Origin of the sequence: Paeniglutamicibacter quisquiliarum, from assembly GCF_019084045.1 — a bacterium.
GTDB lineage: Bacteria > Actinomycetota > Actinomycetes > Actinomycetales > Micrococcaceae > Paeniglutamicibacter > Paeniglutamicibacter quisquiliarum.
The window spans coordinates 1-57,671 of the sequence record NZ_JAHRED010000007.1 but is presented as its reverse complement, the minus strand read 5'-3'; the positions used below and the strand labels follow the sequence as shown (position 1 = coordinate 57,671).

Annotated in this window: 46 protein-coding genes and 1 pseudogene (1 of these 47 running past the window's edge); 21 read left to right on the top strand and 26 right to left on the bottom strand. The window is 61.7% G+C overall.

Annotated features, from left to right (window positions below; all coding sequences use genetic code 11):
- The 4 genes from KRR55_RS13285 to KRR55_RS13270 all read right to left on the bottom strand — a co-directional run.
- Positions 1 to 909, bottom strand: partial view of a class II histone deacetylase gene (locus KRR55_RS13285; protein WP_217389574.1) — the 5' portion only. 201 nt of this gene lie to the left of the window's left edge; only the first 909 of its 1,110 coding nucleotides appear in the window; its start codon is at positions 907 to 909; its stop codon lies beyond the left edge, outside the window.
- Between the two features lie 69 nt (positions 910 to 978).
- A complete protein-coding gene (locus tag KRR55_RS13280; RefSeq protein WP_217389573.1) occupies positions 979 to 2,064 on the bottom strand; it encodes an ABC transporter permease in 1,086 nt (361 codons plus the stop codon).
- On the bottom strand, positions 2,061 to 3,527 hold the full coding sequence (locus tag KRR55_RS13275; RefSeq protein ID WP_217389572.1) for a sugar ABC transporter ATP-binding protein: 1,467 nt from the start codon (positions 3,525 to 3,527) through the stop codon (positions 2,061 to 2,063). The genes KRR55_RS13280 and KRR55_RS13275 overlap by 4 nt, the downstream gene beginning before the upstream one ends.
- Before the next feature lie 48 nt (positions 3,528 to 3,575).
- Positions 3,576 to 4,568 carry a sugar ABC transporter substrate-binding protein gene (locus KRR55_RS13270; protein WP_217389571.1) on the bottom strand — a complete coding sequence of 331 codons (993 nt, stop codon included), beginning with the start codon at positions 4,566 to 4,568 and terminating at the stop codon, positions 3,576 to 3,578.
- A gap of 322 nt (positions 4,569 to 4,890) precedes the next feature.
- Here KRR55_RS13270 and KRR55_RS13265 point away from each other — a divergent pair, with 322 nt between their 5' ends.
- Both KRR55_RS13265 and KRR55_RS13260 read left to right on the top strand, forming a co-directional pair.
- A complete protein-coding gene (locus KRR55_RS13265) occupies positions 4,891 to 5,670 on the top strand; it encodes an SDR family NAD(P)-dependent oxidoreductase (protein ID WP_217389570.1) in 780 nt (259 codons plus the stop codon).
- A gap of 134 nt (positions 5,671 to 5,804) precedes the next feature.
- A complete protein-coding gene (locus KRR55_RS13260) occupies positions 5,805 to 6,545 on the top strand; it encodes an SDR family NAD(P)-dependent oxidoreductase (protein ID WP_217389569.1) in 741 nt (246 codons plus the stop codon).
- On the opposite strand, the gene KRR55_RS13255 is transcribed toward KRR55_RS13260, so the two are convergent.
- Positions 6,542 to 8,320: an ABC transporter substrate-binding protein gene (locus tag KRR55_RS13255; protein ID WP_217389568.1), complete on the bottom strand. Its 1,779-nt coding sequence runs from the start codon at positions 8,318 to 8,320 to the stop codon at positions 6,542 to 6,544. The genes KRR55_RS13260 and KRR55_RS13255 overlap by 4 nt on opposite strands.
- Positions 8,321 to 8,442: 122 nt before the next feature.
- Here KRR55_RS13255 and KRR55_RS13250 point away from each other — a divergent pair, with 122 nt between their 5' ends.
- From KRR55_RS13250 to KRR55_RS13235, 4 genes are read left to right on the top strand one after another with little or no spacing between them, the layout of a single operon-like run.
- Positions 8,443 to 9,789: an APC family permease gene (locus KRR55_RS13250; protein ID WP_217389567.1), complete on the top strand. Its 1,347-nt coding sequence runs from the start codon at positions 8,443 to 8,445 to the stop codon at positions 9,787 to 9,789.
- A 55-nt stretch (positions 9,790 to 9,844) separates the two neighbouring features.
- Entirely contained in the window at positions 9,845 to 11,896 is a 2,052-nt protein-coding gene (locus KRR55_RS13245) for a hydantoinase/oxoprolinase family protein (protein WP_217389566.1), read from the top strand.
- A 2-nt stretch (positions 11,897 to 11,898) separates the two neighbouring features.
- Positions 11,899 to 13,575 carry a hydantoinase B/oxoprolinase family protein gene (locus KRR55_RS13240; protein ID WP_217389565.1) on the top strand — a complete coding sequence of 559 codons (1,677 nt, stop codon included), beginning with the start codon at positions 11,899 to 11,901 and terminating at the stop codon, positions 13,573 to 13,575.
- Positions 13,572 to 14,984, top strand: a complete 1,413-nt coding sequence (locus KRR55_RS13235; RefSeq protein WP_217389564.1) for an NAD(P)/FAD-dependent oxidoreductase — start codon at positions 13,572 to 13,574, stop codon at positions 14,982 to 14,984. Before KRR55_RS13240 ends, KRR55_RS13235 begins: the two co-directional genes overlap by 4 nt.
- Positions 14,985 to 15,087: 103 nt before the next feature.
- Here KRR55_RS13235 and KRR55_RS13230 read toward each other — a convergent pair whose 3' ends face one another.
- The 4 genes from KRR55_RS13230 to KRR55_RS13215 all read right to left on the bottom strand — a co-directional run bounded on the left by KRR55_RS13230 (position 15,088) and on the right by KRR55_RS13215 (position 19,706).
- Positions 15,088 to 16,818 (bottom strand): PHP domain-containing protein, encoded by a 1,731-nt coding sequence (locus KRR55_RS13230; protein ID WP_254456191.1) that lies wholly within the window; start codon positions 16,816 to 16,818, stop codon positions 15,088 to 15,090.
- Positions 16,819 to 17,220: 402 nt separating this feature from the next.
- Positions 17,221 to 17,955: a hypothetical protein gene (locus KRR55_RS13225; RefSeq protein ID WP_217389563.1), complete on the bottom strand. Its 735-nt coding sequence runs from the start codon at positions 17,953 to 17,955 to the stop codon at positions 17,221 to 17,223.
- A 110-nt stretch (positions 17,956 to 18,065) separates the two neighbouring features.
- The gene (locus KRR55_RS13220) at positions 18,066 to 18,779 is read right to left on the bottom strand and encodes a cyclodeaminase/cyclohydrolase family protein (protein WP_217389562.1); all 714 of its coding nucleotides are present in this window, start codon (positions 18,777 to 18,779) and stop codon (positions 18,066 to 18,068) included.
- Between the two features lie 147 nt (positions 18,780 to 18,926).
- Positions 18,927 to 19,706, bottom strand: a complete 780-nt coding sequence (locus KRR55_RS13215) for a type 1 glutamine amidotransferase domain-containing protein (protein ID WP_217389561.1) — start codon at positions 19,704 to 19,706, stop codon at positions 18,927 to 18,929.
- A gap of 365 nt (positions 19,707 to 20,071) precedes the next feature.
- Here KRR55_RS13215 and KRR55_RS13210 point away from each other — a divergent pair, with 365 nt between their 5' ends.
- Positions 20,072 to 20,674, top strand: coding sequence for a hypothetical protein (locus KRR55_RS13210; protein ID WP_217389560.1), 603 nt, complete (start codon positions 20,072 to 20,074; stop codon positions 20,672 to 20,674).
- A gap of 942 nt (positions 20,675 to 21,616) precedes the next feature.
- On the opposite strand, the gene KRR55_RS13205 is transcribed toward KRR55_RS13210, so the two are convergent.
- Positions 21,617 to 23,314 (bottom strand): excalibur calcium-binding domain-containing protein, encoded by a 1,698-nt coding sequence (locus KRR55_RS13205; RefSeq protein WP_254456190.1) that lies wholly within the window; start codon positions 23,312 to 23,314, stop codon positions 21,617 to 21,619.
- Positions 23,315 to 23,358: 44 nt separating this feature from the next.
- On the opposite strand from KRR55_RS13205, the gene KRR55_RS13200 reads away from it, so the two are divergent.
- Entirely contained in the window at positions 23,359 to 23,517 is a 159-nt protein-coding gene (locus KRR55_RS13200) for a hypothetical protein (protein WP_217389559.1), read from the top strand.
- Between the two features lie 320 nt (positions 23,518 to 23,837).
- Here KRR55_RS13200 and KRR55_RS13195 read toward each other — a convergent pair whose 3' ends face one another.
- From KRR55_RS13195 to KRR55_RS13155, 9 genes are all read right to left on the bottom strand, one after another.
- On the bottom strand, positions 23,838 to 23,990 hold the full coding sequence (locus tag KRR55_RS13195; RefSeq protein WP_217389558.1) for a hypothetical protein: 153 nt from the start codon (positions 23,988 to 23,990) through the stop codon (positions 23,838 to 23,840).
- Between the two features lie 262 nt (positions 23,991 to 24,252).
- A complete protein-coding gene (locus KRR55_RS13190; protein WP_217389557.1) occupies positions 24,253 to 26,595 on the bottom strand; it encodes a coiled-coil domain-containing protein in 2,343 nt (780 codons plus the stop codon).
- A gap of 619 nt (positions 26,596 to 27,214) precedes the next feature.
- Positions 27,215 to 28,810 (bottom strand): tripartite tricarboxylate transporter permease, encoded by a 1,596-nt coding sequence (locus tag KRR55_RS13185; RefSeq protein ID WP_217389556.1) that lies wholly within the window; start codon positions 28,808 to 28,810, stop codon positions 27,215 to 27,217.
- Between the two features lie 14 nt (positions 28,811 to 28,824).
- Positions 28,825 to 29,337: a tripartite tricarboxylate transporter TctB family protein gene (locus KRR55_RS13180; protein WP_217389555.1), complete on the bottom strand. Its 513-nt coding sequence runs from the start codon at positions 29,335 to 29,337 to the stop codon at positions 28,825 to 28,827.
- 66 nt (positions 29,338 to 29,403) lie between these two features.
- Positions 29,404 to 30,381 (bottom strand): tripartite tricarboxylate transporter substrate binding protein, encoded by a 978-nt coding sequence (locus KRR55_RS13175; protein WP_217389554.1) that lies wholly within the window; start codon positions 30,379 to 30,381, stop codon positions 29,404 to 29,406.
- Positions 30,382 to 30,487: 106 nt separating this feature from the next.
- On the bottom strand, positions 30,488 to 31,348 hold the full coding sequence (locus KRR55_RS13170) for an SDR family NAD(P)-dependent oxidoreductase (protein WP_217389553.1): 861 nt from the start codon (positions 31,346 to 31,348) through the stop codon (positions 30,488 to 30,490).
- The gene (locus tag KRR55_RS13165) at positions 31,345 to 32,115 is read right to left on the bottom strand and encodes an SDR family NAD(P)-dependent oxidoreductase (protein WP_217389552.1); all 771 of its coding nucleotides are present in this window, start codon (positions 32,113 to 32,115) and stop codon (positions 31,345 to 31,347) included. The genes KRR55_RS13170 and KRR55_RS13165 overlap by 4 nt, the downstream gene beginning before the upstream one ends.
- 59 nt (positions 32,116 to 32,174) lie before the next feature.
- On the bottom strand, positions 32,175 to 33,695 hold the full coding sequence (locus KRR55_RS13160) for a flavin-containing monooxygenase (protein WP_217389551.1): 1,521 nt from the start codon (positions 33,693 to 33,695) through the stop codon (positions 32,175 to 32,177).
- A gap of 39 nt (positions 33,696 to 33,734) precedes the next feature.
- The gene (locus KRR55_RS13155) at positions 33,735 to 34,577 is read right to left on the bottom strand and encodes an alpha/beta fold hydrolase (protein ID WP_217389550.1); all 843 of its coding nucleotides are present in this window, start codon (positions 34,575 to 34,577) and stop codon (positions 33,735 to 33,737) included.
- A gap of 171 nt (positions 34,578 to 34,748) precedes the next feature.
- On the opposite strand from KRR55_RS13155, the gene KRR55_RS13150 reads away from it, so the two are divergent.
- The 3 genes from KRR55_RS13150 to KRR55_RS13140 all read left to right on the top strand — a co-directional run bounded on the left by KRR55_RS13150 (position 34,749) and on the right by KRR55_RS13140 (position 38,193).
- A complete protein-coding gene (locus KRR55_RS13150; RefSeq protein WP_217389549.1) occupies positions 34,749 to 35,876 on the top strand; it encodes an alcohol dehydrogenase catalytic domain-containing protein in 1,128 nt (375 codons plus the stop codon).
- A 67-nt stretch (positions 35,877 to 35,943) separates the two neighbouring features.
- Positions 35,944 to 36,612 carry a TetR/AcrR family transcriptional regulator gene (locus KRR55_RS13145; RefSeq protein WP_217389548.1) on the top strand — a complete coding sequence of 223 codons (669 nt, stop codon included), beginning with the start codon at positions 35,944 to 35,946 and terminating at the stop codon, positions 36,610 to 36,612.
- A 411-nt stretch (positions 36,613 to 37,023) separates the two neighbouring features.
- A complete protein-coding gene (locus tag KRR55_RS13140) occupies positions 37,024 to 38,193 on the top strand; it encodes a glutamate--cysteine ligase (protein ID WP_217389547.1) in 1,170 nt (389 codons plus the stop codon).
- 182 nt (positions 38,194 to 38,375) lie between these two features.
- On the opposite strand, the gene KRR55_RS13135 is transcribed toward KRR55_RS13140, so the two are convergent.
- A complete protein-coding gene (locus tag KRR55_RS13135) occupies positions 38,376 to 39,839 on the bottom strand; it encodes an amino acid permease (RefSeq protein WP_217389546.1) in 1,464 nt (487 codons plus the stop codon).
- Positions 39,840 to 39,968: 129 nt separating this feature from the next.
- Positions 39,969 to 40,238, bottom strand: a pseudogene (locus KRR55_RS13130) (DUF1905 domain-containing protein); the annotation flags it as partial.
- 400 nt (positions 40,239 to 40,638) lie between these two features.
- Here KRR55_RS13130 and KRR55_RS13125 point away from each other — a divergent pair.
- Together KRR55_RS13125 and KRR55_RS13120 are read left to right on the top strand one after the other, a co-directional pair.
- Positions 40,639 to 40,959 carry a nucleotide pyrophosphohydrolase gene (locus tag KRR55_RS13125; protein WP_217389545.1) on the top strand — a complete coding sequence of 107 codons (321 nt, stop codon included), beginning with the start codon at positions 40,639 to 40,641 and terminating at the stop codon, positions 40,957 to 40,959.
- 79 nt (positions 40,960 to 41,038) lie between these two features.
- On the top strand, positions 41,039 to 42,670 hold the full coding sequence (locus KRR55_RS13120) for a DNA/RNA helicase domain-containing protein (protein ID WP_336245116.1): 1,632 nt from the start codon (positions 41,039 to 41,041) through the stop codon (positions 42,668 to 42,670).
- 253 nt (positions 42,671 to 42,923) lie between these two features.
- Here KRR55_RS13120 and KRR55_RS13115 read toward each other — a convergent pair whose 3' ends face one another.
- The 4 genes from KRR55_RS13115 to KRR55_RS13100 are packed head-to-tail and all read right to left on the bottom strand — an operon-like array spanning position 42,924 to position 47,147.
- Entirely contained in the window at positions 42,924 to 44,495 is a 1,572-nt protein-coding gene (locus KRR55_RS13115; protein ID WP_217389543.1) for an aldehyde dehydrogenase (NADP(+)), read from the bottom strand.
- 57 nt (positions 44,496 to 44,552) lie between these two features.
- A complete protein-coding gene (locus tag KRR55_RS13110) occupies positions 44,553 to 45,362 on the bottom strand; it encodes an SDR family NAD(P)-dependent oxidoreductase (protein WP_217389542.1) in 810 nt (269 codons plus the stop codon).
- Positions 45,359 to 46,105, bottom strand: a complete 747-nt coding sequence (locus tag KRR55_RS13105) for a FadR/GntR family transcriptional regulator (protein WP_217389541.1) — start codon at positions 46,103 to 46,105, stop codon at positions 45,359 to 45,361. The genes KRR55_RS13110 and KRR55_RS13105 overlap by 4 nt, the downstream gene beginning before the upstream one ends.
- A 19-nt stretch (positions 46,106 to 46,124) precedes the next feature.
- Positions 46,125 to 47,147, bottom strand: coding sequence for a C-terminal binding protein (locus KRR55_RS13100; RefSeq protein WP_217389540.1), 1,023 nt, complete (start codon positions 47,145 to 47,147; stop codon positions 46,125 to 46,127).
- Positions 47,148 to 47,188: 41 nt separating this feature from the next.
- Here KRR55_RS13100 and KRR55_RS13095 point away from each other — a divergent pair, with 41 nt between their 5' ends.
- The 8 genes from KRR55_RS13095 (at position 47,189) to KRR55_RS13060 (ending at position 55,400) form a co-directional block, all read left to right on the top strand.
- Positions 47,189 to 48,343, top strand: a complete 1,155-nt coding sequence (locus tag KRR55_RS13095) for a BMP family lipoprotein (RefSeq protein WP_217389539.1) — start codon at positions 47,189 to 47,191, stop codon at positions 48,341 to 48,343.
- A complete protein-coding gene (locus tag KRR55_RS13090; protein ID WP_217389538.1) occupies positions 48,333 to 49,886 on the top strand; it encodes an ABC transporter ATP-binding protein in 1,554 nt (517 codons plus the stop codon). Before KRR55_RS13095 ends, KRR55_RS13090 begins: the two co-directional genes overlap by 11 nt.
- Positions 49,883 to 51,007, top strand: coding sequence for an ABC transporter permease (locus KRR55_RS13085; protein WP_217389537.1), 1,125 nt, complete (start codon positions 49,883 to 49,885; stop codon positions 51,005 to 51,007). The genes KRR55_RS13090 and KRR55_RS13085 overlap by 4 nt, the downstream gene beginning before the upstream one ends.
- A gap of 36 nt (positions 51,008 to 51,043) precedes the next feature.
- Complete coding sequence (locus KRR55_RS13080; protein WP_217389536.1) at positions 51,044 to 51,931, top strand: ABC transporter permease; 888 nt, start codon at positions 51,044 to 51,046, stop codon at positions 51,929 to 51,931.
- A 2-nt stretch (positions 51,932 to 51,933) separates the two neighbouring features.
- Entirely contained in the window at positions 51,934 to 52,389 is a 456-nt protein-coding gene (locus KRR55_RS13075; RefSeq protein WP_217389535.1) for a cytidine/deoxycytidylate deaminase family protein, read from the top strand.
- Complete coding sequence (locus KRR55_RS13070; protein WP_217389534.1) at positions 52,389 to 52,838, top strand: VOC family protein; 450 nt, start codon at positions 52,389 to 52,391, stop codon at positions 52,836 to 52,838. Before KRR55_RS13075 ends, KRR55_RS13070 begins: the two co-directional genes overlap by 1 nt.
- A 62-nt stretch (positions 52,839 to 52,900) precedes the next feature.
- Positions 52,901 to 54,016, top strand: a complete 1,116-nt coding sequence (locus KRR55_RS13065) for a fumarylacetoacetate hydrolase family protein (RefSeq protein ID WP_254456188.1) — start codon at positions 52,901 to 52,903, stop codon at positions 54,014 to 54,016.
- Positions 54,017 to 54,041: 25 nt separating this feature from the next.
- Positions 54,042 to 55,400, top strand: coding sequence for an NAD-dependent succinate-semialdehyde dehydrogenase (locus tag KRR55_RS13060; protein ID WP_217389533.1), 1,359 nt, complete (start codon positions 54,042 to 54,044; stop codon positions 55,398 to 55,400).
- Positions 55,401 to 55,610: 210 nt separating this feature from the next.
- Here the strand turns inward: KRR55_RS13060 and KRR55_RS13055 are convergent, their stop codons facing one another.
- Entirely contained in the window at positions 55,611 to 57,542 is a 1,932-nt protein-coding gene (locus KRR55_RS13055; RefSeq protein WP_217389532.1) for an SIR2 family protein, read from the bottom strand.
- Positions 57,543 to 57,671 lie beyond the last annotated feature (129 nt).

Below are 57,671 nucleotides of genomic sequence, written 5' to 3'. Positions count from 1 at the left end.
GTGGATGAACGCGATGCGACCTGCACAATGTTCGGAAGCGGCGTCGATCATCCGCTGGGACATGGATCGGAATCCGGCACTGGTGACCACCATCCGGCCGAGCGGGTCCGTGGCAGACGCGTCAAAACCGCTGCCGATAATGATGAGTTCGGGCCGGAATCGTTCCAAGGCTGGAACCACGACGCGGTCCAGGGCATCGAGATAGCCTCCGTCTCCCGTGCCCGCGGGCAACGGGATGTTGATCGCGGTGCCTTCGGCGCCTGGCCCGCCGCTCTCGGAGCGCATGCCGGAGTCCGCAGGGTACAACCGGTCTTGGTGCAGGGAAATCGTGAGGACGGACGGGTCGTTCCAAAACACGCTCTGCGTTCCGTTGCCGTGGTGCACGTCCCAGTCGACGATCGCCACCCGCTTGAGCTCGAATTCGTCCAAGGCGACACGTGCGGCGATCGAGGTGTTGGCGAACAGGCAGAAACCGCGGCCACGGTCGGCCTCAGCATGGTGCCCTGCTGGACGCACCAATGCGTAGGCGTTGTCCACCTCGCCGCGCAGCACGGCCCGCACTGCTCCGATGGCGGCACCGGCCGAAAGCTTGGCAATCGCGATTCCCTGCGGACCGAAATCTGCGTTTTCCCCGGCATCCCCGCCTGTTTCGTTCATGTCTTCAAGCCGCTGCAGGTACCCGTGAGTGTGAACCGCCAGGATCTCATCGTCCGTTGCCGGGGACGTGTCCAGTGCAACCATTTTCTTGTCGAATTCACTGACCTTCACCAAGGCCGCAAAGCGACCCTTTGTGTCGGGCGAGTCGAAGGCCACATGAGGCTGTATAAATCCCCCGGGTCCGAAGAAGCCGGATCCGTTGCCGGTGTTGTGCCAATTGAAGACCTCGTGCCAGATCCATCCGGTGCTCATGATTGCGTGCCTTTCGTCGCGTGTTTTGGTGTGTCTCGGGCCGTGCAACCCGATGGGTTTTGGCGGGGACTAGTGTTTGCCGACGCCCAAACGCTGGCGTTCCCCCGCCTCGGTCGTGCCTTCCTCCACCAAGGTGCCGGGGTCGCCATTTGCCTTGATACTCGATTCCAAGACGGCTTTGCCGCGTGTTGCCCAAGATTGCTTGACGATCTTTTGGATAGATTCGTCCAGTGCCACTGCCACCACCAAGGTCAGGCCCACGATGATCGTTTGGAGGAAGGGGGAGGCCTGCAAAAAGACCAGGCCGTTGCGCATGACACCGAAGAACAACAAGCCGGCCAGAACCCCGCCGACGCGCCCCACGCCGCCGGCAAATGCCACACCGCCAAGTAAGGCAACGGTCAATGCATTCATTTCGAGGTTCAAGCCCACAGCGGGACTCACAGACTGGACTTTGGCCCCCAACATGATTCCGGCCAAGGCGGACGCAAGGCCGGTGGCCGCGAACAGCCCGAACCGGACGCGGCGCACATTCACGCCCATCAATCGCGCCGCACGCTCACTGCCACCAATGGCGTAAGTCTCGCGTCCCACCCGGTGCCTGTTCAACACGTACCAAACACCGGCAACCACTAGCAAGAGCAACAACAATCGAACCGGGAAGGGACCGACGGCGGCGGTGCCGAATTCCTGGAACTCCTCCGGCAATTCGCGCCTGGTCACTGTGCGCCCTCCCGTCACCATCATCGCGTAACCGCCCCAGACGCTCAGGAAACCCAAAGTCACCACGATGGGGTTCAGACCGAGGTATGCCACGAGGAAGCCATTGAGGGCACCTGCTGCCACTCCAAAGACCAGGCCCGCGATGATGCCCAGAGTCGTTGACCCGGTGGCGCTCATGACCAGCGCCGAATTGACCGCCGAGGCAGACGCTATGGAACCAACGGACAGATCCACCGAACCGGATATCATCAACAGGGCCAAGGGCAGGACTACGATGCCGAGTTCGGCGACCTGTAGCAGCACGTTCAGTGCGTTACCGGTGCTCATGAAGCGCGGGTTGAGGATCGTAAAGAACACGACCAGGAGAACGAGGGCAAAGAAAATCCCGTTCTTGGCCAAGAAGGACTTGAGATTGACCGAGGATAGTTTCACCGGGAGACCCCTTCCATGGGTCGTTCTGCATCTGATAGGTGGAGCAACGTGGAAACGAGATCCCCGCTGAATTCGGGACCGCGGGGGACTTCCGCCCGCGAACCCCCGTACATGACGTAGGAACGGTCGCAGAGCTGGGCGATCTCATCAGATTCGGCGGAGGCGACCAACACCGCCACACCTTGGGCGGCGAGCTCGCGGACGGCGGTGGCGATGTCCTGCTTGGCGCCAACGTCGACACCCTGGGTCGGCTGTGCCAGCAGGAGGACCCGCGGTTGGCGCGGAAACATCCAGCGCGACAGCAGATGCTTTTGCCGGTTGCCGCCGCTGAACTCGTCGATTGGCGCGTCGGAGCCGGGGCCGAGGATATTGAGCTTTTTCCGGGCTTCGGCGTATGTGTTTTCCCCCACCGCTGGGCCAACCCACCATCCGCGGCCGGGCAGCTGGCTGAACCACGGGAGGAACACCGTGTCCAGTGCTGAGGCACCGGAGACTAGACCATCGTTTTCACGGTCGGCCGGCACCAGATGGATGCCCCAACGCACCGCGGCGCCCGGCGAGGCGATGTCGACGTCCCGGTCGTTCCAGCTAAAGCGGCCATGTCCGTCCAAGCCGAAGAGTCCGGCAAGAAAGCTGAATTGCTCCCCGGCGGCCATCCCGAAGAGGCCCACCACTTCGCCAGCGGCGACGCTGACCCCGTCGGACCGAAGAAGCCCGGCGCTCGTTTGCACTCGGGCTGGAACGAACTTGTCGTCGCCCATGCCCGGGGCAAGGGCCTGGGCCAGCGTCCTGCCCGTGAATGACTCGGCGGTCCCGTCCACCACCAGGCACCCCGACCTGAGAACCAAGATGCGTTCGCAAACGTCCAGGATGTCGGGCAGCCTGTGGGAGACGTAGATGACCGTCACCCCACGCGCTGCCAGCTGCCTGATCAAGGCATGCAATGATTCGGTTTCGGCACGGCCGAGCGCGGCGGTGGGTTCATCGAGCAACAGCATTTTCATGCCGCCGGCCAGGAACCCGCGCGCCAAGTCAACAAGCTGACGCTCACCCAGCGAGAGCGTATCTACCATGAGACCCGGATCGAGGTCGGATCCGACCTCGGCCAGTGCCCGGCGCGCTTGCTCGCGCTGGCCGACGCTGGGCCGAAGCCCTTGTCCCAAGAACAGGTTGTCCAGAATGCTCAGGTTCGGCGCTAGCGCCGGCTCCTGATGGATCACCGTGATGCCCATTCCTGCGGCTTCTTGCGGTGTCAATTTCCCCGGTGCCGGGACACCATCCACGGTGAAATCCCCGCTCGATGCGGCATAGACCCCGGAGAGCACGTTGAACAGCGTGGATTTTCCCGCTCCGTTGTGGCCAAGCAGGCCGACAACTTCACCGGCCGCCACCGAGAGCGTGACCCCGTCCAAGGCCCGGGTGGCACCGAATTCAACGGACAGGTTTTCCAACCGCAATCGCATATCGCCTTCACCCGCCCCCGGCAGGGACTGTGTGGAATGCATCATGGATCAGCTTCCGCTCTTGCGGTCGCTGCGGAAGGAATCGGCGTTTTCCGGGGTTACCCGGGTGGAGGAAATCTCTATGTTTCCCTTGAGAGTTCCCTCGGCCGCCTCGATGAGCAGCTGCGCGTTCTTCTCAGCCAGTTCCTTGGCCGGCAGGATGAACCCGAGCCGCCAGATGCTGTCCTTTTCCTTGATTAGGTCCAGTGATTCATCTGTGGCATCTAGGGCACCGAGCAGGTAGCCCGGATCTTTGGGATCCACACCGTGAGACATGAGCGCACGGTAGGAACCGATCAACTGGTCGGAACCGGTTGAAAGCCAAACCTTGGTGTTGGGATTCGCTGACAGCTGGTTCTTTGTGTTTTCCAGTCCGTCCTCGATGGTCAGCGAGGGCATATCCGAAATCTTAACTTTCGCCCCGGCCTTCTTCAGCCCGTCCTTGATGCCGTTGGATCGCTCAATACCCAGATCGGTTTCGTAGTAGCTGAAGAACCCAACGGGGACCTCGGCGTCTCCGTACTTCTCCACGATCCACTTGCCGGCTTCCTCGCCCAAGGTCAGGCCGTCGTTGTAGTTGTCGATGACCAACGCTGCCTCGATGCCTTCCCATTCGGTCGCATACCCGACGACGGGGATGTTTGCGGCATTCGCCTCGGTGGTGACCGGGACCATGGAGTCCGACTGCACGGGATAGCCCATGATCGCCTTGATATCGCCGCGCTGGATCCATGACTGCCAGCTCGAAACCTGGCTTTGGATGTTCCACTGTGGATCGTCGCTGACCAATTCGTAGCCGGCAGCTTCAACGATGGGTTTCATGTATTCGAGTTCATCGACCCAGATCTGGATGTCCAACCCGGCAAAACTCATCGCAACCGCGCCCTTGTCAGGCTCTCCGGAGGAGTCCCCTTCGGACGCGGTGCCGGAGGTGCAACCGGCAAGGACGAGTGAGGCCACGGCACCGAGCGACACGAGTCGTGCAAACTTACGAGATTTCATTGTTCCTCCAATGTCTGCGACGGATACCCGGCGGCTTCCCCGGCTGGTGCCCGCTTGTTCTGAGTAGACATCTCACCAGAGCAGAACTTACAGCACATGCGTCATATGACGTACGAACGGCAAAATACGAAGTGCGGGGCTGATTGGAATTTTAGGTTCCATCCCCGTACGTCATTCGACGCATGTAACTTGCCGCTGGGAACTCAAGGATGGGAAGACGCAAATATCGGAAGGTAAAACCAATGAGCCATGGTTCCGGGTGCCAACGCAGCCACAGAATTTTCTACCGCGGCGGAGTCGCCACAGTGCGCGGATTCCGAGCATGACAAGGCTCCTCCGCCATGCCCCGATGCGGGCCCTGGTGACCGGTGCGGCAGGCGGCCTAGGCCGGGACATCGCCCTGGGTCTCGCGGACCAGGGGCATCTGGTCTTGGCCTGCGACAATTCCGCCGGGATCGCAAAGCTCGGCGGCGAGCGCGGAGGCAGAATCCGCACCATGCAGCTTGACCTCACCGAGCCCCACGCCGACCGGACATTGGTTGACGGTGCCATCGAACTCCTTGGCGGCTTGGACGCGCTGGTCAACAACGCCGGCGTTGGTGGCCCCGGAATGCTTTTAGAGCACACCTCCGACGAAGACCTCGAGCAGGTGCTGGCGGTCAACATGATCGCACCGGCACGGCTTTGCCGTGCCTCGCTGCCCAGCTTGCGCCTTAGCGGGCGCGGCCGGATCGTCAACATGGGGTCTCTGTTTGCGAACCACCCCCAATCGCACGGCGTGGCCTACGCAATGTCCAAGGGAGCACTCGCCGCCCTCACCCGAAGCCTCGCCGTGGAGGAAGGACCGTACGGGACTACCGTCAACACGGTTTCCCCCGGTTACATGCTCACCGGCATGCACAGAGAGGAGGCCGCGCTCCAGGCATCCCTCCGGGGCGTAGAAGTTGCGGAGCAGCTGGAGCGCGTCAGTTCCGCCATACCGATGCGGCGGCACGGGACAGGAGCGGACGTGGCAGCCACCGTGGCATGGTTGCTCAGTGAATCCGCCGGCTACGTCAGCGGTCAGGACATCCCGGTCAACGGCGCTGCTGCTTTCGGCTAGATCGAGCGACCGGCTTCGACTTCAGCTTCAATGCCAGGGAAAGAAAGACACAATGCACAAAACAGCATCTCCGAGGTACGTCCTAGCACGGCGGCGACACACGCCGGCAACGCCGAGCTCAACAGGGGCCGGGCGTGGCTGAGCATTTCCCTGTGCTGGCCGTTACCGGGGCCGCGTCGGGGATCGGCGCAGCCACCGCCCGGCTGGCCGCGACCGCCAACTACCGGGTCGCCATGCTGGACCTCACCGCACCCGCGAACGACGCTTTGCTGCGACGTAATAACACCGTCTTCGCCGAGTGTGACGTGACGTCCCGCGAATCGCTGCGATCGGCGCTGGCCCTGATCGAGGAGACGTGGGGGCAGGGCCCAGATGCGGTGGTCCACTGCGCCGGCATCTATCAAACCAGCGCCACCGAGGAACTGGACCTTGAGCTGTTTGCCCGCGTGCAGCACATCAACACGACCGGGACCTTCCTGACGGCCGGGGTCCTGGGCCGGTCAATGCTTGAGCGCGGTGCCGGAAGCTTGGTGCTGTTGAGTTCGATCGCCTTCGCCCTTGGCGACGAAGCCGAACCCGGTGCCGCATATGCCGCCAGCAAGGGTGCCGTCGTGTCGATGGGACGGCAGCTGGCCGCGGAATGGGGGCCACGTGGGGTCCGCACCAACGTTGTGGCCCCCGGCGTCATTGACACTCCCATGACCACCATCGTCGACAACGCACAGGCCTACGGGGACTTGCTGGCAACCCACCCAATGCGCCGGCTCGGCACGGCCGAGGAGGTCGCACGAGTGTGCCTGTTCCTGGCCGGCCCGGGGGCGAGCTTCGTCAACGGCGCTGTCATTCCCGTGGACGGCGGCCAGTGCATCGTCTAGTCCGCAGTTAGGCCGGCCCACGGCGCCTGGTCCTTATGGCCGGGCAGCTGGAGCCTGGCCATCGACCCGAAGAGCGGCGGGCTGAGTACCACCGACTTGCCGCCCTGGATCTGCGAGGTGACCAGGACCTGGCCGATGGTCGGGTCGGAGGTACCGTCCGGGTAGCTCAACGGCGATTGCCCGGCCCCGCCGAAGTAGTAGATCCCGTTGAGCCCGTGGTAAACGTCCTCGCGCAGTACCTTGCAGGTCCCGCGCGGGACCGTGCTGCCGTTGCGGGCCCAGCTCCAGGCCAGCAACTGGATCTGGTCGTAGGCCGAGCTCGCCTGTGACGGGCCGGGCTCTGCCCGGTAGCGCATCACATAGTTGCGGTGGAAGCGGGTTGCGGAGTCCGAATCCATGCGGCTGGTCACCGAACTCCAGATCGCGCCGTCGGACAGTGTCCCGAGCACGTCGCGGAAACGCGGGATCGATGCCCCGTAGACGTAGTGAACCAGCCCTCGGAATCCGCCATCGACCAGCAGCCGGTGCAGGATAGCGATTTCATCCGGGACGTAGTGGGCCACCAGGACGACGTCCGGAGCGGCCTCGCGGATCCCGCGCGCGATCTTCTGCCAGTCGGTGTTGCGGACCGGCGCCGCGTACCTGGCCGAAACTCCCCAGCCGATGGCGGCCAGTTCCCGGTCGAACCCCTCCCCAGCGATCCGGGCACTGGCCGAGTCCATTTCCACAATCGCGATCCGTCGGTTGGCCGGGTCGTAGCGACGCGAGGCCTCGAGTTCGCCGAGGAAGCGCCGAAAGGCGAGTGCGTAGTATTTTTCCGACGGGCAGGTTTGGTACACCATCCAGTAGCGCTCGGGGCGCGCTTCGACCAGGTCCACGTGCTGCTGGAACGTGTCCAGGTGCAAGAATGGCCGGCCGTAGTCGGCCGCGGTCTCCAGCAGGAAGGGGTTTTCCGCGCTGATGTAGTTCGTGGTGATGGCGTCGACCTGCGCCTCGACCAGCTGGGCCATGGCCGCTGCGACGCTTGCCGGGTCGAAGAGGTCGGCGCCCGCGACGAAGTGTTCCAGGCGGCGGCCGCCCACGCCCCCGTTGGCGTTGATCTCCTCGATGGCCAGGGCCGCACCGCGCACCATCTCTTCCCCGTCGTCGGCCGCGATGCCCGTGAGCGCTGCCAGTGTGCCGATGACGATGGGATGCCGGCTGGCCAGCGCGGTGTCAGGTACCGCGGCGGGGCCCCGGCCTGTACGCAGGGCGGCGGCGAATTGCTCCAGCCCGACCGCGGCGAGCGGCGCCACCCCCTCGACGCCGCCGGTAACCGGGAGTGCCAGCAGGCCGGCATCAACCGCGATCGCCGCCAGCCCGCCGCGGCCGCGCTGTTCGAGCTTGTGCAGCAGCCGCTCTATCTGCGTGGTCACGGTCCGCGGGCTGGTGCCCAGGCGGCCGGCGATTTCCGCATTCGGCAGCCCGAGGGCCACGAGGGTCAACACATCGATTTCCCGCGGGGTGACTCCCTGGGGCAGCACCAGGGGATTGGCGCTGACCAGCGCGTGGTCGTGCTGCTCGCCGCGCGTGCGCTGTCGTTCCATGCGGATCGACTGCAGCAGGCCCTCGGCCCGGTAAACAAACTGGATCTCCGAGCGATTGGTGAGCAGGAACCCCCTGGCATACAACGCCAGCAGGGCCGGAGGTTCTGGCCCGCGAAGCAGCGTCGTGCGGCCACGGTGGTCGGTGGTGAACTCGGCATGGGATGCGCGCGGCAGTCGGTTTCCAGTCACAGCAGGAACACTAACAGATTGAAAAAATTCATACGCATAAATACGCATGACTGAATCCCGCGGCTGCCCCCACACTGGATGAGCCATATGAGTCACATCACAAGTCGCACCTTGGAGTGAAAATGAGCACTGTCTCCCAAACGACCAAGAGCCCTCGCCTCAAGCGGGTGCTTGGTCTGCCCGCCACCGTCCTGTTCGGCCTGGCCTATATGCTGCCACTGACGGTCTTCACGACCTACGGTATTGTCAACGAACTCACCGAGGGACACATCGTTTCCTCCTACCTGGTGACCCTCGTTGCCATGTTGTTCACGGCAGCCAGCTACGCGCGCATGGTCAAGGCCTTCCCGATGGCGGGGTCCGCATATACGTACACCCGAAAGACCTTGGGTGGGAACGTGGGGTTCTTGGGCGGCTGGGCCCTGTTGCTGGACTACCTCCTCATGCCGATGATCACGTACCTGGTGATCGGCATCTACATGCAGGCCAGCTTCCCCACCGTCTCGCAACCGGTATGGATCATATTGTCGCTGGTCATCGTGACGGCCCTGAATGTCGCCGGTATCAAGATGGTGTCCAAGGCCAGCAGCCTCTTGCTCGTCTTCCAGACCGTTTTCCTGTTGGTGTTTGGCGTAATGGGCATCCGTGCCGCCACGAACAACCCCATGCCGTCCATCGTGGACATGATGATCGGCATGGGGCCGGGAACCACCGCCATCTTCGCGGGCTCCGCCATCCTGTGCCTCTCGTTCCTTGGATTTGACGCGGTGTCATCGCTGGCCGAAGAAACCGTCGATCCCAAGAAGGTCATTCCCAAGGCAATCATCCTGGTCACCCTGCTCGGAGGCGTGCTGTTTGTGGTCATCTCGGTGATCGCCAACCTCGCATTCCCGGACTGGAGCGCCTACACCAGCGTTGACTCCGCTGCGCTGGACGTCACCCATGCCGCAGGAGGCGCATTCCTCGAGGCGTTCTTCACGGCCGCCTACATCGCCGGATGCTTCGGGGCGGTGTTGGCCTCCCAGACCACCGTCTCCCGCATCCTCTACTCGATGGGCCGCGACGGAGTCCTACCGCGAAGGGTCTTTGGCCAATTGCATCCGAGGTTCCAGACCCCTGTCTACTCAACCCTGGTCGTCGGCGCCATCGGCCTGTTCGCGCTGGTCATCGACCTCACCCTGGCCTCCTCACTGATCAGCTTTGGTGCGCTCTCCGCCTTTACGCTCGTGAACATCGCCGTCATCAAGCACTACTACCTCGACCAGAAGTGCCGCTCTGGGCTGGACACGGCCAGATACCTTGCGGCACCGGCCATCGGTGTCTTCCTTTGCCTCTGGCTCTGGACCAGTCTCTCCATGAGCGCCTTCGTCGTCGGATTTATCTGGCTGGCCATTGGCATGGTGTACCTGGCGGTGCTCACCCGCGGATTCCGCAAGGTGCCGCCCGAACTCCCTGTCGCCGACGACTAAAGTCCATGCCTCCCAAGCAGCCACACCCCGCTCCACGCACAACCAAAGGAACACCATGACATCGCTCGCCCAATGGATCGTCAGCATCGACGCCGGCGGAACATTCACGGACGCCATTGCCCACGCCAACGACGGCCGCACGCTGGTCACCAAGACCGCCTCAACACCGGATGACCCGTCCCGAGGTCTGACCAACGCCGTTGCCGAACTCGCTGCACAGGGCATGGACCTGGACGAGGTCAAACTGGTCTGCCACGGCACCACCGTGGCCACCAATGCCACCTTGACCGGAAACCTGGCGCGCGTCGCACTGATCACCACCCGCGGCTTTCGGGATGTCATGGCCTACCGCCAGGGAAGTCGCCCGCAGGTTTACAGCCTGAAACCGGAACGCCCCAACGAACTGGTCGAACGGCACGCGCGTTTCGAAGTCAATGAGCGCATTGCCAGCAACGGCTCGGTGGTGACCGCCCTGCAGCAGGCAGACATCGACGCCGTGCTGGAGAAGATCGAGGCACTGGCACCGGAAGCCATCGCCGTCAGCCTCCTCTTTAGCTACTTGAACCCCGTCCACGAGGACATGCTGCTGGCGGCCCTCGCACAGCGTTTCCCGCACACCCCCGTGACTATTTCGAGCCAGGTGGCCCGAGAATTCCGTGAATACCCGCGCACCGCCACCACGGTAATCAACGCAGCCCTTCGACCTGTCGTCGGGGATTATCTCGAAAGGGCCGCCGGCTCGCTGGCCTCGGGCGGGGTCTTGGCACCGTTCCAGGTCATGCAGTCCAACGGCGGCTGCGTCCCGGCCGGGCGCGCTGCAGGTCAAGCCCACCGCCTGATTCTTTCCGGGCCCGCCGGCGGAGTCTCCGGTCTGTTGCGCGGCGCCGCCGAGCACGGGCTGCCCAACGTCATCAGCCTCGACATGGGCGGAACCAGCGTCGACGTTTGTCTGGTTCGGGGTTCGCAGGCCCCCTATACGAGTAGGCAGGAAGTCCAGGACCACACGCTGATCGCTCCGACGGTGGACATCCACACCATCGGCGCCGGCGGCGGCAGCATCGCCTGGGTGGACCGGACCAAGCGACTGCGCGTGGGCCCGCAGTCGGCCAAGGCCGTCCCGGGGCCGGCAAGCTATGGCCGCGGCGGCACCGCGGCAACACTTACCGACGCCCATGTTGTGCTGGGAACGCTGGGATCCGGCGCGCTGGCCGGGGACCTGAGGCTCGATTACGCTGCGGCCGAAAAGGCCGTGCGAGACATCGGCGACCAGCTGGGCATGGGTGTCATCGAGGCTGCGGAGGCCATCCTGGCCATCGCCATGGCCCACATGGTCCGGGCCGTGCGCAAGGTCAGCGTCGAACGCGGCCTGGATCCGCGCGAATTCTCGCTCTTCCCTTTTGGCGGGGCCGGGCCGCTGCATGCCGGCCTGCTGCTGCGCCACCTGGGACTGTCCAGCGTCGTAGTTCCCCACCAGCCGGGGCTCTACTCCGCCGACGGCCTGCTGGCCGCGGGCCTGCGCATCGACGACTCGCAGACGCTGCTGCGCCCATTCGGCGCGGATGCACTGCCGCCCATCTCCGGGTGGCTTGCCGAACGCCGGGACGAGCTGGTCCGGCAGGTCATCGAAGACGGCGCAGCCCCCGGCAGCGTGCAGGCTTCGGTCACCGTCGACTGCCGCTATCTCGGACAGGGCTACGAGCTCAGCGTGCCCCTGGACGGCACGTCAGTGCAGGACCTGGAACTGATCGCCGAGCGCTTCCACCCGCTGCACCGGGAACTGTACGGGCACAGCTCGGAGCAGGAAACCGTGGAAATCGTCACGGTGCGCCTGGCCGTGACAGGCGGCTTCGACCGTGTGGCACAGCCAGCCCGGGTTGCGGGCACCATGGGCCCTGCCGACGCCGCCATCGTCGGCCGCCGCACCGTCCACCTGCCCGGCACGGGGGAGAGATCGACAACCATTTACGACCGGACCAAGCTCCAGCCCGGCAACACCTTGGCCGGACCTGCCATCATCCAGCAAATGGACGCGACCACAGTCATGCTTGCGGGGCAGTCGGGCCGCGTCACGGCCAACGGAGACATCATCATCACGGAGGACAACTAATCATGACCACACTGACCGAGCACAGCGCCACCGCCCGCGAGCCGGAGGTGGACACCGTGACCTTCGAGGTGCTTTCCTCCGCACTGACCTCCATCGCCGAGGAAATGGGCGTCGTTCTCAAGCGCTCCAGCTACAGCCCAATCATCCGCGACATGGACGACTTCTCCTGCGCCCTGTTCACCGCCGACGGCGACTTGGTCGCCCAGGCCGACTACATCCCCGCGCAGCTTGGCGCCATGTCCCTAGTGGTTAAGGCCATTATCGAGCGCTGGGACGGACGCATCAGCGACGGCGACGCCTTTATCTGCAACCACCCGTTCCTCGGCGCCATGCACCTTCCGGACGTCAACGTGGTGACCCCGATCTTCGTTGACGGGATCCTTTCGGGATGGAGCGGGACGGCTGCCCACCACATCGACGTCGGCGGCGTGAACCCGGGCAGCGAGGGCCCGGAGCTAGAGGACATCTTCGCCGAGGGCCTGATCCTGCCGCCGGTGCGATTGTCCATCGCCGGGGTCGAGAACCCCGACGTCATCTCCATCATCACCGACAACATCCGTGACCCGCTCAGCACCGTCAGCGACCTGCGCGCCCAGCGCGCCGCCTGTGTGCTGGGATACCAGAGACTGAACGAACTCGCCGGGCAGTACGGCCTGGCCGTGGTCAGCTCCGTGATGCGCCGGAACCTGGACGTGGTCGAGCTGGCGGTCCGCAACGCCCTGTTGGATCTGCCCGACGGCGAGGGCGAGGCCGAGGGCTTCCTCGACGACGACGGCCTGGACGGCCCGCCCACCCGCATCCACGCAAAGGTCAGCAAGGTCGGCGACACCCTGCACATCGACCTCTCCGGCTCCAGCGCCCAGGTCCGCGGCGCGATGAACGTGCCCTGGGCCAGCGCCCGCGCCGGCATCGTCTATGCGGTGCGTGCCGTGGTCGCCCCCGATCTGGGGTCCAACGACGGATTATTGCGCGCCGTGGACATCAACGCCCCCCTGGGCTCGGTGCTCAACCCGATGGCCCCGGCGGCGGTGTCGATCCGCCACAACACCTGCCAGCGATTTGCGGACACGTTGATCCGTGCGCTGACCGACATCTGGCCCGAGGCCGCCGTGGGCAGCAGCACCGTCAGCTTCTTCTGCATGAACGTGGGCAGCACCTCTCCGGTCACCGGACGCCCCGCCGTCATGGCCGACGTGGTGGGCGGCGGCACCGGTGCCACCGGCGAGGCCGACGGACTCGACGGGGTAGACACCTACATGTCGAACGTGGGTGTCATGCCGGCCGAGGTCGTGGAAACGAACTACCGCATCAGGATCCTGCGCAACGAGTTTGTCCCCGGATCCCAGGGAACCGGCAGGTTCAACGGCGGGCTGGGGCTGCGTCGAGAATACGAGATCCTTGAGCACCCGCAGCGGGCCACTTTCTACGCGGAACAAACGAAGGCGGGTTTTGCGCCGACGGGTGCCTCCGGGGGAAGCTCCGGCCAGCCGACGAGAATCACGCTTATCTCCCCGGACGGCACCGAAACCATGGTGAAAACCAAGACCTCAACCACCCTGCAGCCCGGAACCATCGTGCGCGTTGAGACCGCCGGAGGGGGCGGCTTCGGGCCGGCCTCGGAGCGCAGCGAGGCGGCACGCGAGTCAGATGAGCGCAACGGATTGCTGGCTTTCCCATGACCAGCCGGAACATGACCAGCAGCGCGGTTGAAGACTCGTTGGCCGGCGCGGTCAACTCCGCGGTGTGGTTCGACGGATTCGAACGCAAACCCGCCAACGTCCTCGTCGGCACCCACGAGTGCGACCTGCTCATCGTCGGGGCCGGTTTCGGCGGCCTCTGGGCCGCGTTGCGCGCCCGGGCACGCCACCCGGATTGGTCGATCACCGTCGTGGACGCTCGGGAAATTGGCAGGGAAGCCTCGGGCCGCAACGGGGGGTTCGTTTCCTACAGCGTGACCCACGGCCTGGCCAACGCCCTGGCCCGATGGCCGGGAGAGGCCGGGAGACTCGAACGCCTGGGTTTGGAGAACCTGCAGGGATTCGCCGAGGACCTTCGGGCTGCCGGCATCGACGGGGGCTTCCGCAAGGCGGGCAAGCTCCAGGTTGCCACGGCACCGCACCAACTGGAGGAACTTGCCGCGTCGGTTGCCACGGCCAAGGAATACGGTCGGCCGCTGGAATTGCTCGATGCGGAGCAGACCCGGGCCCGCATTGATTCGCCGACGTTCATCGGCGGGGTCCTGGACCCGGTCGGCACGTGTCTGGTGGAACCGTACAAGTTGGCGATGGAAATGCGCGACTCGCTGGCGCGGCAGGGTGTGGTGTTCTTCGAACACACGCCGGCCCAGAAACTGGAGACCGACGGGGCGGGGATGCGCGTGCGCACCCCGGCAGGGAGCATCGCGGCGGGCAAGGTCCTGCTGGCCACCAGCGCGTTCCCCTCTTTGTTGCTCCGCAACAGGATGACTACGGTGCCGGTCTACGACTACGCCTTGGCCACGCGGCCGCTTACAGACGAGCAGTTCGAAACGATCGGCTGGCGTTCGCGTGAGGGATTGACCGACTCCGCGAACCAGTTCCACTACTCGCGGGTGACCGCGGACGGGAGAATCCTCTGGGGCGGCTACGACGCGATCTACCACTACGGCCGGCGCATATCCACCGAGTTGGAGAACCGCCCCGAGACCTTCCGGAAACTCGCGGAGCAGTTCTTCGAGACCTTCCCGCAGCTCGATGCGTCATTCAGCCATGCCTGGGGCGGGGTCATCGACACCTCGACGCGGTTCAGCGCGGAGTACGGGACCGCCTTCGGGAAGCGCGTCGCCTATGTCCTCGGGCATACGGGGCTTGGCGTGGGGGCTAGCCGTTTTGCCGCCGACACCATGTTGGATCTGCTTGATGGCCGAGAAACGGAGCGGACCAGGCTTGAAATGGTGAGGCGCCGGGCGGTCCCGTTCCCGCCCGAACCGGTGTGTGCGGCGGGGATCAACCTCACGCGCTACGAGCTGGCCCGCTCAGACCGGAACGGAGGAAAGCGCGGACTCTGGCTCAAGGCCATGGACGCGCTGGGACTGGGATTTGATTCCTGACGTTCAGGCCCTCGCACCCCGCGGCGGCACCCGCCGCCGGGGCACCGCCGACCCGGGGATCGGACCATGCGCGACGGTCCAATTCCCGGGTCGGCAGACTGCCCTAGCGGACCTCGACGAGCACGGGGTTTGCGTAGAACCAGGTGTCGGCCCAGGGGTCCGCGTCTCCGGGATTGTTGCCGTGCGCCTGGGGACCGTGCGGGTCGATTGCGGAGCCGTGGTAGCCCGCCCCGGCGCGTTTGCCGTCCCCGCCGCGGAAGCGCACGTAGAAGGATTCCTGGACGTCCTTGAACACGTGGCGCAGGGTGAAGGTGCCGCGGCGTCCGCTGGTGTTGAACGTGTGCAGGACCCGGGTCTGCGGCGCCCGCAGCTCGTCGGGGTCGGCCACCGGGCCGGTCACGGGCCCGCCGATGATGTCGAGGAACGCGAGGTTCGGGACGATGCCCGCGGCGTTGGCGTAGTCGGTGGTCGTCACCGTGATGGAGACCTCGAGATCGGTGCCGCGGTTCACCGCGGTCCGGGCTCCCAGCGTCACGCCGGGCCCGGCGAATCCCGCCGGCTTGACTCGCACGTCCAGGCCGGCAATCAGGTGCCCGTGGTCCACCCACATGCGGCCCTGGCGCATGGCCTCGAGGACCTCGGCGTAGCCGCGGCCGGTGACGCCGGTGTGGGTGCGGCTGAACTGGCCGGGCCAGTAGTCCGAACCGCCCTGCGGGACCCCGGTTTCCACCGGGTCAGGGCGCTTGCCCTCAACGGACCACTTCTCGAACTCGCTGTCCAGCGAGGTGTAGGGCTCGGTCTGCGGGTAGTCGCCGATCCGCTGGGTGTCGCGGACCGTGAGGTGGTTGTCCGAGTTGCTGGTGATGAAGAAGGGCTTGCCCTCGGCCAGCATCGAGTCCCAGACGCCGCCCACCGTTGCCGTGACCCAGTCGAAGCCGCCGTAGGTGAGGTATTGGTCTTCCCGGTAGCCCGGCCATGAATCGGGGCGGGGACGGTTGGTGTATTCGCCGCGCTGGTCGCCCGGGCCGCCGTTGGTGCCGACGCCGGACCCCTGGGCGCCCGGGGCGCCCTCCATGCCGATCATGATCTCCGGGTCGGCGTCGCGCCACCCGCGCAGCTCGTGGGGCGAGTCAATGCCCAGGCGCATGGGATGGTTCGCCAGGATGACGGCATCCTCGATATAGCCGCTGCGGCGCTGCTCGCCCATCCACGCGATGGCCTGCCGTGCCTTGGCTTCCCACCGGGCGGCCTCCGCCGCGCTGCGGGGCTTTTCCCAGCCGTTGAGCTTGCCGTCCCACACCAATTCGAAGGTCCGGAGAACCTCGACCTCGTTGGGGCCCGGCACCACCAGCACCGAGCAGGGTTCGGCGGCGGGGATGTACCACTCGATGCCCTGGAAGATCAGGATGTCGTCCCGGGACGCGCGCTGCGCGGCGATTTCACGGTTGGAGTTTACGGCGCCGCCGTTGTTGGCATGCCCGAAGTTGCTGTGCTCGGTGAACGCCAGCCAGTCGACCCCGTAGCGGCGGGCGGCGTCGAGTTGCTGCGTGATCTTGTACTTGGCGTCGTGGCTGTATTGGGTATGGACGTGGTGGTCGCCGACCAGCCACGTCAGCTTCGGGTCGTTGCGCTTGGCCCCGGCGCCGTAGCCCAGTGACTTCGCATGGGCGGGACGTGCTTGCGCCGTGCCCCAAGCCGCTGCCCCGAGCAGAGCTGCGCCGGCGGCGAGTACGAGGCGCCGGCTGGTGCCGAAGCCGGCGAGTTCGCGGTCCGCGCTTTCGACGAGCACGGCGTCTGTTGCAGGCTGGGCGTGGTGCGGATGGTTGTCACACAAGGGTGAACTCCTTAGGAAGAAATCGCGGGTCCCGCGAAGCGCAGGGTGGAGTGGAAGGTGCGGACCGATATCGGGATCTGCCGCTAGGGGAGACTACGCGGGCCAGGCAGACTGTAGTTTGCCGCGAGGTGAAGGAGAGGTGGCCGAACCAGGATGCCGCAAGAAGGCGGATAGCGCCCAGGGGAATGCCAGGGCGGCGTCCTGGGCCAGGAGTGCGCGCCGGACCAACGAGTGCTGTCGAAGGCATGAAGACTGGGCCGTGGCCCTTAACGAAGAATTCACCGGTTCCCTTCAAGGGAACCGGTGAAATCGTTTGTACTGAAGTGGGCGACCAGGCCGGTTTCGTGGGGCCATGCGCCGCGGGTCCGGGAACCGGGGTTCCCGGACCCGCGAACGAACAAACTACTTCGAGACGCTCTTCGTGGTCGTTGACGATGCCCACGTGGCGGTCGGGACATGCAAGCGGTAGGTCTTCTTCCTCGACTGCTTGATGGTGACAGTGGCCTTGCCCTTGGACAGGTTGACCGTCTTGAGGGTCTTCCACGTCTTGCCGGACTTCACCTGTAGCTTGGCGCCCTTTGCGTTGTACTGCGTGTAGCGGTACTTGTCCGGTGCGTAGACCGTGGCCTTGGCCGTCAGGGTGACCTTGGAGCCCGAACGCTTGGCGGTCAGTGTGCTCTTGGCCTTTCCGCGGACGTAGAACTTCTTGCTGGTGTTGTCGGTATACGAGCTGTAGTCGGACATGTAGTCCTCGAAGTAGCTGTCGTAGTACTTGTACTCCGCATTGAGGTCGGCAGACCCCACCTTGTAGGTGCCAAGGCCCTGGAACGACGGGCAAATCATGGCACGATCGGTGATCTTGCGCCCTTCAAACCAGAGCATCGTGACCAATCCACCATTTCGGGTGACATCAACCGACCCGAAGGAATCGACAAAGTCCGACTTGACCTTGGTGGAGGCCGTGACGGTGAGGTTCCGGCAGTTCGAGTCTGAAACGGTGATGTTCGAGACCTTGTAGCCGGTGATGTCGATGGGACGTTCGCTGGCCTGTGCCGGCGTGGCCGTCGCGAGCAGGCCGACGGCAAACGCTGCGGCGATGCCGAGGCCGGTGCCTCGGCGCAGTACTGACTTGAACATATGTATTCCCCCAATGGAACGTGCGAGTGGCATGCAGCTAACCACATGCCTGAAACCCAAATCGTACGCAGGTGCCAGGACGGTTTGAAATTGCTGATGCCACGGGGGCGTCACGAATCCGTTTTGTCCGTCACCCGCGCCTGGACCTGGGAGCTCGCTCGGTGTTCCACGCCCTCGGTCGGAGCGGCACGGCGGTCGATTTCCGACGTGAGGGCATCGATGCGCTCCAACGCTGTGTTGAAGTCGCCGACAGTTTTCCAGAGGACCGGATGCTGTTCACGGACCTGATCCAAGGTGCTGCCACCGGAGGTCAGGGCAGCGAGGTCGTAACTGACATTGGTGCGCGCGCCGGCCACAGTGGCCCTGAGCGCGCCGAACGCAACGACGACATCGGCGATGAGCGCGGGATTCCCGTTGACGGCGAGCCACGCCAGAGGCTCGATGGCTTGCTGCGCGTGTTGGCCGAGCACGGCGGATGCCTTGGCAGCGTCAACGGAAGCCCGGGCTATCGCCGCATCACGCTCGGGACCCGGCTCCTGGCGAAACGCCGCTCCGAAGGCCCGGGATGCTGCCGCGTCAGCGTCGGCCAATTGGAGTGCTGTCTTCCGCAGTGCCTGGGCCTGTGATCGAATGCGGCCAAGTACCGCAAGCTCCGGTTCATCGACGGTGCTGTAGCCGGCAACCATTGAAATCAACGACGCTGCGATTCCCAGCATGACCCCGGCTCCGGCACCCCCGCCCGGCGAGCCGGTGGCCTCCTCCAATGCCTGCGTCCATTCCTCAATGGTGGAGCTTTGAGTGGTTATCGCTTCAGTTGCATCCATGCCAGAAAGTCCGCCCTAAGGATCGTGCCGCTGCTGTCACCCCCGTCCCGGGACTGAAAGGGGAATCGATTTTGATCGTGGAGGAAACGACGCCCGGATGGCCGCCCCGTTCCTGGGGAGGCCATCCATTTCTCTGCGTAGGAGGCGTCAGCGCTCGGTGTGGGCTTCGGCTGCCTTCTTGGCGGCCTTCTCCGCGTCCTTCTCGGCACGCAGGGCCTCGGCCTCGTCATGCTCCTCGGCCTTCTCCTGGTGGATGACCTCCGCCAGAAGCTTTTCCATTTCCTTGGCCACGCGGGCCGCGGAGGCGGGGTTCTGGCCGGTCACCAGACGTTCGTCCACTACGACGTTCTCCGTGAAGTTTTCCGCGGGTACATGGGTGGCGCCCTGTTCAGCCAGCCGGTCGGCCAGGAAGAACGGGATGACCTTGTCTTTGCCGACGGCCACCTCCTCGTCGTTGGTGAAGGCCGCGACCCGCCGGTCCTCGACAAGACGGAACCCGTTGGCCAATTCCACGTTTACCAGGCCTGCCGGTCCGTGGCAGACGGCGCCGACCACGCCGCCGGTGTTGTAGATGCTGGACACCAGGTTCTGCAGGCCCTCGCTGTCCGGGAAGTCCCACATGGTGCCGTGGCCTCCCACGAGGTACACCGCGTCGTACTGGCCGGGGTCAACCACGTCGACGCGGGCCGTGTTGTAGAGGCCGGCCCGGGTGGTCTCGTCCTCCGTGAAGGCAACCTGGATGGGATCTTCCGGGTCCACCGTGTCGCGCGGGGGCTGGCCGCCCTGGATGGACGCGAAGTCGACGAAATGCCCGGAATCCTTGAAGACCTTCCAGGGGTGTGCAGCCTCGGCCACGTTGTAGCCGGTCTTCTCTCCCGTATCGCCGATCTCGGAAACGCTGGTAAGTACCATGAGGATTTTCTTCATGAAGTGCTCCTTTCGTCCATTTCCCACCCTAGGCGTGCACTTGACGACTGGCCAGCGTCCCGCATGGACCTCCACCCAGAGCTGGGCCGTGAACACCTGACAACGCGGATATTCGAATGCCGAATCTAGGCGGAGTGGCGACGAATCATTTAACCCCAGGCCACCGCTTCCCACCATCAAACTTGGTTCACCCGATGGTGGAGCGCGGAGGTGAGTGCATTCCTTCGCGTCTGGACGGCGTCATCCACGGTGGCGAGCCGGTTGGTCGCGTCGTCGATGTCCGCGGATCCCCGGCCGGGGACTGGGATAGGCTCTCTTTGGGCTGGAGTAAGCATTGACTCCAACGGTAAGGGGCGGGGAATTCAATGGAACTACTGGGCAACATTAGCCGCGACCAATTCCACATTTATTCGTGGGGTATCGCCGCCGCATTTTTGCTAGTGGTCGGCATTTTGCGCTGGCGCAGCCTTCATTGGACTGTGTTTGGTTCCGTCATGCTTTTCGCCGCGCTCAATGCTGGTGCCGGGATCTACGTCCTTAACCATGTTGGTGATTCGCGCTGGTCTGCCGGGGGAGAACCTTCGCAGAGCGCTCCGTCGTTTGCCGAAACACCAGTCGTGGGGGAGTACTTGGTCCCGCTGGATTCCGCTCTGCAAGCAGTGGTCGGCGGAATGAACGAGTTTCTGGCGTTCAAGCAGGCGCTACCAGTAGCACTTGAATTCCTTGGCACGTCCGGCTCGGCCCTACTGGTGTCAGTCCCTGTGGCGGTAATAGCCATGTTCATCAGTTTCTTCGTAGCCAGGCGCCGCAAAGCAGACTTTGAAAAGTATCGTGCCACTGTTGACCAGCTCAAAGATGAGCTTGAGCAGGTTAAATTACAGATCGCTGCCGGCAATTTCGCTTTCCCTGCATTCCGAACACCGGACGACGTCACCGATGTCTTACCTAGGCTGACACGCGGAGGTTGATTCAGGTGGGTGCTGGAAGTGGCGTAAGCGCCTCGCATACCCTTGATCGAACGATCCCAAACGAGCACAGGCCGCTGTCGAATCCCTTTTGGCGGGCTCAAGAAAAAAATCCTGCGCTTCCCGGTGTGGCAGCACAACGTGTTCGTCGTGTAGTGGGCTGGGCCAGGGAGAAGATCCGACGCCGATGACGCCGCCGACGCCGAAGGCTGTTCATTTCCACAGTCCCAGGGACTTGTGCAAGCCTCTGTGTTTGTTCTGTTCCTCGATCTCGTCGATGGGCTTTCGCCGCATGATGGACTGCGATTTGCCTTTGCCGTTCATGGGGGACTCCTGCGTTGACCTGTGCAGCATTTCGGCTGGCCGTGACGCAAGCGGTCGCATCAAAATAGTATTCAAGAGTGACCGCCATTTATGAAGACCCCGAAGGCTGTTCGGCGGGCGTGGGCCAGTCGACGATCTTGACCGCGAGCGGCAGAATCACAGGCCGCTCTCGTCGACCTCTTCGCGGGCGCGGGCGGGGGCATTGACTGGGAACGAAGGTGGAACCAACTTTAGGAATACACACATCCGCTCACACCGTGGCGCATATGGACACGATGTAGAACGGCGATAGCTTCCCGCTAGTACCGGAAGTCAGTGCTGAAATCGAGTTCTTTATTACGGCACCGCACACGACTGCAGCTTGCGGCAGTGGCGGTGATCGATCGCCGGCCCTTGCCTCTTCGGCAGACTGGAGAGGCAAGGGGGCAGGGGGGGAAAAGCACGATGCCGATACTGCTGCCAACTTCCACGATTTCACATGTGCAATTATCGGCGATTAGACCTGAAACATCCCGGGAATCATGCTCAGCGCAAGCGACGGCAAGATTCCCGGGACTGGTCCTAACGATGAATAGGGGCCCAATCGGGAAGGTGGGGTTGATATCCGTATTTCCTCGATGATTATTCGCAGCCTACGCCGTCCCCATCCCGGTCAAGGCGCGAGTGGTATCCGGGGTCGCCGTAATAGATGGGAGCGGCGTCGGCGTTGCGCACTGCTGTGCAGTTCGCGTATCCGCCCGTTGGCGCACGATTCACCGGAGGCTTCGGTTTTGGTTTCGCTGTTGGTTTGGCTACCTGCACCGAGTTGCTGCTCGCGGATGCCTTGGCATGGTTTTTGCGAGAGACGCTGACGCGGGAACTGATTTTCTTGCCTCGGTCGGCTGCGACGACTTTGTAGGTTCGTTTGTTGGCGGCCTTGATCTTTTTTCCGTTTCTATACCACTGGTAAGAGTACGTGCTGGCCCGGGGAGACCAGGTTCCATTCGAAACACTGAGAACGGATCCGGATTTCGCCTTCCCACTAATCTTCGGCAAGGACTTGGGAACGATTTTTCCAAGGGAAATCTTGCTTGCGGTCGTAGTGGACGATGTGGAGTGGTAGCCCGGACGCGAAGCTCGGACCGTGACGCTGATGTTCTTCCCGATGTCCGTTGCCGACATTTTCAAAGCGCTTTTGGTGGCACCCTTGATTTTCTTGCCATTTCGATGCCACTGGTATCCGTAGGAGGTGGGTGAAACCGAATACTTGCCTGCGGACACCTTCAACGTCTGTCCATACGACTTCCGTCCGGCGATCGAAGCGCGTTTGGTGTTCTTGATCGTCGCCTTCGAGACACTCACGGGGATCGAGGACAGGAGCTGACTCTTGTACCCCGCCTTTGTCAGGCTGACACGTGACTGGATGCGTTTTCCCACGTCAGCTACAGTCAGCTTGTAGGAGCTTTTGGAAGCGCTGGTGATTCTTTTCCCGGAGCGCAGCCACTGATACGACGTTGACACACCGGCTGGCACGGCAAGCTTGGAGATCAACGTGCTGTCGGTGGTCTTGCCGCCGATCAATACGGGGGCCTTGATAGCTGGGAGCAAGCATTCGCCCACTGATTTAGGCGCAGACTGCCTTGCAACGGGAAGCACGGATCCCAGGGATCCCGTCACTCGCACGGAAATGCTCTGGTCCAGATCGCTCGCTTGAATCCTGTATGTGGTCCTTGTTGCCCTGGCAACCGGCTGCCCGCCGCGGAGCCACTGGTATGACAGACGGGATCCTTCCGGCATCCACAAGCCCGGGTGTACGGAGAGTGTGTTGCCTACACAGGCCGTACCACTCAGGGTCGGTATAGGCGTTTCCACAAATCCTGCAGCGCCGATCACTCCATAGTCGAAAGTCGCCCTGGTTTCATAAAGGTCGCCGGATTCCTGTGATGAATAGGCGATGGCGTGCAGTTTCTTACCTTTTGAGTCTAAAGGCAGATGAAGCATAAACTCATCGGCAAAATCGGGGTACTCGAGAAGCAATTCGTCGCCAACAAAGAACGTGAGGCTCACGTAGTTGCCGTTGTACACCGTTCCATAGAGCATGTTCTCCATGACGACTGATACAGCGTTTCCTTCAACTATTGCACCTGCGATGGCCGGAATATCGGCATATTCGAAGATATGGTCCGGTCCGTCATACCACCCCTCGTATTTGACGCTCGAAACTTGATAGTTTTTGGCCTTGCTGATGAACCCCTCGTACGTGACGAACTCTGGATCGGCGCTAGCTGGCAATGAAGAAGTCGTGAGAACCAAGGCCGTTGACGCGACTGCAATGAACAAATGCCGGAGGGCACGTTTGATTCCGGCAGGCGCAAAAGCGCCCCATGAGTTTCCCAAATTTCCCCCTGTGGAAATACCAAAAAATGATCGAAAATCGTCACCGCATATTGGCGCAATATTCGTATCCTACTTCACCGGCAGTGCCTATGGCGGTGCGTGGTGTGGGGGTGAAAGAGGCGGGAAGCGGTTTAGCTGATAAATAGCGAGGATATTGACAATGAACCCGTCCAAACTAATGGCAAGCAACCAGGTCTTGGTTTCGCAGGTTCACGCGCAAGGCCCATACTTTAGGCTCCTTTTGCGTGGTTGCTGCGCAAATCGCGAGTAGTGATTGCCTTGGCTTGTACGACTCTACTGAAAGCCTTCCCCGCTTTCCACGCGGAAGTTGCTGATCGAAGCCTTGGCGTAATCGCCAATGGCGGGCGCGCAAGTCGATGGTGAGGCCCAGTTCGACGGCTGCCTTCACGGTATCTCCGAGCGAGGGGCAAATTGTTTGCAGAAAGGTGGAAGCTATGCCTGCGATTCAGGTGACGCGCTGGGATGTTCCGTGGTGCTCGGCTTCGGTGGACTCAGCCGGGAGCAGCCCGATGATGAACAGGATCAGCCCGGCCTTGATCGCGAGGAAGGCGGCGAAATAGTCGGAGGTGTCGATGGCCACGACCGCCACGATGGCCATTTACTTCAGCAAAAGGCTTCGCCGAGCAAACCCCGCCGGTGGCCCATGAACCGGCCCTGGTGGATATAACTTTGCCGACCCTTGTTTCGATCACTTGCGTCCCGGTACGTGTGGCCCCCGGAAAGGAGTCATCCAAACCTGTCACGGTCAGCCCTGCCGGGCACGCAGGAAAGGACCGGCCATGGCGGCCGATCCCTTCCTGCCCGTCCGAACCGTTCCCGCGGCGGCGATGCCCCGCGGGACGGACCTGTCGGGCGCTCGATCAGGCGACGCAGCCCCCGAGCGCTATTTGCCCATCGATGGCCCGGATCTGGTTCTGGACCGTGCCGAGCTGGTCCTGCAGTCCGATGACGGTTTTCTTCTGCGCTGCAATGGCGTCCTTGTTTGCGCCCTTCTTCGCCTGAAGCGTGCTGAGCTCCGCCTGGGCGTTCGTAACCTGGACGTCGAGCCTGGTCAGCTGTGCCTGCAGGTCTTTCAACTGGTTCTCGGTGGCGCTGATTTCGCCGTTGAGCCCGTTCAGCTGCGCCAGTAGCGGAGCCACCCTCGTCTGGAGGTCGAGAATTTCGGCTTCCTTCGAGGCGATCTGGCCGTTGAGCCCGGTGAGGTTCGCCACCAGCTTGTCCATGTCGCCATTGAGGGCCGCGATCTCGCCTTGCTTCGCAGTCACCGCGGCGTTGGCGTCGGGTACAGCCTTCGCGAGGGCCGGCAACTGGTCCTGCAGGTCCTGGAGCTCGGCGGCCTTCGTGTCGACGGCGGATTGCGCGGCGGTGTGGGCAGCAGTGGCGCCGGCCAGATCCTCCTTCAGCCCGTCGAGGACTAGCCTCTGCGCGGCGATGGCCTCCTGGCTGGCAGCAAGACCCTCGGTCAGCGTCGGCAATGCTGCTTCGAGGTCCGTCAGGACCTGCTGCTGCGCCGTGACGGCAGCCGCGGCGTCGGCCGCGGCTGCCTCAAGCGTGGGCAGCCCGCCCTGCAGCTCCGCGAGCTCGTCGGACTTGGTGGTTACGGCACCGTTGGCTGCCGTGTCGGCAGCCTGGAGGGCGGGGATTTGGTCCTTGAGGGCGGCGATCTCGGCTTGCTTCGTCGAGACTGCGTCATTGGCGGCGGTCAGGGAGGCCTGGAGCGGCGCCGCCTGCTGCTGCAGGGCGCTGCTCTCCTGCTGCTTGGACAGGAGGTGGGAATTGAGGGTGGTGACCGCGTTTTGGAGCGTCGTCAGATCTCCCTGGTACCCGGCAATCGTGGCGCTTTTGGTGCTGATCTGGGCGTTTACTACTGCCAGTTCGTCTTGCTTGGCCTTCCGCAGTGCCAGCAGACGAGCCCTCTCGTCGCTGTTGCCTTTGAGGTCCGAGATCTGCTTGGTGAGATCTGCGATGTCGGCTTCCAGCGTTGTCCTGCTGGCGGCCAGCGCCGCGAGCTCCTGCTGCGCCGTCGCAAGCTGGGCCTGCTTGGCCGTGATGTCGGCGTTCTTCGCGGTGACTTGCTGTTGGAGTGCTGCGATTTCCGCCGTCACGGTGGCGAGCTTATCGTCGTTGGCCGTGACCGCCGCGGCAGCGCCGTCGGCCGCGGACCGCAAGGTATCGAGTTCCACCTGCGCAGTGTCGATCGCGGCGTTCTTGGCCGCGAGTGCATCGGCGGCGTCCAGCGCTTCCGTCTGCAGCGCGGTCAGTTCGGCCGTGGCTGTGGAGACCGCGGCGTTTTTGGCAGCGACATCGGCAGCGGCGTCGGCTGCACGTCGTTGAACGTCGGCCAACGTCGATTTGGCGTCGCCGATCTTGGCCAGCTGGGCGTCGACCTCCGCCTGGGCGGCGGTGCCTGCCCCCTCAAGGTTTCGCAGTTCGGTCTCGGCGTCGCTGACGGCCTGCTGTGCGCCGCCAACGGCGGCTGCGGCAGCCTCTGCCGTGTCGGACAGTTCCGTCAGCTCGCGCTCCGCCTGGGCGATCTCGGTGTTTTTCACCGCAAGCGCTTCTGCTGCCGCGGTTGCGGCGGCCTCGAGTGCTGCTCGTTCGACCTCCGCGGCGCTGATCTGGGCTTTTTTCTCAACGATCCGGGCCTCGACGTCCTCGGCGCTCCGCTGCAATTGCGCGGCTGCCTCCGTGGCCAGCGCTTCTGCTTCCTGCAGCGGTGCCAGCTGGTTTTCGGTGGTCAGTTTTTGCGCCTGCAGCTCCGCCAGCGCGCCTTGCGCGGCGAGGACGGCGTCGTTGGTGGTGGATTGCTGGGCCTCAAGCTCGGTGAGGTTCTCACCGGCAGTCTTGAGTTTGGCATCGAGGTCCAGGCCCTCGGCGTCCAGCGCCGAAATGGCTGACTCTGCGTCGGCGATCTGGGCCTTTAGGCTGTCGGCGTTGGCCTGCAGCTGCGTCCGCTCGCCCTGGAGCCGGGCGATGATGTCGGCGTTCTTCTTGGCGGATGCCTTGAGCAGGTTCTCTTGCACGGTTCCGCGGTGAGCCAACTGGTTCACCACCCCTGTGCAGATGCCTGTGGCGGCGCCGGTGGAACCGGTGGCTGCTGTTGCCGATGGAGCGAACAGCAGCATGCTGGTGAGGATGCCGGGCACGACGATGGCGGCGGCCAGCCGGCGGGTGAAGACAGAGTGATTCGACGGATTGAGCATTGAGTCCCCCCAAGGACTTGGAAAAATGCGGCCCCCCCTGGGCCGAATCGGTAATGTCGACTCTAGGTGCGGGGCAAGGCCATCCGGCAGGGTCGGTCATACTCGATTCTTGGTTTTTGCTACCTGTTTTTCCGCCGGGTGTACTCAGTTTTGGTGGCTGTTTCGTTCCACACCCCGCATTGTTGGCGCGGGGGAGAGCCAAGCACAGGACCCCGCATGGTCAGGATGCCTGGCCGTCCCGATAGGTGTTCATTGAACGGCGTGCCCAGTCCCTGTGGACAACTGAAGCGGATCTCCTTCAATTGCTGTCCGTGTACGTTTTGTGTTTCCGTCGGTCGCAGGGGGCGGCCGAGGACACGGCTAGAATGTCCTCCGCCGTCGCGGATCCTGCCCGACAGAATCTGTTGGCCTGATTTGGTGCCGAAACTTGCTGGTCCATCACCCGTGCATCCCCTGAGGATGCAAGGGCGATGCGTTCGATCGCCTTATCCCACCAGCGCCATGATTTTTGGTGGCTGACATCATGAGATGTATGCGCTGTGGCAGGTGTGGCTTTAAACGCCGCAATCTGGACCTTGACCGGTCCAGATTGCGGCGCGTGGGGATCAAACAGTAATGATCACTTGGTGTTTTCGGTGACCTTTTCGTTTTGAGATTCACCGCTTGCTGTGGAGCGATCGCCGGAGCCCGCCGCTGTCGTGGAGTCGGCGATCTGCGAAGGCAGGACAGGAGCAGGGCGCTTCTTGAGCCGGCCGCCGAAGACCTTGAAGCCAATCATCACGAGGATGACCGCAAAGATAATTGCGGAGGCCGGGTCGGTGATGAAGATGTCCAAGCTTCCGCCCGAAATTAGCATCGACTGGCGGAACGACTTTTCGAGGATGGGTCCAAGAACGAATGCGAGAACCAATGGTGCAGGATCAAAGCCGGTCTTGGACATGATCCACCCCAAGACACCGAAGGCCAATACTACCCACATGTCAAAGGAGCTGTTGTTTATGGAGTACACGCCGATCAACACGATCAGCAGCGAGAAAGCCACCAGTATTCCCTGGCGCACGCGGAGCATCTGGATGAAGACGCCCACCAACGGGACATTGAGAATCAAGAGCATCAAGTTCCCGACATACATCGAAGCGATCACGCCCCAGAACAAGCCGGAATGTTCCGTCATCAGCTGCGGGCCCGGAGTGATGCCGTGCATCAGGAGAGCACCGAAAATCATGGCCAGGACGACGTTGGAAGGGATTCCCAACACGAGCAGGGGGATAAACGCGGAGGAGGAAGATGCGTTGTTCGCCGTTTCCGGTCCGGCCACGCCTTCGATTGCTCCCTTGCCGAAGCGAGAGGGGTCCTTGGCAAGTTTCTTTTCCGTGGCGTACGAAGCCAAGGAGGAAATGACGCCACCACCACCGGGCAGGATACCGATGAAGAATCCCAAGGCCGAGCCCCGGCCGATGGCCCCGGCCGAGTCCTTCATGTCTTTGCGCGAAGGCCAAATGTTCTTGATCTTGGTTTTGATGACCTGTGCTTTTTCGGTCTGTTCCAGGGTCTTGATCAACTCGGCGACACCGAATAGACCCATGGCTACGGCCACGAAGTCCAACCCGCCGAGCAGCGGAACCTGTCCAAACGTGAATCGTGCCGATCCATCGATCGGATCCTGTCCCACGGTGGCAAGCAGGAGACCGACGGCGGCCATGCAGACGCTCTTGATGGCCGAACCGGTGCCCAGTGAGGTGACCAGGAAAAGCCCCATGATCATCAGGGCAACAAAAGCCGATGGTCCCATGGAAAGGGCGATTCTTGCCAGCATTGGTGCCATGAACGTTAGTCCGATGATGGCGACGGTGCCACCAATGAACGAGCCAATGGCGGCGATTCCAAGCGCGGTGCCGGCGCGTCCCTGTTTGGTCATTTGGTAGCCATCAAAGGTCGTGACGACCGAGGCTGCCTCACCGGGCAGCCGCAAGAGGACTGAGGTGATGGTTCCGCCATACATTGATCCGTAGTAGATGCCTGCCAACATGATTATGGAGGCGGTTGGATCCATTGTGTAGGTGATCGGGAGCAACAAGGCGATGGTCGCCGTTGGGCCGAGGCCCGGAAGTACTCCAATAGCGGTTCCGATGACGACACCGATGAAAACGAATAGTAGATTCGTGGGATCGAAGGCAATGGAGAAGCCATTGCCGAGGTTACTCAGGGTATCCATGAACAGGGTCCGTTCTAGAGGAAGTGGCCGAGAAGAAGATCTCTAGGGAAGGGAACGCCCAGGAGGGTGTCGAAAATGATGTGGAGCACCAGCGGGCCCGCAAGCGACAAGATGATCGTCGTCCTTAAGGTTTCCCCGCCGTAAACACGCAACCAGAGAAGCATCATCAACACGGCCGGAATGAAAAAGCCGACGAGGTTGAAGAGAACGACGAAGGCGCACAGGCTGGCCACGCCGGTGGCAACGCCAATGCTCTTGCTGGTCCACGCTTCCAGGGGTTCCTCGCCCGGCAAGGCGATGATGACGATGGAACTGAGGACGATCGTCAGCGCGGTAACCAAGGGCCAGAGGCCTGGTCCAGGATGCTGCAAGGTTCCCAATTCGAGCCTGATAGATCCCACTGTGGCCAAGACGCCAAATGCGAACAACACCAGGGGCGCTATTCTGCGCCCGGCAATTCTGCGTCCGGCTCGATCCGTGCGCTTCAGCGGTACGTCTTGTATCGCTGTCACTGGAGAAGAGACCATTATTTCTCCTTATCTGTGGTCGACCGAGCCGGCCGACGAGAGTGTACTTGCTGGGGTTTGCGTCTACTACTTGGAGAGAATCGGTGCGTAGCGGGTTTCCATGGTTTCGAAGACCTTGGCCGTGTCAGCTCCATCGGTGAATTCATTGGGCACGAAGCGATCACCGATCTGCTTAATGACATCTTCGTCAGTCAGGCAGGTTTTTACTCCTGCTTCGATCTTCGAAGCAATTTCCTCGGGGAGGTCCTTGGGGGCAAAGAGTCCATACACGGAGGTCGTCTTGACGTCGTAGCCGGACTCAATGGTGGTGGGGACCTTCGGGTAGGCCTCGGAGCGTACCTCTCCGGCGGCAGCAAGCGGCACGATGGCCCCGGCCTTCACCTGGGACTCCACATCTACGTGGTCGTTGATGAAGCCAGCATCAATGTGGCCGCCCAGCAGGTTGGTGATGAGCTCGGTGCTTCCTGAAGTGGGGACCAAGGCAAACTCGATGCCGGTGTCTTGCTGCAGGCGCTTTAGTTCGATGGCTAGCGAGCTGGTGGCTCCCGGCACTCCGATAGAAATAGTGCCAGGGTTGGCCTTGGCAGCCTCGAAGAGGGCTGCAATATCCTTGTATTCCGAGTTCTTGGAAACTGCGAAGAGGGTCGGAATTTCTGCCATGGTCCCAAGGGCACGGAAGTCTTCGCGGGTGTATGACAGGTCGTTGCTCATAGGGTTAAGCACCAGAGGCCCATTGGTGCTCAGGCCCACGGTATATCCATCGGGTTTTGCGCTGGCAACCTTTTGCATGGCCACGGCGCCAGCACCGCTTTCCTGGTTTTCCACTACGAAGGTGCCACCGAGTTGTTCCCCCAAGCAAGCCCCGTAGGAGCGTGCTGTGGTGTCGGAAGGCCCACCCGCTGCATACGGCATCATGAAAGTGACTGGCTTTGACGGGTAATCCTCCGTGGATGCTACAGAAGAACTGGAACATGCGGCCATCGAAAGTGCTATGCCGGCGATCCCCAGACCTGCCGTAACGGTTTGAAAGCGTTTCTTGATCATGCTGTCCTCAGTTCGATTTTGGAATTGTGAGAGTTCAATCCGCAAGGAGTGTCCTCTCAGTTATAGATGATTGTGATTCGAAGCACAACCAGAAGTCAGAAGATTTCTAGGTTCTTGGGGGAGCCAATCCGGCTTCCCAGGCTGTGACATTGCGTCGAGCCCGACCGGCCATAAACCTGTCCCATAGTGGCCCGGTCGATAACCAGCGCAGTGGGTCAAAGAGTGCCAGTGCGCCGGGAATGAAGACCTTGCGCTTGCGGTGTTCCATGGCCCCTACCAAGTGTTGGGCGCATTCCTTAGTCGAGGACACCACACTGAAGGGCCAAGGAAGCGAACGGCCTTCCGCGCCTCGCGCGCTGCTTCCGCTGATCATCCCGGTGCTGACCCATGCCGGATGCGCCACCCCCACCGCTACGCCCTTATGCGCGAGCTCCAAGCGCAAGGCGCCTCCGAATGCCTCCACGCCGGATTTGGAGGCTGCATAGGCATTCGCGCGTGGGACATTCTTCAGTGCCGCTGCCGAGCTCATCAACAGCACGTACCCCTGCGATCTGGTGACTTCCTTGAGACAAGCCTTGACCGTGCGCATGACACCGCAGAGGTTGATATCGATGATGCGCGTCAGGGCCTCGATATCCGAGGCGGCTACCGTGGAGGCACTGCCGATGCCGGCGCAGGCAAAGACCACATCGATGGCGCCGAAGTGCTCGACGGTTCGCGCGACGGCGTCTTGGAGCGAGGAATAGTCGCCCACATCGGCCACGATTCCCAGATGATCCCCGGGAAGTCGATCGACGATGGCCTCAAGCGTGGACTGGTCGCGGTCAATCAGTGCCGTCTTGGCGCCGAACAAGGCGAGTTCCTCGACCGTGGCCAAGGCGATCCCGCCGGCGGCCCCGGTGATAAACACGACCTTGCCCGCAAGCGACTCTGAGCGGTCCCTGGACCGTAGGAACTTGCCGCTCATCCCATGTACGACCCGCCGTTGACATCAACGGTCACCCCGGTGACAAAGCCGTTGTCCGAGGCCGCCAAGTACTGCACGGCCTGGGCGACATCATTGGCGCTGCCCAAGCGACCCACCGGGATGCGGCTCAGGTACGCGTTGTTCACATCATCCGAGACACTTCCGACCATGCCGACCCCGATGCGTCCCGGGGCGATCGCGTTCACCGTGATGCCGTCGGGAGCCAACTCCCGGGCGAAGTAACGTGTGACGCCGAGCAGGCCGGTCTTGGTTGCGGCGTAGTGGACTCCGCCTAGGCGACCGCCGTCCCGGCCGGCCAGGGATGACATGTTGACGATGCGACCGAACTTGGCCTGCTTCATCAAGGGGGCCAGTGCCTGGATGCCCAGGAACGGTCCAGTGAGGTTGACTTCTAAGACCCGGCTCCATTCGTCATAAGGAACGTCAACGCCGGGGATACGCTCGCCGTCGCGCTTCGGGGAAATTCCGGCGTTGTTCACCAGTATGATTTCCTTGGCCCCGCTCGCGACGGTCTGAGCGGCGATCTGCGCCCACGATGCGGGATCAGTGACATCACCTTGGAGGGTCTGTAGTTGGGTGGTGCTGGTCCCGAGTTTGGAGCGCAGGGCGGAAAGCGCTTCGGCTACAGCGTCGACGGCGATGACCGTATCCCCGGTGGCGAGGAATGACTCGACAATTCCTTGGCCGATTCCGCCTGCCGCGCCAGTTACGACGACGCACCGCGCCGGTGTAGTGGTGATGCTCAACATGTGCTCCTTGGACGTTGGATGTCGTGGTTCACCAGAAACTCTTTCATGGTGTTTTGCTAGTGTGCTTCTGCCAGAACGGGTTCCGTCAGCGAGATGTTCGCCTGTTCCAGATATGGTTCCGGAGTGAATGCGGAGTTCACTTGGCGGAAGGTGTAGGCCGGTTCGGGCCAGAGTGTCGTTAGCCGGCCATTGCGGGCGTCGACATACCAGCTCTTGCACCCGCCCTCGAGCCATACCGTTCCCTGGGCTAACCTGTCGACTTCATCCATGAAAGCCTCTTCGGCTTCCTCGCTCACCTCCAGTGCGACCAATCCCTGGTCGTCGCGGTAGTTCAGTGCCTGCATGATGTAGTCGATCTGGGATTCGGCGATATACACCGCTGAATTGTGTCCCAGGCCAGTATTGGGCCCGTTGATGATCCATAGATTCGGGAAGCCGTGTACGGCACTGGTGGCGTAGGCCTGCATGCCGGTGGCCCACTGGTCGCTCAGCGGTTTTCCTTCTCGGCCGTGGAGCAGGTAGGCGATCGGCAAGTCGGTGGCCTCGAAGCCGGTGCAGGCGATGATGACATCCAGCTCATGTTCCTGCCCCGATGCCGTGCGGATGCCTGTGGCTGTGACCTCTGCAATGCCATTGGTTTCCAATTCGACATGGCCCAACAGGAAGGTGGGGTAGTAATCGCTGGACTTGAGCACGCGCTTGCACCCAAAGGTGTAGTCCGGGGTCAGTTTTTCGCGTAGAACGGGATCCTGGATTTCGCGATGCAAGTGGTCAAGGGCGACCTGCGCCGCCGCCGACACCAGGGATGGGGTGTTGCGTCGTTGGGCGTAGCGTTCCTCATTGGCCCAAAACATTTCCTCGCGCAGTTCCTGCATCGTTTCGGGCCGCTTGCGGAACAACCCCTTTTCGGCGTCCGTGTAAGCGCGGTCCGGACGCGGGGTGACATACGGCGCCGAGCGTTGGAAAGACACAACCTCTGATGCCACCTTCGCGATTTCCGGGAGGACCTGGATGGCCGTTGCCCCCGATCCGATGATGCCCACCCGTTTGCCAGCCAGGTCGACCTCGTCATTCCACTGTGCGGAGTGGAAGAGCTCCCCGGTGAAGTCACCGATCCCGGCGATGCTGGGGAACTTGGGTTCCGAAAGGTGACCTACCGCAGTCACGAGATTCTTCGCAAAATACTCGACGCCGCCGGCGCTTACCCGCCAGCCCCCCGCCGTTTCATCCCAGCGGGCGTCGGTTACCTCGGCATCGAAAACAATGCGATCCAGCAGGCCCTCTTCCTTGGCCACGCCGCGCATGTAGTCCAGGATCTCACGCTGCGGCGCAAAGGTGTGTGACCATTCCGGGTTGGGACGGAAGGAAAATGAATAGAGGTGTGAGGGGACATCGCAGGCTGCGCCCGGATAGTGGTTATCGCGCCAGGTGCCCCCGACATCTTTCCCACGTTCCAGAATAAGGAAAGAGTGCTTGGCCTCGCGTGCCAGTTTCGTGCCCATGCCCAGTCCGCCAAAACCGGCACCGATAATGATGACATCAACACTTGAAACGCGCGATTTCGTGTTTGCTTCCACGTGATTCTCCAATTTGTTCGTTGCGTGCTTGGTGGTGGATTAGACGAAGATGGGATCGTGCACCAGTCCCGCCGGTGTCCCCCGGGGATCCGTGATGAATTCGTTGACAATCTGAAATAGCTGGGCAGGCCGTTCGTGAACGATGGCGTGTCCGCTGTCGATCGTCGCGTAGCGGGCATCGGGAATCGCCCCGTAGAGCAACTGTGTTTGGCGGGTGGGAACCATGACGTCGTGACGTCCGGCAATGACCAGCGTCGGCGCACCAATGGAGCCCAGCACATTGCCGATATCCGCTCTGCGGTTCAGTTCCATCTGCTGTGCGATTCCCTCGGGGAATACCCTGCTGGAAACCAACTGCTCCACCTCGCCCTTACTGCGTCCGGCCAGGAAGGGTGGACCGAAGACCATAAAAGTGACGAACTCGCGAAGCAACTCGTGGTCCGTGGCAAACAGCTTGTCCCATATGCCGTTGCGCAGCAGCTGCTGATTATCCGCAGAGATCCAGCCAGCCACCAGGCTCAGGCTTCGAACCAGCTCCGGCTGGCTTGCGGCAGCAACCGAGGCCACGAGTGCCCCGAGGGAATAGCCGAGCAGATGCACGGGGGTACCGGGGACCTGTTTCTGTATGACAGCCGCGACCTGCGCGGCATAGCGCTCCAGGGTGAGGCCCTCCACCGGCGTTTGCAGGTCCAAGGCCAGCACGCGGTAGCGCGCTGCCAGCATCGGGTAGAGGGTCCGAAAATGCGTCGCCGCACTGCCGCCCGTGCCGTGAACCAGGACGATGGTTTCCCTGGTGTCCTGCGGTGCGACAGTGTCGTAGAAGGGGACCACTAGCCCGCCGATGTGGACAGTGCCCTCCTGTGCGTCTGGATGAATGTTCAAGTCTTTCGTCCTTAGTCGGTGTCGTCGATAGCGAGTGACATGCCGTGATGCGAGGCAATGTCCAGAGATTTCCGGATGAGCGGATAAAATCTTGATAGTGCACTCCGTACGGATTAGACTCCCATAAAAGCACATTCGTGACATGAAGCACAATCCCATGAAAGGCCACCAGTGAAAATAACGGGTGCAGTTCTTGAATCATCCGGCGCAAGCCGCCCCTACGCGCAGTCGCGCCCCCTGCAGATCTGCGAACTCGATCTCGCCGACCCGGGGCCAAGTGAGGTGCTTATCCGCATCGAGGCTGCGGGCATCTGCCACTCCGACCTTTCGGTGGTCAATGGTGACCGGCCTCGGCCGCTACCCATGCTGTTGGGGCATGAAGCTGCAGGAATCGTGGAAGGGATCGGCACGGAGATCTCCGACCTCAAGGTAGGGGACCGAGTCGTCACGGTGTTTCTGCCGCGCTGCGAAGAATGTGCAAACTGCAGGACCGACGGCAAGCTACCGTGCAGCACGGGCACCGCGACCAATGGCACCGGCTCATTGTTGAGCGGCACCCGTGCCATCAGGCGCAACGGCGACGAGATCCTGCACCATCTCGGGGTATCGGGCTTCGCCACCCACGCAGTGCTGGATCGAAACTCCGTGGTCCCCGTTGGTCTCGACGTTCCACCGGCCGTGGCCGCAGTTCTCGGATGTGCGGTTCTGACCGGCGGCGGTGCGGTCTTGAACGCCGGAAAGCCCCAAGAAGGCCAAGACATCATCATCGTTGGATTAGGCGGGGTTGGAATGGCGGCATTGCTCACGGCGCGCGCCATCGTTTCCACGTGGAAGACGCCGGGGCGAATAATCGGAGTCGATGCCAACCCGGACAAGCTCTCGCTTGCCCGGGAGCTGGGGGCAACACATGCGTATACCCCCAAAGAGATAGAAGATCTGGAAATCCGGGCGCAGGTCGTGATAGAGGCCGCCGGACACGCACGCGCCTTCGAAACAGCCGTGAGGATCACCGCAGCCGGTGGCACCACCGTCACCGTGGGTTTACCCGCCCCCGGCGCACTGTCTTCGATCGAACCGCTTGGTCTCACGGCCGAGGCGCGGACCATCGTGGGCTCGTATCTCGGTTCTGCCGTGCCCAGCCGGGATATACCCCTTTACGAGCAATTGTGGCGAGAGGGCAAATTACCTGTGGAAAAGCTAACCTCTTCGGTGATCACCTTGGATAAGATCAATGAAGCCATGGATTCGTTGGCCGAAGGAAAAGCCGTGCGCCAAATCATCTCCTTCGAGCAGCCGTAATGTCTAATAGGAGTGCGACGCCCAAATATTGGTACAAGCTCCAAGCGCAAAGGAAGTACTGCCAGTGATGGATACCATGGCTCTGTCTAATGAGCCCCCTCAGGATGCCCAGCTGGGGCTTCGCGAACGGTCGCGTTTGGAGCGCTTTCGGAGAATTCGTGCAGCTGCCGAGGAACTCTTCAACGAGCGAGGCTACGAACAAACCACGACGAAGGAAGTGGCCGAACGCGCCGGGGTGGGGGAGGCGACCCTATTCCGATACGTAACCACCAAACACGAATTGCTGCTATTGGTCATCGGCGAAAGCATGAACCAAGCAATCGACGCGATTGAAGCTGCCGATCAGCTCAGCGCGCCAAGTTCCCGTACAGCCGCGGACTACATCGCTCGCGTATATGCGGTCTTCGAGGAGCGCGCAAAGTTCTTCGGCGCCGACCCCGATAACGTCACCAGCTACCTGCACTACGGATTTCGGGCAGGAAGCCAGCTCGGAGCGCAAAGCATTGCGCAAGGCGATCGGATCATCGGCCTTGTTTCGTCCATCCTTGATTCTGCCGCGTCCGCGGGGTTCTTTAGGCCAGACGTGGAATCGCGGGTGGTAGCCCAAAACTGTAACGGCACCTACATCCACGAAGTCTTAAGATCCCCGGTACGCCAGTTTTCACCAGATGAATTTTGGGACCGGCTTCAAAAACGCCTACGTGTTCAAATCGAGCCGCTTTTCAGCAATTCCTAGTCACTCATCTTAGGATTGCGTTCCCCACCCCCCCGTACCAGACTGGAATATTCAACCTTGAGACTCGGTAATTAGCGCGCTATAGGGCCGGCATCTCGAGATCATTGCTGTGCAACTAACAGCGGATTTCCACAGACTCCAAAACGTTTCGGGTGGCGCCCGGGGGGTAACGGGGGGATCGGCAAAGGGGACGCCCTTGTCTATTGACCACTCCGGTATTTGTAGACCTGTTCGATGCCAATTAGCAGGACGAACTGTCCGGTTTCGGGCTCGCCCGTGTAAGTGGCGACGAGCCCGTTTACTTTTATGTCCTGGCCCGTATGGGCGAGGTTCTGGCCTGTGCACCGGGCCAGTGAAGGCCTGTCGTTAGGCGTGGCGTCCGCTGTCGCTTTCGTAGTCCACAATTAGCAGGTGCGTACCTTTGGTGTTGAAGAAGAATTCCTGATCGTGGATCCCGTCAACGGGGTCCCGCTGCCCCTGTCTGCGGAGGTGATGGGCCTCCACGGCGCAAGCTCGCGGGCGACCGGCTCTTCCTCCCGGCAGATGCTGTCCGCGGAGCTGCACCAGGAACAGATCGAGGTCATCACGCACCCGCACAGCACCCTGGAGGGTCTGGCCACGGAGATACTGGACGGGCGCGCCTACGCCGACTCGCTCGCCCAAAAGGCGGGTGCGCGGATCGTCGCCCTGGCCACCTCGCCGCTTGCGGTTTCACCCCATCCCACCAGGAACGAACGCTATGACGCACTGGTGGAGAAGTATGCCCTCACGGCTCGCGAACAGCTGACCTGTGGATTCCATGTCCACGTGTCAGTCGGCTCGGACGAGGAGGGCGTGGCCGTCCTGGATCGCATCAGGTCTTGGCTGCCCTCGCTTATGGCGTTGAGTTCGAATTCCCCGTTCTGGAACGGCCAGGACAGCGGCTACGCCAGTTACCGTACGCAGGCCTGGAATCGGTGGTCCTCGGCCGGGCCGATGGAGGTCTTCGGGTCGGCGTGGGCCTACCATGCACTGGTGGCGGACATATCGGCGACCGGGGTGGTCATCAACCCGGATTTTGACGCCCGTCTCTCCGCCCGGCACCCAACCGTCGAGATCCGGGTGTCCGATGTTTGCCTTGATCCCAGGGATACCGTCCTGATCGCGGCCTTGGTGCGGGCCTTGGTGGAGACCGCTGCCCGGGAGTGGGAGGCCGGGGCGGAACCCGACAGGGTTCCGGCCATCGTCCTGCGCCAAGGGGTCTGGATGGCCAGCCGGTGGGGGATCCGCGGCGACCTGCTGCACCCCGTAACCCACAGGCCGGACACCGCACGACACGTCATCTCGGCACTCCATGACCATGTGCGGGTTGCCTTGGACGAGTCAGGCGACGCGGACTACGTCGAGGAAGCCCTGGACAGGATCCTCGGCAACGGAACGGGTGCCGACCGGCAGCGGCAGTCCTACGAACGAAACGGGCTACTGGCAGACGTCGTCACCGACGCCATCGGCGAGACCCACCAGGAACCTGCCGATCACCAATCCCCGGGGAACGGTGCACCGAGTTGGACATGGAATCCGTTGGCCGAGGCAGTGGCATAACCGTCAGGGGCGCCTTTCTTGCCGGGGAGTACCGAAGAGCCGATGCCCGTCACTCGCCTGCACCGCCCCGAAACATGAGGGGTTGAGCGGGCGAGTGCGGAAAATGACGGCATTCAGCTGTCAGATTTTTGATCGTTAGATGCCGCGGTGGGGGATTGGTTGAAGGCATGCCCCACTGAGACCTAGGTTTCTCCGTGTGGCAGCACCACGCGTTCGTCGTGGCGCGGGCTGTCCGGATTCATGAGGGAGTGCTTGCGGCCGTAGAAGAAGTAGATGGCCAGGCCGACCACCAGCCAGACCCCGAACCTCAGCCACGTCTCCCAGTGCAGCTGCAGCATCAGGAAGCCGGAGGCCAGCACTCCGAACGCAGGGACCACCGGCATGAAGGGAAGCCGGAAGGTCCGGTGGGCGTCGGGCTTCTTGTAGCGGAAGATGATGACGGCGAGGCAGACCACCACGAAGGCCGCAAGGATGCCGATGTTGGTCAGGTCCGCGACGGCCTTGATCGGGAAGACGCCGGCCAGGAATGCGGAGGCGATGCCGGCGATCCAGGTGACGCGTTGGGGTGTGCCGTGGCGGTCGGTCTTGGAGAACCAGCCGGGGAGGAGTCCATCGCGGCTCATGGAGAACCAGACGCGGGTCACTCCCAGCAGGAAGGTCAGCATCACGGTGAGGATGGACAGGACCGCGAACACGGAGATGATCGTGGCGATGACCGGGAGCCCGACGCCGTTGAACGCGGAGGCGAAGCCGGCGGTCGGGTCGATGTCCCGGTAGTTCTGCATGCCGGTCAGCACCAGCGTTGCCGCCACGTAGAGCAGCATGGCGATGATGAGGGAGAGGATGATGGCCTTGGGCATGTGCTTCTTGCCGTCGGTGGATTCCTCGGCGGCGGTGCTCATGGCGTCGTAGCCGAAGACCGCGAAGAACACTGTCGCGGCGCCGGCGACGACGGATCCGAATCCGCTGGGCATGAACGGGTTGTAGTTCCCGGTGTTGATGTAGAAGATGCCCAGGCCGATGATGAACAGGATCAACACGACCTTGATCGCGACGGCCACCAGCTCGAAGCGCCCGAAGGTCCGGGTGCCGCGGGAGAGGATCCAGGTCACCAGGACGCAGACGACGATGGCGGGGATGTTGACGATGCCGCCTCGGCCCTCGTCGGCGGTGGAGGCTGCCCAGTCGGGCAGGTCGATGCCGATGCCGGCGAGGAAGGCGTCGAAGTAGCCGGAGATGCCGATGGCCACCACCGCCACGATGGCGATGTACTCCAGCAAAAGGTCCCAGCCGATGAACCAGCCGATGATCTCCCCGAGGGCGACGTAGCCGTAGGTATAGGCGGAGCCGGCACGGGGGATCATGCCGGCGAATTCCGCGTAGGACAGGGCCGCCGCCGCCGAAGCCAGGCCGGCGATCAGGAAGGAGAACAGGACGGCGGGGCCGACCCCGGGTTCGGTGCCGCTGCCGTGGGCCACCAGGCCGGCCAGGGAGAAGATGCCGACGCCGATGATGCCTCCGACGCCGATCGCGGTCAATTGCCACAGTCCGAGGGACTTGTGCAGGCCGCTGTGTTTGTTCTCTTCCTCGATTTCGTCGATCGGCTTCCGCCGCATGATTGACTGCGATTTGTCTTTGCCGTTCATGAGGGACTCCTGCGTTGACGTGTCCAGCATTTCGGCCGCCTCGTGACGCAAGCGGTCTCGTCAACCCAGTATGTGATCCGGTCAGCCAATTTTGAAGACCTGCAAAGCATGTGGTCCGAACGGGATAGATCAGTCGACGCCGTTGAAACCCAGCCGCAGGCTCACGGTGTCTCCCCCGTCGACCCTTTCCCGGGCGAGAACTGCGGCCGTGAGCGGGACCGCGTACGAGCCGTCCTTCGGGAACAGTGCGGTCATCCTCCCTGTGCCGCCGATCCGGGCCGCCACCGGGACCATGCCCCAGTCGTAGCTGACGACCTCGGCGGTATCGCGCACTTCTGCGCACAATTCGTCGGGCACGGACAAGAAGTAGAACGGCGAAGGTCCTCGCCAATGCCGGACTTCGCCGGCGAAGTCGAGTCCATCGGTACAGCAGTACGCCGCGCCACGGCCAGCAGTGCAGGGAGTTCGCTGCTCGCTGCCGGCGCTTCAGCGGCCTCGACAGGAATGATGTCGAGTCTCCGACGCCGACACTGCAGCAGATTCCAGCTCTCACGAGTGCTGATATCGGCATTTTTGCCGCCCTTCGGCCGAACGCGTGGCTGGGGACGGCCCGTTGCCACGCCAGCTCCACCTGCCCACAGCGCCGCGCTCTGGGCTCACACCCCGGCACCGAGGGCGACGGAACCACGATCCCCGGATACCCATGATTAAATTGATACGATTTCAGTGGCATCGGTGGTGGTCGAGACTGCATTTGCCGAGCCCCAGAGCTGACTTTTGAACATGCTACGGTGAAACTATGTCGAGTGAATCCATCATGCCCACACTTCGAGAATTCGTTATCGAACGCGATTGGGGCCAGTTTCATAGCGCTGCAAATCTGGCAAAGTCCATTTCGATAGAATCGGGCGAACTTCTCGAGTGCTTCCAGTGGAATGATGAAGCCCACATCGATCATGTAAAGGCAGAACTAGCGGACGTCCTAACCTATGCTTATTTGCTAGCTGACCGAATTGGTGTTGACCCGAACGAAATAATCTTGGAAAAGCTACAAGAGACTCGAAGCAAATACCCAGTCGAGAAGGCGCGAGGCCGGAGCACCAAGTATGACCGACTTTAAGGTCGAACACCTCCGATTTACAGCTTCTGCGGCCCGTGAGATGAGGACGCTCGGAGATAGATTCACTAATTGGCCAGTGGTGTATACGCTCAACAACGCAACGAAGATTTATGTCGGTGAGACCCTCAACGCCTCGGCCCGCATGAACCAACACCAGGCTTCTGCTGAAAAGGCAGATCTCACGTCCTTGCGAGTCGTTGTGAACGAAACATTCAACAAGTCTGCATGCCTTGATCTTGAGTCTTTCCTGATTCGGCTATTTGCGGGCGAGGGTCGTTACCAAGTGCTCAATCGCAATGAAGGTGTCACCGAACGGGATTACTACGATCGCGATGAATATAGGAAGACGTTTCAGGAAGTATTTGAAGACCTTCGATCCGAAGGATTATTCCAGCGGACAATACCGCAAATTGAAAACAGCGACCTATTCAAGTTCTCACCGTTCAAGGCGCTCAACCATGATCAAGCAACAGCAGTGGAAGATATTCTTGAGGGACTATTTAGCGATATCGAGAGCGGATCATCGGGAACCATCGTCGTTCAAGGTGACCCTGGGACGGGCAAGACCATTGTCGCCATTTACATGATGAAACTACTGCGGGATATCCAGAATTCTGAGCCAGCTGAAGACTTCGACAGTGACTCGCTGTTTTCGGATTTCTTCCTTGATGGACATCGCGAACTCCTGCAAGGATTCCGGATCGGACTCGTCGTCCCTCAACAGTCACTACGTGATTCAATACGTAAGGTCTTCAAGAAGACGCCGCTACTTGCTCCCGAAATGGTGTTGAGCCCTTTTGATTTGGGAGCGATCGAGGGAAAATACGATCTTCTCATCGTTGACGAATCGCATCGGCTTAACCAGAGAGCCAATCAACCGTCCGGACCGCAAAATAAGAAGTTTCGGGAAATCAACGAAAAACTCTTCGGCTCCGATCGCCTTTCATATACGCAGCTTGATTGGATACGTGAGAAGAGCACGCACCAGGTTCTGCTTGTAGATTCTGCGCAGAGCGTCCGCCCTGCCGATCTACCGGAAAACGTGCTGAAATCCCTCATCGACAACTCTAAGCTCGATGCGCGCTACTACCGGTTGTTTTCCCAAATGCGAGTTAGGGGAGGGGCCGACTACGTGGACTATGTTCGAGCGGTCCTTTCGCCAGCGCCCCCGGTGCCAACTCGTTTTGGCGACTACGATCTTCGGTTCTTTGATGACATCCGAATCATGGCCGATGAGATTTCAGCACGGGAATCGGAAAGCCAACTCGCACGTCTCGTTGCTGGTTATGCATGGGAATGGAAATCTCGGAACGACGCGACTGCGTTTGACATCGAAATCGATGGATCAGAGTTTCGCTGGAACCAGACCCAGAAAGACTGGATCAATACAGCTGGCTCAATCAACGAAGTTGGTTCCATCCACACTGTGCAAGGATATGACCTCAATTATGCCGGTGTGATTATCGGGCCAGACCTCAGATTCGATCCAGTGGAACAACGGATATACATCCATCGAGCAAGCTATTTCGATAAGAAGGGGAAAGAGAACAATCCGAAGCTGGGGATTACCTACTCTGATAATGATCTCCTGCGCTACATCACGAACGTCTACGCAGTGCTCATGACCAGAGGAATTCTTGGCACGTACGTGTACGTGTGCGATAGACCGCTTCGTGAATACTTGAGGGGCTACCTGTCAGAGACCAAGTAATCGTTGTCCGCGGCGATGCGCAGGTTTCTCGGGTCTCTAAAATCATCAACATGTCGATGTCATATGTGCGATTATCGGCGGTTGGAGTGCGGGAATCCTGAAAATTCGGATTCCTGCAGCAATCGTGATGGGGAGGGATCTGGCCAGATGGTGAGCCTGGATAAGAAAATGTCGTACGCCAAGGAAGACAAATACCTTGGCGTACGACATTTTATCAATTCATACGGTTCACCAACATGCGCGAGAAATTGGTTTAGCTCTGCAGCGAACCGTCAACGCGTCGTGGCAGTCCCCAGGGATTGGCATCCTGTAGCGCTTCCGGCAACAGGTTCGATGGGATGTTCTGGTAGCTCACCGGTCGCTGAAAACGATATATGGCCAGTGATCCCACTGACGTAGTTCGGGAATCGGAGGTTGCAGGGAACGGACCGCCGTGCACCATCGAGTCGTTGACCTCCACCCCGGTGGGCCAGCCGTTGAAGAGGATCCTTCCGACCTTGCGTTCCAGAACTGGCATGATGGCTTGGACTTCCGAGGAATCTTCCTCGACTGCGTGCACCGTTGCAGTCAGTTGGCCCTGCAGAGTCTCCAGCGCAAAGACCAGGTCTGGTTCGTCCCGGTACTGCACTACCAGCGCTGCGGATCCGAAGATTTCCTCCTGCAGATCCGGAACGCTCCGGAAGGTATCGGTGTCGGTGAGGAACAACGCCGGTGCCGGTGCGTTCCGGCCCGGCAGTTCCTTTCCTGCGGAAACGGCCGTGATCCCCGGGGTTTCGGCTAGCCGGACGACCCCTTCGAAGTATGAACCACAGATGCCGGTGGTCAGCATGGTCTGCCCGTCGGTGGAAGCCAGTGTGCTGCCTGCCGCGTCGACAAAGCCCGAATCCTTGGCGGGAACGAAGATCAGTCCGGGATTGGTGCAGAATTGGCCCGATCCCATGGTCAGCGACGAAACGAAACCGGCCGCGAGGTCCTGAGCACCGGTTGAGAGAGCGCCGGGAAAGATCACTACGGGGTTGATGCTGGACATTTCAGCATAGACGGGAATCGGTTCCGGACGTGCTGCAGCGGTCTTCATGAGAGCAATTCCCGCTCCGCGCGATCCGGTGAAGCCAACGGCCTTGATTCGGTGGTGGGCCACCAGTCGTTGCCCCACGCTGGAACCGGCCCCGAAGAGCTGCGAGAAGACCCCGGCGGGCATTCCCGCTTCGGTTGCGGCCAGGGTGACGGCCTGGCCAACCAGCGCCGCGGTGCCGGGGTGGGCATTGTGGGCCTTGACGACGACGGGACATCCCGCAGCCAATGCGGAGGCGGTGTCGCCGCCCGCAGTAGAGAATGCCAAGGGGAAGTTACTTGCCCCGAAGACGGCGACCGGGCCCAGCGGGATTTGTCGCTGGCGCAGGTCTGGTGAGGGTGCTGGTAACCGGTCTGGTTGGGCGGTGTTAATGCGGATTTCTTGGTGCGCACCGATGCGCAGTTCTGCGGCGAAGGCCCGCAGCTGTCCGGTGGTTCGCCCCAGTTCTCCGGTCAGGCGCCCTTGAGGTAACCCGGTTTCCAGTCCGGCCCGTTCCACAATGCGATCCTTGTCGGCTTCAATGTACTGGGCGATGAGTTCAAGGAATGCAGCGCGCTGCTCGGGCGAAGTGCTGCGGTAAATGTCAAAGGCCTGCCAGGCGGCTTCCGCTGCTTGGTCCACGGCGGCCTCGTCAACGAAGGTAAATGTGGGGTCCAGGCTTTCCCCGGTGGCCGGGTTGATGCCCCGCACCTGTCCTGCGTTGCCGGTAACGGGCTGTCCCGCAATGATTGAACTAGCGACCAACGTCATGGTTCTCCTCTTGTGGTTCTTGTAATGTTCGTGTGCCGACTGGCTGCCGAGCGGTTTTCAGGCTCCCAGCCAGCCGCCGTCGACATTCATCAGCTGCCCGGTGATATAGCTCGAAGCGTCGGAGAGCAGGAAGACCGCCATGCCGCCCAGATCGGACGGGTCGCCCAAGCGACGCATGGGAATCCTGCCCATGATCCGCGCGTGTTGCTCAGGTTGTGCCAGCAGGTCTTCGGTGAGCTTTGTCCGGAAGTAGCCCGGCCCGATGACATTGGCCCGGATGCCGTCCGCGGCCCATTCGGCCGACAGCGAGCGGGCGACGCCGACGATCCCCGTCTTCGTTGCGACATACGGTGCGATACGCGGCAACCCGATGCTGCTGTTGAGGGAGCCGATGAAGACGTGCGAGCCCCCACGCTTTTCCTGCTTCTGCAGCCGGGCAATGGCAGCGCTCAGGAAGAACGGTGCCTGCAGGTTCATTGTCTGGACAAAGTTCCAGTCCTCCGGGGTTATATCCACGGCATCCTTGCGCAACTGCACGCCTGCTGCATGGATCACTCCGTCGATCGGCCCGTTCTCTGCCGCAGCACGGACCAGCTCGTCAATCCCGGCCACGTCCGACAGGTCTGCGGGCAAAATGGCGCATTTCCCGCCATGTTCCGCTGCCAGTTCTGCCGTCTGGGCCAGTTCGTCGGCCGAACGGGAGATCGCAGTGACGCGTCCGCCGCAGGCCGCCACCGACAAGGCCATTCCCTGTCCCAGACCGCGGCCGGCTCCGGTGACGAGGATGTGCTTTCCTGCCAGGCTGAAGCTGCTGGGCAGGCAAGCTAGCGTGTCGTTTGCCTGCTGTTCTTTACTTGCCGTGTTCATGGGTTGTCTTTCTTGGTTGTCGTGAGGTGTTCGCTGGCGGCGAGGACGCGCTCCAGGTGGGCGCGGGCCATTGCCGCCGCCTTGCTACCATCGCGGGCAAAGATTGCCTCGGCGATGGCCGTGTGTTCGTTCATGGTCGCGTGTTGCTCGGCAACATAACCCAAACTGGTCTTGTAGGTCTTGCGCAGGTATTCGTTGATTGGCTCGACACTATGAACAAAGAATGGGTTGGCGGATGCCAACGCAATGGCTCGGTGGAACGCGAGGTCCCATTCCAACGCCATTTGCTGGTCAGTGCCGGCGGTGTTGTAGCCTGCGAGGGCTTCCCTGATCCGCGCTTTGTCCTCATCCGTATGGTTCAGTGCGGCCAGCTCGGTCATTCCGACTTCCATCACCAGACGCATCTCCATGAGCTGGCGGAAGGTTCCGCCGGTAAGCTCGAGCATGAGCGCGTACTGTCGAGAAATACCGGACCCATCGAAGTGTGCAACAACCATGCCGCGTCCCGGACGGATATCCACCAACCCGCGTTCGTCCAGAATCCGGCCGGCTTCGCGGATCACGGACCGGCTGACACCGTAGTGCTCAGCGAGTACCGGTTCCGTTTCCAGTCGGTCATCCGGTTTCAGGCCCCGGCCAATAAGGTCGGCGGTGATCTGATCGGCGACTTGCTCCGAGAGCCTGTTGCGTTTCGGACGGGGCGTTGAAAGCAACCCCATGGTTGTCTGGTTTTCATTGCGCATGATTCAAGTGTCCTAGTTCCTAGGCGATCTGGCAGCGTAGCGGTTGGCCACTGAGAGCGCGCCCGGCTTCTTCGCTGGCCAAACGCTGCAGGTTTGCCAATGAATCATCGTCGTAGAAGGCGGCATGCGGCGTCAGCACGACCTGCGGGAACCCGCGTAGCGGCGAGTCTGCCGGCAGCGGTTCCGGATCGGTGACGTCCAGGGCAGCACCGGCCACGCGTCCGTTGCGTACCGCTTCGGCCAAGGCACCCAAATCAACCAAGGGCCCCCGCGCGGTGTTCACCACGACGCTTCCGGGCTGCATCCTGGCCAGGAATTCGCGTCCGACCAGATGATGGTTTTCCGGAGTGCTGGGTGCGTGCAGCGACACGGCGTGGGCTTGTTCGGCGAGCTCTTCGAGGCTGACGGAAGTGACGTTTAGCCGGGTGAAGACCTCGGGGCTGCAGTATGGGTCGAAGGCGACAAAGCGGAAGCCAAAGGGTTCGAGTCGGCGATGTACGGCTTGGGCGATGCGCCCCAGTCCCACCAGTCCAATGGTGGCGGACCTGAATCCCCGAAGCCGCCCGACCTCGGCGGGCTTGGCCCAACCGTTGGTCTTGATCAGGGCGTCATACACCGGCAGTCGCCGCAGGAGGGACAACAGGCTGGAGGCGGCGTGATCCGCAACGGTCTCCACTCCATAGTCGGGAACGTTGGCTACCGCCACGCCCAATTCCCGTGCGGCGTCGATGTCCACATTGTCGTATCCGATTCCGTAGCGAATTATGGTCGCGCCGGGTTTGAACCGGGCCAGGACTTCGCGAGTCATGGGTGCGAAATTCACGAAAGCGACATCCGCATCCTGGATGGCCTGGATAGTTTCATCTTTTTCGACACAGGAGAAGCATTCGAACTCCGCGCCGTACTTGGCCGAGACTGCCTTTTCAAATTCCACATCACGGAATGCGTGGTCCGTTACCACTACTCGCTGACTCATTGGCTGGTATCCCATCCGGCGGACCCTAGGGACCGCGTTCGTTGGTTGGTCGAAGAAATATTGCATTGATCTCTTGTTCAGATCATATGATGATTATATGTTAGACCATGACGGACATCACAAGCCCGGCTGGAATTCATCTGCCAGCAGTTTTTTGTGGTTCCATATCCCGCAGCCAACCGGCTCGGAAAAACTCGCAACTCGCACACATACTTAAGGCGGCGCACAGCATGGCATCGATTCCCACCATCGCTCCCTTCTCCAAGAAATCGGTCTTCTCGGTCTTGACCCTGGGTCTTGGACTCACCCTCACGCTCAGCGCATGTGGAGGGCAGGCTCCGACCTCCACGGCGGCAGACGAGTCAGGCCTGAAGGTGGGCATTTTCGTAGACAACGCCTTCGGAGATGGGGACTTCTTCGACCAGGCCGGCGTTGCCGTTGAAACGCTCGAGTCCGATTTCGGTGCGACGGTGAAGACCTACGAGGGCCAGCTTCAGGCACAGAACTTTGCGCCGCTGTTGCAGGATGCCGCCGATGCGAACGACCTGGTCTTTGTCCTTGGCTTCGAAGCCATCGATGCGATGAGCGGTGTTGCAGAGCGCAACACGGACACCACCTTCGTCTTCGTCGATGGCAAGGTAGACAGCCCAGAGGCGCTATCCGCCGAGTTCCGCACGGCCGAGGGCTGTTTCATGGCCGGGGCGCTTGCAGCAGTGGTCGGCGAAGAAGCCTCTGCATCGTCGACCGGATTCATCGGCGGCGTCAATGCCCCGGTTGTGAAGAACTGCGAGGACGGTTTTACCGCCGGGGCGGCCAACATCGCACCGGATATGAAGGTGCTCGCGCAGTATGTCGGATCCTTCACCGATCCGAGCAAGGGTCGGGAAGTTGCCCTGGGACTCGAGACCCGCGGGGCACGCAGCGTCTTCGCCTACGCCGGCCTGTCCGGCGCGGGTGCATTCGACGCCGCCAAATCCGGCAGTGATATTGCCCCCATCGGCATTGTGGCAGACAAGAGCGCCCTCGCCCCGGGCAAAGTCCCCGGCAGCCTGATCATGCGAGTGGACAAGGTCATCACCTCCATGACTCAGGACTTCACCGACGGCAAACTGACGCACGGCGAACAGCGCAGCTACGGCTTCGCCGAAGGCGGCTGGGAAATGCTCTACGACAACAAGCTGGTCGCCGCAGACAGCGTCCAGCAGCTCGAAGCGCTTCAAGCGGATCTGGTCAGTGGTGTGGTGAACCTCGATGCCAAGTAGCGGAGTACAAGATACCCAGCCCGTTCTGGAGCTGCGGGGCATCACCAAGATCTTCGGGCCGGTGGTGGCCAACAAGGACGTTGATTTCGATCTCAAAGCGGGGGAAATCCACGCTCTGGTGGGCGAGAACGGTGCGGGCAAGACCACTTTGATGCGCATCCTGTACGGGATGTACCAACCCGATGGCGGCACCATCGTCATGGACGGGAGGCCCGTCGGATTCAAGAAACCCATGGATGCCATCAACCACGGGATCGGCATGGTGCACCAGCACTTCATGCTCGTACCGGGGTTCACTGTGGCCGAAAACGTCACCCTTGGAGCGGAGCCCCGGCGCAACGGGTTCTTCGATCATGCAGCAGCCAACGATTCCCTGGTCGAACCCATGAAACGTCTTGGAATCAGTCTTGATCCGGAGACGGTCACGGGGACGCTGAACGTGGCCACCCAGCAGAAACTTGAGATCATCAAGGTTCTCTACCGGGGTGCGAAGATCATAATCCTGGACGAGCCCACCGCGGTCCTCACCCCGCAGGAAACGGAGGAACTCTTCGTCCTGCTCAAGACGCTGGCGAACGACGGCTCCTCCGTCATCTTCATTTCCCACAAGCTCCGCGAGGTGTTTGCGGTGGCCGACAGGATCACCGTGTTGCGCAACGGCCAGACCATCCAAACCTTCAACGCTGCGCAGACCGATGCGGCCAGCGTTGTCGCTGCCATGACGGGGCGCACCGATGTGAATCTGGGCCGGGTGGAACGCACCGAGCCCACGGACGGGACGGTGCTGGAAGTCAAAGGCCTGGAAACCGGGAAACACGGTGCGGATGCGGCCTTGAAATCGATCTCCTTCAGCGTCCGTCCGGGTGAAGTCTTGGGCATCGCGGGTGTTGAAGGCAACGGCCAGAGCACCCTCGCAGAGACGCTGATCGGCATCCAGCCCCTGGATGCGGGCTTCATCCGTCTCCGGGATGTCGAGCTCGGAGGCCTCAACGTCGCCGAACGACGCTCCAAGGGTCTTTCCTACGTCGCCGAAGACCGGCACCTGGAAGGGATCCCACTGAACGGAACGGTGCTGGAAGGCATCAGCGCCGGCCTCATCCGGCGGGATTCCTCCCCGGTAGGCCTGGGGTTGGCGTTCCCCCGCACCGTGCGCCATTGGTCCACCCACATGATCAAAAAGTACAGCATCAAGACCTCGGGACCCGGGGCCAAATGCAGCACGCTCTCCGGTGGCAACCAGCAAAAAATCGTCATGGCCCGCGAGCTCGAAGACAAGCCGGATTGCATCATCCTCGCCCAGCCAACCCGCGGCGTGGATCTCGGCGCCATCGAATTCCTTTACAACCAGGTGGCCGAGGCCACCGCGGCCGGTTGCGCGGTGGTCCTCATCTCCGCCGACATGGACGAAATCTTGCGGCTTTCCGATCGCGTGTTGGTGATGTACGGCGGGTCAATCGTCGCCGAGCAACAGACCGATGCGACCAGTCGGGAAGAACTGGGCATGTACATGGTGGGCGCACAGACAATGAAGGTGGGTAAATGAGCATGAATACACCGCTGAAGACTGTTCCACAGTCCAAGCACAGCGAAGTACATTCAACCGCATCGTTCGCCCGTTCGCTGGCAAAACGAATAGGTCCGGGGGTCTTCACGCTGGCCGTGGGCCTGGTGCTGGCCGTCACGTTGATCCAAGCCCAGGGCTACCAGCCGTTACCGACCATCCTCGCCGGCCTTGACTATGCCATTGGGGATGCCCCCAGCATCGCCAGAACCCTCGCGTGGGGGCTGCCATTGTTCGTGGCCACCATGGGCGTTGCGCTGGCATATCGCTCCGGAATGTTCAACATCGGCGCCGAGGGCCAGATCTATGCCGGAGCCATGGCCGCGGCGCTGACCGGCGCGTACATCGGCCCCATGTTCACCGGGCTGCACCTGTTCCTGTGCTTGGCCGTCTCCGCGCTCACCGGCGGGGCAGTAGCCGCAGGCCTGGGTTGGCTGCGTGCCGTGTGGAACGTCGATGAAGTGCTCTCCACCCTGCTGTCTAACTACATCATCATGCTCTTCTGCGCCTACTTGGCCACCGCCCCGCTGCGGGACCCCGCACGACAAAGCGGAACCACCAAGGCCGTGCATGAAACCGCGATGTTCAGCGAGCTCATCCCGCAGACGCAACTGACCTCCGCGCTGTTCGTGGTCATCGTTCTGTGCGCCGCCACGTGGTGGCTCAGCGAACGCTCCGTCACGGGCTACCGTTGGCGGATGACCGGGGAAAGCTCGGCTTTCGCCGCCGCCGTGGGCATCAACGTCCGCCGTTCACGCATTGGTTCCATGACAGTGAGCGGGGCGTTGTGCGGAATCGCCGGCGCCCTTCTGGTGACCGCATCCCAGGGCCGTTTCTGGACAGAGATTGGCACCGGCATCGGCTGGGACGCCGTGCTTTTGGCCATGATTGCTAGGGCCAGGCCGCTCTCCGCCGTCGTCTGGGTTCTGGTATACAGCGTCATGCGTTCTGCAGCACGGGGTATCGAGCAGGTCTCTACCGTCCCCTCGGAACTGTCCCTCATCCTCATCTCCGGCATCATCATTGCTGCAACTGCACGAGCAGGACTGTTCTCCCGCGTAGCCGAGCTGAAAAAAATCCTCATTCGTTCGGAAGGTAAGTAACCAATGGAACTGCTTGATTCCTTTCTAGGATCCGGGATGCGGCTGACAACGCCGATCCTTCTGGCCGCCTTGGCATGCCTGCCCACGCAATGGACCAAGGACCTCAACGTCGGGCTGGAAGGCGCCATGCTCTTCGGCGCCTTCGGCGGCGTGGTTTTCGGTTTGACCTTCGGCTCCGGATTTGCGGCCGTCACCCTGACCATTGTCGCCGGAGCGCTCAGCGGCGTGGTTTTCGGCTGGCTGATTACCCGGCTGAAAGTCAACGTGTTCATCGCCGGGATCGTGCTGAACATCTTTGCCGGAGCCGCGACTGTCTACCTGCTGCGATCATTGTTTGGCGTCAAGGGCACCCTCAGCGCCCCGGGCATTCCGTCTCTCCCCACCTACCGGATTCCGCTCATCGACGGGATCCCGGTACTGGGACCGCTGCTGTCGGGACACACGGTGCTCACCTACCTGAGCTGGGCGATCGTGGCCGGGGCCCTATTCGCGGTCAAACACACCGTACTGGTGCGCCACCTCAAGGCAGCCGGCGAACACCCCGCGGCATTGGCCGCGGCTGGTGGAAACGTGCAGCGCATGAGGATCCTGGCGCAGGTTTGGTGCTTTTCCTTGTGCGCGCTGGCCGGCGCCCAGCTGAGCATTGGCCAGTTGACCCTGTTCACCGAGGGAATGACCAACGGCCTGGGCTTCGTTGCGCTGGCCGCCGTAATCTTCTGCCGCGGACGCGTCTTGCTGCTGACCCTCATGAGCGTTGTCTTCGGCCTGGCATCCGCCGTCGCCATTCAGGTCAACGATTCGGTCATACCGCCGCAAATCGCACAGATGCTCCCGTACCTGATCGCCTTCGTGGGCCTGGTTGTTCTGGCCCGTACGTCCAAGGACGGCGGAGTCAGAATCGCCACCCCGACGATGGAGTCCTAGACATGCACATAGAAGAACTGAACCCCAGCGACGTCGAGCTTTTCGACCAGGTTAAGGAATTGCTGTTGGCCCGCCACGACCCGGTCAAACATGTTGTCGCTGCCGGGGTAAGAACAGTTTCGGGCGAGATCTACCTGGGCCTGCACCTTGGTTCCCGACGCGTGAACGTATGCGCCGAGTCATCCGCCATCGCCAACGCGGAAATGGCTGGAGACCACCAGATCGACACCATGGTGGCACTGTGCCTGGACGACGACGGACGGGCCATTGTCACCAACCCGTGCGGCGTTTGCCGCGAACTCATGGGCACGTATTGTCTGGACGCCAAGGTGGTCATCGATTACAACGGTGCCGTCCGCAAGCTCCCGGCCCCGGCTCTCATGCCACAACGCTGGCTCTTCCCGCATGAAAACAACTGGATCGTGGAAGACCCCATAGCCGCAAAGGAATCGAACTAATGCAAAAACCAACCATCACCGACATTTGCCTCATCACCCGTGATCTAGACCGTTCGATCGAGTTCTACACGGAGAAGCTTGGCTACACCCTTAAGCACCGGATGCCGGGCTTTGCGGACTTCGCCGGGCCAGGTGTCATCCTGGCCCTCTGGGATGCCGAACACATCCAGAAGACCACAGGCGTGGTGTCCCAGCGTGAAGAACCACAGGGCCACAACGTCATGCTGGCCGTCAAGCTTGATTCTCCCGAAGACATCGACCGCATGCACGATGACCTGGTGGCCCGCTCCGTTGACTTCTACGACGCACCGGCAGACTATCCCTGGAACGCGCGCTGTCTCTACCTTGCGGGCCCCTGCGGGGAACTCTGGGAGTTCTTTGCCTGGTACGACGGTGGAGAACCGGGCGCGATCAATGCGTCCTCCGCCCAGAAGCCGGTGTCACTCTAATGAACGAGGAAAAAATGGAACTCTTGGTATCCGATCTGCTGCCGCTGGATGCGGAAAAGGCATTGCTGGTCGGCCGCGTCTTTGATCCGGCTGTCGGCGGCCCCTGCGTCGTGGTCGTCGTTGGGGACCAGGCCGTGGACATCTCCGCGGTGGAACCCACGGTTTCGACCCTGTTGGAACGCGATGATGTCTTGGACGCCGTCAAACAGGATCTCAGTGGGCGGCGCTGGAATCTCCAGGACCTCGTCAATGCTTCGGCCGCGAGCGATTCCACCCAGGCCCACCTGATTTCCCCGATCGATCTCCAGGCGATCAAGGCAGCAGGCGTTACCTTTGTGGAAAGCATGCTGGAGCGCGTCATCGAGGAACGCGCCCAGGGGGATTCCTCCAAGGCCCTGGCCATCCGCGAGCGTCTCTCCGCTGCCATTGGTGGCGCGATTTCTTCGGTCAAGCCGGGCTCACCGGAGGCCGCGCAGGTCAAAGAGATCCTGCAGTCCGAAGGACTCTGGTCCCAGTATCTTGAAGTTGGAATCGGCCCGGACCCCGAAATCTTCAGCAAGTCCCAAGTCTTGTCCTCCGTGGGCACCGCCACCGACATCGGTGTACTATCTCGTTCCACTTGGAACAATCCTGAACCCGAGGTCGTCCTTGCGGTTCGCTCGGATGGTCGGGCAGTCGGTGCGACGCTCGGCAACGACGTTAACCTGCGCGATTTTGAAGGCCGCAGCGCGTTGTTGCTGACCGAAGCGAAGGACAACAACCGTTCCTGTGCCATTGGCCCGTTCATCCGGTTGTTCGATGATTCCTTCTCCATGGACGACGTACGCGAACTGGACATCGCGCTCCAGGTTACCGGCCCCGACGGGTTCGACATGGACGGCACGAGCTCGATGAAAAAGATCAGCCGCGATCCCGAAGAACTCATTTCCCACGCCCATGGCAAGCACCACCAGTACCCGGACGGTTTCGTGCTTTTCACCGGAACGCTGTTCTCACCGACACAGGACCGGCACGCGCCGGGTGCTGGTTTCACCCACGAAGTCGGCGATGTGGTTTCGATTTCCAACCCCAAACTGGGCATGCTGCGCAATACCGTCAAGCACGCCGAAGAGGCCGAACCATGGACCCAGGGGATTTGGGCTTTTGCCCGCAACCTGAGCGCCCGCGGCCTGCTCTAAAACATCCAAAGGAAGGTTATTTACCATGTACCAAGTTACCAACCCTGCCACCGGTGAGCTCCTCGCCGAGTACCCCATGGCCACCGACGCCGAGATCGCCAATGCGGTCGGCCGCGCCCACGAGGCCTACCTCTCGTGGCGCGAGACTCCCATCACCGAGCGCGCCCGCCTGGTCAAGCGCGCTGCAGAGATCTTCGGTGAGCGCGCCGAGGAGCTCTCCGCGATCATTACACGCGAAATGGGCAAGCGGATCGATGAGAGCCGGGGCGAATTGCAGATCGTCCAGGAAATCTTCACCTACTACGCAGAGAACGGCCCCACGCTGGTCGCCGATGAGGCGCTGGCCATCCAGGGCGGAAACGCCGTGGTCCAGAAGCGTCCAATCGGTGCCTTGATCGGCATCATGCCGTGGAACTACCCCTACTACCAGGTAGCCCGCTTTGCGGCGCCGAACTTGGTGCTTGGCAATACCATCATCCTCAAGCATGCCCGCAACTGCCCGGAATCGGCGGCGGCGATCGAGTCGGTCCTGCACGATGCCGGCATTCCTGCAGACGCCTACATCAATGTCTATGCTTCGGCCGAACAAATTGCCTCGATGCTTGCAGATCCCCGGGTCCAAGGCGTTTCGCTGACCGGCAGCGAGCGGGCAGGCTCGGCCGTTGCCATGGAGGCGGGACGAAACCTCAAGAAGGTAGTCTTGGAACTCGGTGGGTCGGATCCGCTGGTGCTGCTCGATAGCTCGGATCTGGACAAGACCGTCGGGATCGCCGTCGACGCCCGCATGGGAAACAACGGCCAGGCCTGCAACGCACCGAAGCGGATGATCGTCATGGACGGGATGTACGACGAATTCGTGGCCAAGATGACCGAGCGCATGTCCGCCTTCGAACCCGGTGACCCGGCGGACCCCAGCACCACATTGGCTCCGCTCTCCTCGCAGGCAGCCGCTGACGAGCTGGTAGAACAGATCGCCGATGCAGTTGCCAAGGGTGCGACACTCCACACCGGAGGCACACACATTCAGGGACCAGGTGCGTTCGTGGCGCCCGCGGTACTGACAGGTGTCACCAAGGATATGGACGCCTACTATGGGGAACTTTTCGGCCCTGCAGTAGTCATCTATCGTGCCACCAGCGAGGAAGAAGCCATCGAACTGGCCAACGACACGGTCTACGGCCTGGGGTCGGGCGTGTTCAGCGACGATCTTGAGCGTGCCCGCCGCGTAGGTGAGCGTATCGAGGCAGGAATGGTCTACATCAACGCTGCGGGCGGCTCCCAAGCCGATCTGCCGTTCGGGGGTATCAAACGCTCAGGTGTAGGCCGCGAGCTGGGTCCCCTCGGCATGGAAGAATTCATGAACAAAAAAATTGTTCGACTCTAAAAGGCTAACGACCAGCATCTAGAAGCGTTGAGTAAAACGGCGGGTGGTGCCCTTCTTCATGAAGGGCACCACCCGCCGTTGTGCTCAGGCACCAAATCTTCAAGGGTCCTTCTCGATTCCAGAAGTGCGGTTATCGGCGAAAGTTGGTGGGCTGAACGCACGGAAGCCCCTCGGAACCGGCAGACATGTCCTGCCGCAGCAGGGCTCGTGTCAGGCTTCGTCTAACCAAACATCCCGGGAACGGCTAACTAGTGATCCGCCTTGATGCGCGGCATACGCTATCCGGTGGGCTGCCACACTAAGGGCGTCTAAGACTTCAATAAGATCGTTGGACTCGTAGGGTAGCAACTTGCTTACATGGATTGGATGGTCGTTGCCGGCTGTCGTAAGTTCGTTTGATAGTTCCACCGCCGCACAAGCGCGGAATCGTTGCGTGTGCTCGTCATGCCAGACACGAACATGAGGCGTACGTAGCGGAACATGATCGGCGAAGGCACCCTGCCTTCTGCCGAGCTCCTGCCTTGATTGTCTCAAAGACGCGCTGGCATCGTCGTGGACGTCGGCGTCGCTTTGGGCTTCAGCCTCGCGGTACTTTGCCGCTGCTGACTCTTTGTTCTTGCGGGCCAGGCGAAGACTGGCCAAGGACCGGTCTGCGACTGGGATGCGAGGAATGGCATGGATGGTCCTCATGACTTCAAAGCGTTCCCAGCTGGATTCGAACGTGGAGGATCCCACCACGAGGTGTTCCACGAAGAGCGTGCGCAGCTGGCCAAACATGCGCCGGCTGGCCGCAGCAAATCCCGGGTACAGCCACATAGGGTCAAGCAAGACAGTGGCTGGTTCGCCGCGGCCACCCGTCGTTTGGATGTGCATTTCAAACAAATTCCGCAGGATCTCGTATCTGCCGGAGGCTGTCGCTCCGATGCCCGCGGCATAAAACAGCCGGCCCACCACCAGATTGTGAAGCTCAAGCACGTCCGTTGTTCCACCTGCAGAGGGGCCCTTACCGAAGGCCGCGATCTCACCCAACCACCACTGATCGGTTCCTTCGTCACCCCAGTAGGCCGTCGCGGCGACAAGGCCCTCCAGCACACGGCAGGCGTCCTCAAGACGCTCCACCATCCCCTTATGCCCCCCCGGTCCGGCAGTACCTGTGTAGCTCTGAACAAGATCGGCGTGGTTGCGCAGGGTGTCTGCTTCGCGTTTGATCGTGTCGTGCAGCCCGATTGCCGTGTAACGGCCAGCCAGCTCTCTCTTGGCAGATGCCACCGCCGTAGCCACCGTAAGTGGATGGCGAGAGTTGGCTCGATCCCGGAGTGCCAGATAGCTGTCGTGGAGGGCTCCCAGGGCATCGTCTGCCGTCGCCTTCACAATCGTCGATCCCAAATGTCCGGCCAGGTCGGCGGCTTCGCCGGCGAGGGTTCCCGGTTCGATCCAAAAGGGGACATAGATCCGGCGAAAAGTGCGGCGCATTGCTCGTACCAAAACCGGATCGTACTGGGCAGACCAACCAACTATGAGGAGCCCGAAGTCCTCGAAGATTCGATCCAGGAAGGTCTCGGTCTCGGGAGTGTATTCGCTGAGTTCGGTGACGGTGTTCCGCATTTCACCGGGGTAGGTGTAGTCACCGTGAAGGTGGACCAGAAGGGCCCCTACTGTGTGCAGCGGCGGGATCCCACTGATCTCGCTTTGGCCATGGACAATGGTCGGCGTGATTCCCTGCTCCCGGAGCGCCGTTTCCATGAGGTTGTCGAAGTTAAGTGTCAGGATGACGCGTATCGCACCGTCGGCAACCATGCGGGCGATGGCACGGTGGGCTGCTGTCGGCCCTTTCGTGTTGGCTTCTCGTTCCTCGACTGTGGGCTCGAAGTATCCCTTCAAGAGTTCCTGTCGTGCCATTTGCGTAGGTGCCAGGTGCTCCAGAAGATGCTCGTAGGTAGGCTCCTCGCCGAACTCCGCCCGGAACCAAGCCAGACGCGCATTGTCATCGAACCCGGTCATGTCGACTTCCTTTGCCGCGCCGATCTGCTCGATGAGGTCATGGAGCACTCGCCAAGCCGATGGCACGCCACTGGCGACGGACACGCCGGCGCCGAGGATGACAGCGTAGGCGCCGGGGGCGGTATTGAGCGAGAATGCCAAGCTCAACATTTTGTCGGCGGTCGAAGGTTCATTGGAAGCTGACATACGGCTCCTTCTGTCGGGCGCAATACTGCGCAATTATGGCGAAGGACCGGTCAAATGGTCCCAGAAAACCATCCCGCCAACTCG

Coding starts and splice junctions, on each gene's coding strand:
- KRR55_RS13275 (WP_217389572.1), bottom strand. CDS start 3,527: ATGCGATTGCGGTTGGAAAACCTGTCCGTTGAATTCGGTGCCACCCGG.
- KRR55_RS13270 (WP_217389571.1), bottom strand. CDS start 4,568: ATGAAATCTCGTAAGTTTGCACGACTCGTGTCGCTCGGTGCCGTGGCC.
- KRR55_RS13265 (WP_217389570.1), top strand. CDS start 4,891: ATGACAAGGCTCCTCCGCCATGCCCCGATGCGGGCCCTGGTGACCGGT.
- KRR55_RS13250 (WP_217389567.1), top strand. CDS start 8,443: ATGAGCACTGTCTCCCAAACGACCAAGAGCCCTCGCCTCAAGCGGGTG.
- KRR55_RS13245 (WP_217389566.1), top strand. CDS start 9,845: ATGACATCGCTCGCCCAATGGATCGTCAGCATCGACGCCGGCGGAACA.
- KRR55_RS13240 (WP_217389565.1), top strand. CDS start 11,899: ATGACCACACTGACCGAGCACAGCGCCACCGCCCGCGAGCCGGAGGTG.
- KRR55_RS13235 (WP_217389564.1), top strand. CDS start 13,572: ATGACCAGCCGGAACATGACCAGCAGCGCGGTTGAAGACTCGTTGGCC.
- KRR55_RS13225 (WP_217389563.1), bottom strand. CDS start 17,955: ATGTTCAAGTCAGTACTGCGCCGAGGCACCGGCCTCGGCATCGCCGCA.
- KRR55_RS13220 (WP_217389562.1), bottom strand. CDS start 18,779: ATGGATGCAACTGAAGCGATAACCACTCAAAGCTCCACCATTGAGGAA.
- KRR55_RS13215 (WP_217389561.1), bottom strand. CDS start 19,706: ATGAAGAAAATCCTCATGGTACTTACCAGCGTTTCCGAGATCGGCGAT.
- KRR55_RS13210 (WP_217389560.1), top strand. CDS start 20,072: ATGGAACTACTGGGCAACATTAGCCGCGACCAATTCCACATTTATTCG.
- KRR55_RS13200 (WP_217389559.1), top strand. CDS start 23,359: ATGAGTTTCCCAAATTTCCCCCTGTGGAAATACCAAAAAATGATCGAA.
- KRR55_RS13195 (WP_217389558.1), bottom strand. CDS start 23,990: ATGGCCATCGTGGCGGTCGTGGCCATCGACACCTCCGACTATTTCGCC.
- KRR55_RS13190 (WP_217389557.1), bottom strand. CDS start 26,595: ATGCTCAATCCGTCGAATCACTCTGTCTTCACCCGCCGGCTGGCCGCC.
- KRR55_RS13185 (WP_217389556.1), bottom strand. CDS start 28,810: ATGGATACCCTGAGTAACCTCGGCAATGGCTTCTCCATTGCCTTCGAT.
- KRR55_RS13180 (WP_217389555.1), bottom strand. CDS start 29,337: ATGGTCTCTTCTCCAGTGACAGCGATACAAGACGTACCGCTGAAGCGC.
- KRR55_RS13175 (WP_217389554.1), bottom strand. CDS start 30,381: ATGATCAAGAAACGCTTTCAAACCGTTACGGCAGGTCTGGGGATCGCC.
- KRR55_RS13170 (WP_217389553.1), bottom strand. CDS start 31,348: ATGAGCGGCAAGTTCCTACGGTCCAGGGACCGCTCAGAGTCGCTTGCG.
- KRR55_RS13145 (WP_217389548.1), top strand. CDS start 35,944: ATGGATACCATGGCTCTGTCTAATGAGCCCCCTCAGGATGCCCAGCTG.
- KRR55_RS13135 (WP_217389546.1), bottom strand. CDS start 39,839: ATGAACGGCAAAGACAAATCGCAGTCAATCATGCGGCGGAAGCCGATC.
- KRR55_RS13125 (WP_217389545.1), top strand. CDS start 40,639: ATGTCGAGTGAATCCATCATGCCCACACTTCGAGAATTCGTTATCGAA.
- KRR55_RS13115 (WP_217389543.1), bottom strand. CDS start 44,495: ATGACGTTGGTCGCTAGTTCAATCATTGCGGGACAGCCCGTTACCGGC.
- KRR55_RS13110 (WP_217389542.1), bottom strand. CDS start 45,362: ATGAACACGGCAAGTAAAGAACAGCAGGCAAACGACACGCTAGCTTGC.
- KRR55_RS13105 (WP_217389541.1), bottom strand. CDS start 46,105: ATGCGCAATGAAAACCAGACAACCATGGGGTTGCTTTCAACGCCCCGT.
- KRR55_RS13100 (WP_217389540.1), bottom strand. CDS start 47,147: ATGCAATATTTCTTCGACCAACCAACGAACGCGGTCCCTAGGGTCCGC.
- KRR55_RS13095 (WP_217389539.1), top strand. CDS start 47,189: ATGACGGACATCACAAGCCCGGCTGGAATTCATCTGCCAGCAGTTTTT.
- KRR55_RS13090 (WP_217389538.1), top strand. CDS start 48,333: ATGCCAAGTAGCGGAGTACAAGATACCCAGCCCGTTCTGGAGCTGCGG.
- KRR55_RS13085 (WP_217389537.1), top strand. CDS start 49,883: ATGAGCATGAATACACCGCTGAAGACTGTTCCACAGTCCAAGCACAGC.
- KRR55_RS13080 (WP_217389536.1), top strand. CDS start 51,044: ATGCGGCTGACAACGCCGATCCTTCTGGCCGCCTTGGCATGCCTGCCC.
- KRR55_RS13075 (WP_217389535.1), top strand. CDS start 51,934: ATGCACATAGAAGAACTGAACCCCAGCGACGTCGAGCTTTTCGACCAG.
- KRR55_RS13070 (WP_217389534.1), top strand. CDS start 52,389: ATGCAAAAACCAACCATCACCGACATTTGCCTCATCACCCGTGATCTA.
- KRR55_RS13060 (WP_217389533.1), top strand. CDS start 54,042: ATGTACCAAGTTACCAACCCTGCCACCGGTGAGCTCCTCGCCGAGTAC.